Below are 54461 nucleotides of genomic sequence, written 5' to 3' on the forward strand. Positions count from 1 at the left end.
AGCCGAGGAACCGGAACACGATCATCTCCCGGCCGATGCGCTTCGACATGATCTGTGAGGCGAACGGCATCGAGCACCGGCTGACCAAACCCAACCATCCATGGACCAACGGCCAGGTCGAGAGGATGAACCGCACGATCAAGGACGCGACGGTCAAGCGCTTCCACTACGACAGCCACAATCAGCTACGCACGCACCTCACAGACTTCATGGCAGCCTACAATTTCGCCCGGCGGCTCAAAACTCTCGGCGGCCTCACGCCCTACGAATACATCTGCAAGGTCTGGACCTCAGAGCCGGATCGTTTCATCCTAAATCCGATCCACCAGATGCCGGGACTAAACACCTAGGGTCCGGCAGAAGCCCGGCTGCCCGCAGGAGTGCCCCATGACCCACAGCTTTCCCGTCCGCGTCTATTATGAAGACACCGACATGGCGGGCCTTGTCTACTACGCCAATTACCTGCGCTATATCGAGCGGGCGCGCTCTGACTGGGTGCGGGGGCACGGTATCGACCAGCGCGCGATGAAAGAGGGCGAGGGGCTGGTGTTCGCCGTTCGGCGGGTGGAGGCCGACTATCTTGCCCCGGCACGGTTCGACGATGAGCTGATCGTGGCGACGCGCGTCGTGCAGGTGACCGGCGCGCGGATGGTGATGGAGCAGGTGGTGAGCCGCGCGGGAACGCCGCTGTTTCAGGCCATGGTCACGCTTGTCTGCATCACCGAGGCCGGGCAGCCCGCGCGGCTTCCTCCGGCGCTTCGGCGGATGGTGCATTGAGGCGCGTTCGCCCGCACCATCGGCAAGGATACGCCCAAACCCGGCCCCCGGCCGGGGTTATCGGCACGATGACGCCAAATTGATGGCATTCGACGTGCAGTCTTGTTAGGGTTTCCGTAAAAGGCCGGAGAACAGGCCGCAACAAACGAGCAGGCATTATGGACGCAGCCCTAGATTTCTCGATGTGGGCGCTTTTTGCGCGCGCAACGCTGACCGTGAAACTTGTCATGGTGGTTCTGATCGTGGCCTCCTTCTGGTCCTGGTCGGTGATCGTCAAGAAACTCATCTCCTACAGGCAGGCCCGGGCCGAGGCGGAGCGGTTCGACCGCGCCTTCTGGTCCGGCGAACCGCTCGACGCGCTGTTCGAGGAGACCGGACCGGACCCGGACGGGCGGGCCGAGCGTGTCTTTGCCGCCGGTATGGTGGAATGGCAGCGCAGCCACCGGCACGATGGCGGGCTGATCGCCAATGCCACGAGCCGGATCGACCGCAGCATGGATGTCGCCATCGCCAAGGAGGCCGAGGAGCTTCAGAAGGGCCTGCCGATTCTGGCCACTGTCGGTTCCACCGCGCCGTTCATCGGGCTGTTCGGGACCGTCTGGGGGATCATGCACGCCTTCATCCAGATCGCCGAGCAGCAGAACACCAACCTTGCCGTGGTCGCGCCGGGCATCGCGGAGGCGCTTCTGGCGACGGGGCTTGGCCTTCTGGCGGCGATCCCGGCGGTGATCTTCTACAACAAGCTGTCGTCGGACAGTGACCGGATCCTCGGCGGCTACGAGGCGTTTGCCGATGAGTTCGCCACCATCCTCAGCCGTCAGTTGGACGCCTGAGATGGGGGCAGGGGTCATGGCATCCTCGGGCGGCAGCGGTGGCCAGCGCAGGCGGCGCAACCGGCGCCGCAGCCAGCCGATGGCCGAGATCAACGTCACGCCCTTCGTGGACGTGATGCTCGTGTTGCTGATCATCTTCATGGTGGCGGCGCCGCTTCTGACGGTGGGGGTGCCGGTGCAGCTTCCCAAGACGGCGGCCAACCCGCTGCCCGGCGAGCAGGAGGAACCGCTCACGGTGACGATTTCGCAGGATCTGGGGATCGCCATCCAGACCACGCCGGTGGCCGCCGGTGAACTTGTGCCCAAGCTGCGCGCCATCGCGGCGGAGCGGTCGTCGCGCCGGGTGTATCTGCGCGCCGACGGCGCCGTGCCCTATGAGGCGGTGGTGCAGGTGATGGGGGCGCTCAACGCCGGGGGATTCACCGACATCGGGCTGGTGACGGATATCGGCGGGCCGTCGATGGACGGGCCGGACAGCTGAGGCGCGGAATTTGCATATCGGGCATTATATCTCCGGGATCGGCCATGCGGTGCTGGTCGGCTGGGTGCTGTTCGGCGGCGCGATGCGGTCCGACGCGCCGGAGGTCGAGGTGATGCCGGTGGCGATGGTCTCCGAAGAGGAGTTCGCCGCGCTGAGCGCGCCGCAGACCGGCCCCGCGCCGGAAACGGAGGTGGCCGTGCCGGAGACGCCGGAGGCCGAAGAGGACGCCCCCGCCATGCAGAGCGTGCCCGACGATCCGGTGGAGCAATCCGCCCCGCCCGAAAGCGCCGAGGCACCGCAGGCCGACGACACGCCGGACGCGCCAGAGGCCCCGCCAGAGCGGGCTGTGCCGGAGACAGAGCAGAACATGCCCGACATGCCGGAGGCGCCCGGCGAGGATGACGCGGCGCGGCTGCTGCCGGCACCCCAAGAGGCGCCCAGTGCCCCCGCGCCGCGCGTTGCGCCCACGACGGTCGCCCCGCCCGATCCGGAGGCGCGGATCGACGACGAGATGCGCGAGGCCACAAAGCCCGCCGAAGAGCCCGCCGAGACCCAGAGCGAAGAGCAGGAGGCCACCGCGCCGGAGGCCGCCGCTGACGAGATCGTGACCGAACCGAAGCGGGAGGAGGCCGCGCCCGTCGCGCCCTCGCGCTCCCTGCGCCCGAAGGCGCGGCCCAGCCGGCCCACGCAAACCGCCGAGAGCCCCGAAACCCCGGCCGCCCCCGACTCCCCGCCAGAGCCCGACAGGGAGGACGCGGTGAACGATGCGCTGGCCGAGGCGATGAACGAGGCCGGGCAGGACGAGGCCCCCGCGCGCCCCGCCGGCCCGCCGCTCAGCCGCGGCGAGAGGGACGCGCTGCGCGTTGCCGTTCAGGACTGCTGGGTTGTCGATGTGGGCTCGCGTGCGGCGGATGTGACGGTTACTGTGGGGCTGAGCCTCGACCGCGAGGGGCGGGTGCAGGGTGACATTCGCCTGATTTCCGCCTCGGGCGGGGGGGACGACGCGGCGCGCACCGCCTTTCAGGCCGCGCGCCGGGCGGTTCTGCGCTGCCAGAAGGGCGGCTTCGATCTGCCGGCCGAGAAATACGAGCAATGGCGTGATATTGAAATGACGTTCAATCCGGAAAATATGAGGCGCAAATGATCAGGATTCTGTTTTCCCTCTTCCTGCTGGCCATGCTGCCGCTGGCACAGGTCGCGGCGGCGCAGGACGGGCCGCTTCGGATCGAGATCACCGAGGGCGTGATCGAGCCGCTGCCCTTCGCGGCGCCCGATTTCGTGGCCGAAAGCGACGGCGCCGGCGATGTGGCGCGCAACATCGCGCGGGTCGTGGCGGCCGATCTTTCGGGCACGGGGCTGTTTCGCGAGGTTCCCGCCTCGGCCTTCATCTCGCAGATCACGAGCTTCGCCTCGCCGGTGCAATACGCCGACTGGAAGGCGATCAACGCGCAGGCGCTGATCACCGGTGCGGTCAGCACCGGAACGGACGGGCGCCTTGAGGTGAAATTCCGCGTCTACGATGTCTTTGCCGGGCAGGAGCTTGGCAGCGGCCTGCGCTTTACCGGCACGACAGAGGGCTGGCGACGCATTGCGCACAAGGTGGCCGATACCGTTTACAGCCGGATCACCGGCGAGGGCGGGTATTTCGACAGCCGGGTGGTGTTCGTTTCGGAAACCGGCCCCAAGGACGACCGCCGCAAGCGGCTGGCGATCATGGATTACGACGGCGCGAATCTTCAGTATCTCACGGACAGCAGTTCCATCGTGCTTGCGCCGCGCTTTTCGCCCACCGGGGACCGGGTGCTTTACACCAGCTACGAGACCGGCTTTCCGCGAATCTTCCTGCTCGATGTCGGGTCGGTGACACGGCGCGCGCTGGAAGATCAGCCGGGCACGATGAGTTTCGCGCCGCGCTTTTCGCCCGATGGGCGGGACGTGGTGTTTTCCATCGAACAGGGCGGCAATACCGACATCTGGCGCTTGAACATCGAAAGCGGAGAGCGCCAGCAACTGACCTATGCGCCTTCCATCGAGACCGCGCCGAGCTTCAGTCCCGATGGCAATCGCATCGTCTTTGAAAGCGATCGGTCGGGCACGCAGCAGCTCTATATCATGCCCGCCAACGGCGGTGAGGCGGAGCGGATCAGCTTCGGGCAGGGCCGCTATGGCACGCCGGTGTGGTCCCCGCGCGGCGACCTGATCGCCTTTACCAAGCAGAACAAGGGCCGGTTCCATATCGGGGTGATGCGCACCGACGGCTCCGAAGAGCGGCTTCTGACCGCGTCTTTCCTTGACGAGGGGCCGACATGGGCGCCCAATGGCCGGGTGATCATGTTCACCCGCGAAACGCAGGGTGCGACCGGCTCCGCCTCGCTTTACTCCGTGGATGTATCGGGGCGCAATCTCAAGCGGGTGGATACCCCCGGTAGCGGGTCGGATCCGTCGTGGTCTCCCCTTCAGGACTGAGGTGCGTTTCCATGCGGAGCGCACTGTGCTATAAAAGAGGCAAATAACAAGAGCGGAACAGATTGGGCAGAACGATGGGCAACATGAAAAGACTGACGATGATTTTTGCCGTGCTGGCGATGGGCGCCTGCACGGACGCCGAACGTTTCGGAGCCGGCGGGCTTTCCGGCGGCAGCAGCGCTAGCGGCGCAGGTGTCGATGCGGCCCCTGACAGCCCGGCGTATTTCCAGCAGGCAATTGGCGACAGGGTCCTGTTCGCGGTGGATCAGTCCAATCTAAGCGATGAGGCGCGCACCGTGCTTGCGGGGCAGGCCAAATGGCTTCTGGACAATCCCGACTACGAGGCGGTGATCGAAGGTCACGCCGATGAGCAGGGCACTCGCGAATACAACCTCGCGCTCGGCGCGCGTCGGGCGAACGCGGCACGCGAATACCTTGTGGCGCAGGGCGTGCCGGAGCGTCGCCTGCGCACGGTCAGCTACGGCAAGGAACGCCCGATCGAGATTTGCAGCACGGAAAGCTGCTATGCCAAGAACCGGCGCGCGGTCACGGTGATCGCCGGCGGACTCTCCAGCTAGGGGGCCGCCATGCGTGTTTTCGTTCAGGCGGTCGTGCTGGTGGTGCTGGCGGGGCTGATCCCTGTGACCGCCCCCGCACAGGACCGCGACCAGACGCTGGCCGACATTCGCCAGCAGCTTTCGGTGCTCTACGTCGAGGTGCAGCGCCTCAAGCGCGAACTTTCGACCACCGGCGCGCCGGAGGGGCTCGACTCCGGCGGCTCGGTGCTGGAACGGATGGACGCGATCGAGTCCGAGATGCAACGCCTGACCGGCCTGACCGAGAGGCTTGAGTATCGCGTTGAGCGAATCGTGCGCGACGGCACCAACCGCATCAGCGATCTGGAGTTCCGGCTGGTGGAGCTTGAGGGCGGGGATGTGTCGCAACTCGATGAAACGACGACGCTGGGCGGCGAGGTGAACGCGACGATTCCCGAGGCACGCATCTTCGAGAATGAAGAGCCGGTCGAGACCGAACTGGCCGTTGGCGAGGAGGCTGATTTCCGCGCCGCCACCGACGCGCTGGAAGCTGGTGAACACGGCACCGCGGTGGAACGGTTCGAGGCGTTTCTGGCGACCTATCCCGGCTCTCCGATGACGGCGCGGGCGCATCTGGGGCGGGGCCGTGCGCTTGAGGAACTGGGTGAGATGACCACCGCCGCGCGCGCCTATCTGGAAAGCTATTCCGGCGCGCCGGGCGGGCCGGAGGCCGATGAGGCGCTGTTTCACCTTGGGGCGACGCTGGGCAAGCTGGGCCAGACGAACGAGGCCTGCGTGACGCTGGGCGAGGTGGCGGTGCGTCATCCCGAGTCCAACATGGTGGGGCAGGCGCGTGAGGAAATGGCGGCGCTTGGCTGCTAACAGGGGCTGGCCGGACCGCCGCCGGACATGAGGCAATGACCCACGAGGCGGACCCCGATACCCTGATCGTGCAGACCGACCGGGCGATGCGCGCGTTTTTCCCCGAGCCGCCGGGCGTGATCGGCGTGGCGTTGTCGGGCGGAGGGGATTCCACCGCGCTTGTGCATCTTCTGGCGGACTGGGGACGGGCGCAGGGCGTCGAGATCCGCGCGCTGAGCGTTGATCACGGGCTGCGCGCGGAAGCCCGGGCCGAGATTGCGCAGGCCGCCGCGCTGTGCCGCACGCTTGATATTCCCCATGAGGTGGCCGACTGGCACTGGGACGGGCAGGGCAATCTTCAGGATGCCGCGCGGCGCGGGCGGCGCGCGCGTCTGGCTGGCTGGGCGCGGCAAGCGGGGCTCGCGGCGGTGGCGCTTGGTCATACAGCCGACGATCAGGCCGAAACGGTGCTGATGCGACTGGCGCGCGGCTCTGGCGTGGACGGTTTGGCGGGTATGGCCCCCGAACGCGAGGCGGAGGGGGTGCGCTTCATCCGCCCGCTTCTGGGGGCCGGACGCGCGGCGCTGCGCGATTATCTGCGGGCGCGGGGCGTGGCGTGGTCGGACGATCCGTCCAATGACGATCCGCGCTTTGACCGGGTGCGCGCACGGCGGATGCTGGAGGCGCTGGCGCCGCTGGGGCTGAGCGTGGATCGGCTCTGCCGCACCGCGGGGCATATGGCCCGCGCGCAGGAGGTGCTGGAGCGGGCGGCGGCGGATCTGGCGGCGCGGGCCGTGCGGCAGGAGGCGGGCGATCTGATCCTTGACCATGGGGCGCTGCGCGCCGCGCCGCGCGACACGGCGACGCGGGTGCTTTCGCAGGCGCTGTGCTGGGTGTCGGCCAGTCGCTACCGCCCGCGATATGACGCACTTGTGACCATGCTGGACGCGGGCACGCCCGGCGCGCTGCACGGCTGCCTGGCGTTGCGCGACGAGGAGGGGCTGCGCCTAGTGCGCGAGCCGTCCGCCGTGACCGATCAGGAGGCCGCGCCGGGCGCGCCGTGGGACGGGCGCTGGATCGTGACCGGCCCGCATGTGCAGGGCGCGCGCGTGCGGATGCTGGGCGAGGAGGGGCTGCGGCGGGTGCCCGGCTGGCGGCAGACGAACCGCCCGCGCACCGCGCTGCTGTCCTCGCCTGCCGTCTGGATGGGCGAGACGCTGATTGCCGCACCGCTGGCCGGATGGGCGCAGGGCTGGCAGGCGGATCTTTGCCCCGAGTGGGCCGAATTTCCGCCGCGCCGCAGCGCAGCGATGCAAATATCGCGTTGAACCCGGCCGGTTGATGTCTATTTAACATGCAAGGGGCCTGTGGTAGGCAGGCCGCCAAACCGTCTTTGGGGAGATTTGCCTTGGGCAACGCACGTAATATTGCTTTTTGGGTCGTCCTGTTCTTGCTGATCCTGGCGCTGTTCAACCTGTTCAGCGGCGGCAGCAACGGCCTGCAAAGCAGAGAGGTCGGCTATTCGGAATTTGTCCGGTCGGTCGAGAACGGAGAAGTGAACAGCGTCACGCTCGACGGGGAGCGCGTTCTGTATCGCGGTTCGGATGGCAACGAATATGTCACCGTCAAGCCCGAGGATGCCGGGGTCACCGACCTTCTGATCGAACGGGGCATACCGCTCAAGGCTGAGCAGCAGGAGCAATCTGGGTTCCAGACTTTCCTTCTGTCGCTTCTTCCGTTCCTGCTTCTGATCGGGGTGTGGATCTATTTCATGAACCGGATGCAGGGCGGCGGCAAGGGCGGCGCCATGGGCTTTGGCAAATCCAAGGCCAAGATGCTGACCGAGAAGAGCGGCCGCGTGACGTTCGACGACGTGGCCGGCATCGACGAGGCCAAGGAAGAACTGGAAGAGATCGTGGAATTCCTGCGCAACCCGCAGAAATTCTCGCGCCTCGGCGGGCAGATCCCGAAGGGCGCGCTTCTGGTCGGCCCTCCGGGCACCGGCAAGACGCTTCTGGCGCGCGCCATCGCGGGTGAGGCGGGCGTGCCCTTCTTCACAATCTCCGGCTCCGATTTCGTGGAAATGTTCGTGGGCGTGGGCGCGTCCCGTGTGCGCGACATGTTCGAACAGGCCAAGAAGAACGCCCCCTGCATCGTCTTCATCGACGAGATCGACGCCGTGGGCCGGGCGCGCGGCGCAGGCTATGGCGGCGGCAACGATGAGCGTGAGCAGACGCTCAACCAGCTTCTGGTTGAAATGGACGGCTTCGAGGCCAACGAGGGCGTGATCATCATCGCCGCGACCAACCGCAAGGATGTGCTCGACCCCGCGCTGCTGCGTCCGGGCCGCTTCGACCGCGAGGTGAACGTGCCCAACCCCGACATCAAGGGCCGTGACAAGATCCTTGGCGTGCATGCCCGCAAGGTGCCGCTTGGCCCCGATGTGGATCTGCGGGTGATCGCGCGCGGCACCCCCGGTTTTTCCGGCGCCGATCTGGCAAACCTTGTCAACGAGGCGGCACTGACGGCCGCGCGCATCGGGCGGCGGTTCGTGACGATGGACGATTTCGAGAACGCCAAGGACAAGGTGATGATGGGGGCCGAGCGGCGCTCCATGGTGCTCACCCCCGAGCAGAAGGAAAAGACCGCCTATCACGAGGCCGGTCACGCCATCGTGGGGCTGGAGCTTCCGAAATGCGATCCGGTTTACAAGGCGACGATCATCCCGCGCGGCGGCGCGCTTGGCATGGTGGTGTCGCTTCCCGAGATCGATCGCCTGAACTGGCACAAGTCGGAATGTGTGCAAAAGCTTGCCATGACCATGGCCGGCAAGGCCGCCGAGATCCTCAAATGGGGCGAGGACGAGGTGTCCAACGGCCCGGCGGGCGACATTCAGCAAGCCAGCGCGCTGGCGCGGGCGATGGTGTTGCGCTGGGGTATGTCCGACAAGGTCGGCAACATCGACTATACCGAGGCGCATGAGGGATATTCCGGCTCCACCCCCGGCTTCTCGGTCTCGGCCCATACCAAGGAATTGGTCGAGGAAGAGGTGCGTCGCCTGATTCAGGATGCCTATGAGTGCGCCTACAAGATCCTGTCCGAAAAGCACGAGGAATGGGAGCGTTTGGCACAGGGGCTTCTGGAATACGAAACCCTCACCGGCGACGAGATCAAGCGCGTGATCCGCGGGGAGCCGCCACATTCCTCCGATGACGATGACGGCAGCGCCGCAGCCGCCGAAAAGCCCAGCGTCACTGCCATTCCCAAGACGAAGCCGAAGTCGAAACCCGGTGGCGAAGGCGGGATGGAGCCTGAACCGAGCACATGACCGGCACTCGAATGGCGGATTGGAATCCCGGAACCTATCACAGGTTCCGGGATTTGCGTTTGCGCCCCGCGCTCGACCTGCTGGGAGCCGTGGGGCCGCTTCGCGATGGCGATGTGGTCGATCTGGGCTGCGGGAGCGGCACGGTCGCGGGCGCGCTGACGGCGCGCCTTGCGGGTCATCGCCTGATCGGGGTGGATGCCTCCCCGGCGATGCTGGCAGAGGCGCGCGGGACCGGCATGTATACCACGCTCTGCGAGGCCGATATTGCCACGTGGCGCGCGGATCGCCCGCCCGCGCTGATCTTTTCCAACGCCGCGCTGCACTGGCTGGACGAACACGCCGCTCTCATGCCACGACTGGCCCGGATGCTGGCGCCCGGCGGCACGCTGGCGGTGCAGATGCCGCATCAGAGCCGCGCCCCCTCGCATCGGGGCTGGCACCGCGCCTTCGTCCGCACCTGTCCCCGACAGCCGGTGCCGGACGGGCCGGACATTCTCGAGGCGGACGATTATTTCGATCTGCTCTGCCCGCTGGGGGCGGTGCAGGTGTGGGAAACCGAGTATCTGCAACATCTGCCCGCCGCGAACGGCGCGCACCCGGTGCGACGCTTTACCGAAAGTACCTTCGCACGGCCGTTTCTGGAAGCGGCGGGCGCGGCGCGCGAGACGCTCATCGCGGCTTATGAGGCGCAGATCGCGGCGGACTATCCCCTGCGGGCCGATGGATCGGCACTTTTGCCGTTCCGGCGGTTGTTTTTCCTGCTGACGGTGTGAATAAAAGCGCATGTGCCGCGTGTGTCTCTCGGCCGCGCCCAGAGGAGATTGCCATGCACCCGATCAAACCCACCAGTTTCGCCGCAGAGATCACATGGATCGGACGCGTGCCCGATCGCGGCAGTGATCTGAGCGCCGAGCCGCTGAGCGAGGCGATGCTGCGTTTCGGCGGGATCGACGGGGAGCATCACGGTGGCGTCACGCGGCCAAGCTGCACGCGCGTCAAGGCGCTTCACCCCATCGGCACCACGATTGCCAACACCCGGCAGCTTTCGGTCCTGTCGCAAGAGGAACTGGACGCCACCGCCGCCGAGATGGGGCTCGACGCGCTCGACCCGGCGTGGCTTGGCGCCTCGCTGGTGCTGCGCGGGCTGCCGGATCTGACCCATCTGCCCCCCTCCTCGCGGCTTCAGGCGGAAGAGGGCGGCGCGACGCTCGTGGTGGACATGGAAAACCGCCCCTGCGTGCTGCCCGGCCGGGTGATCGACGCGGAGCGCCCCGGTTTCGGCAAGGCGTTCAAGGCGGCGGCGGCGCACCGGCGCGGCGTCACCGCATGGGTGGAGCGCGAAGGGGCGCTGCGCCTCGGCGCGCGGATGCGGCTTTTTGTGCCCGATCAGCGCGCATGGGCGCATCTGGATGCGGCGCGCGCGCAAACGCCTGACGCCTGAACAGGCCCGCGGTTTCCAAAAAGAAACCGCCGTGCACCCCTGCCGACGCAAGCAGCGCTGGAAATGTCGGAATCGCTGCGTTCGCCCCTTGTCAGAGAGGTTATGACGCGGACAGACATACACTCACCGCTTGAACGCAGCAGGGATCGCCATGAGCCACAAGACCGACATCGAAATCGCACGCGAGGCGCACAAGCGCCCGATTCAGGAAATCGGCGCCAAGCTGGGCATCGGCAGCGACGATCTGCTGCCCTATGGCCACGACAAGGCCAAGATCTCGCAATCCTTCATCGATTCGGTGCAGGGCCGCGACAATGGCAAGCTGATCCTCGTCACCGCGATCAACCCCACGCCGGCCGGCGAGGGCAAGACCACCACCACGGTGGGGCTGGGCGACGGGCTCAACGCCATAGGCAAGAAGGCGGCGGTCTGCATCCGCGAGGCGTCGCTGGGCCCGAACTTCGGGATGAAGGGCGGCGCCGCGGGTGGCGGCTATGCGCAGATCATTCCGATGGAAGAGATGAACCTGCATTTCACCGGCGATTTTCACGCCATCACCAGCGCCCACAACCTTCTGTCCGCGATGATCGACAACCACATCTACTGGGGCAATGAGCTTGAGATCGACGAGCGCCGCATCACGTGGCGCCGGGTGATGGACATGAACGACCGCGCCCTGCGCGACAACGTGGTGGGCCTTGGCGGCGTGGCCAACGGCTTTGCCCGCCAGACCGGGTTCGACATCACCGTGGCCTCCGAGGTGATGGCGATCCTGTGCCTTGCCGATGGCCTTGAGGATCTGCAAAAGCGTCTGGGCGCGATGATCGTCGCCTATCGCCGCGACCGCACCCCCGTCTATGCCCGCGATCTGAAGGCCGACGGCGCGATGACCGTCCTGCTGCGCGACGCGATGCAGCCCAACCTCGTGCAGACGCTGGAGAACAACCCCGCCTTGGTGCATGGCGGGCCGTTCGCCAACATCGCGCATGGGTGCAACTCCGTCATCGCCACCAAGACTGCGCTCAAATGCGCCGACTACGTGGTGACGGAGGCCGGCTTTGGCGCCGATCTGGGGGCCGAGAAGTTCATGAATATCAAGTGTCGCAAGGCCGGGCTGGCGCCGGCGGCGGTGGTCGTCGTGGCCACGGTGCGCGCGATGAAGATGAACGGCGGCGTGGCCAAGGCCGATCTCGGCTCCGAGAACGTGGAAGCGGTGCAGGCCGGCTGCCCCAACCTCGGCCGCCATATCGAGAACCTCAAATCCTTCGGCGTGCCGGTGGTGGTCGCCATCAACCATTTCGTCACCGACACCGAGGCCGAGGTGCAGGCCGTCAAGGATTACGTGAAGACGCAAGGCTCCGAGGCGATCCTGTGCCAGCATTGGGCCAAGGGCTCGGAGGGCACGAAAGAGCTTGCCACCCGCGTGGCCGAGATCGCTGACGCCGACATGGCCAATTTCGCGCCCCTCTACGGCGATGACATGCCGCTGTTCGAGAAGATCGAGACCATCGCCCGGCGCATCTACCGCGCCGACGAGGTGCTGGCCGACAAGAAGGTGCGCGATCAGCTGCGCGAATGGGAGGCGGCCGGATACGGCGAACTGCCGGTCTGCATGGCCAAGACGCAATACAGCTTCTCGACCGATCCGAACCTACGCGGCGCGCCAATCGGCCATTCCGTCCCGATCCGCGAGGTGCGCCTGTCGGCGGGGGCCGGGTTCGTCGTGGTGATCTGCGGGGAGATCATGACCATGCCGGGCCTGCCGCGCAATCCGGCGGCGGAGAATATCCGCATCAACGAAGAAGGTCTTGTCGAAGGCTTGTTCTGAGGCGCGGCGAGGGTATACGTCCCCCGGACGGCCCGCCACGATGCAAAGGAAAGACAATGACGGCACAGATCATCGACGGCAAGGTATTCGCCGCCACCGTGCGCGAGAAGGTCGCCGGCCATGTGGCCCGGCTCCGGGACGACCACGGCCTGACCCCCGGCTTGGCCGTGGTTCTGGTGGGCGAGGATCCCGCCTCGCAGGTTTATGTCCGCTCCAAGGGCAAGCAGACGGTTGAGGTCGGCATGGCCAGCTTCGAGCACACGCTCGACGCCGCCACGCCACAGGCCGAGCTGCTGGCGCTGATCCAACGGCTCAACGCCGACCCGGCGGTGCATGGGATACTGGTGCAGCTTCCGCTGCCCGGCCATATCGACGAGGAACTGGTGATCAACGCCATCGACCCGGCCAAGGACGTGGACGGCTTTCACATCCTCAATGTCGGCCGACTCTCTACCGGGCAGAAAAGCATGGTGCCCTGCACGCCTCTGGGCTGCCTGATGATGCTGCGCGACCATCTGGGCAGCCTCAGCGGTCTGAACGCCGTGGTGATCGGTCGCTCCAACATCGTGGGCAAGCCGATGGCGCAGCTTCTCCTGCGCGAGAGCTGCACCGTGACCATCGCCCATTCGCGCACGAAGGACATCGCGGACGTGGTGCGCCGCGCCGATATCGTGGTGGCCGCCGTGGGGCGCACGCAGATGGTGCCCGGCGACTGGATCAAGCCCGGCGCCACGGTGATCGACGTCGGGATCAACCGTATCGACGCCCCCGAGAAGGGCGAGGGCAAGACGCGCCTTGTGGGCGACGTGGATTTCGACAGCGCCGTGCAGGTGGCCGGCGCGATCACCCCCGTTCCGGGCGGTGTCGGCCCGATGACCATCGCCTGCCTGCTGGCCAATACCGTGACCGCCTGCTGCCGCGCCAATGGTTTGCCAGAGCCGGAGGGGCTGACAGCCTGACACCCGAACGGGCGGCGGCCCGACGCGCCCTCAGAGCATGATCGGAATGATCGTCCCGGTTAGAAGCGCGACATGCCGGTCGCCGCCCTCGGTCTCGGCATAGACATCCGCCTGCACGATCAGAAGCCGCCGGCCCGGTTTGATCACGCGTCCCTCGGCCCGAAGCCGCACGCCCGCTGCGGGGGACAGGAAATTGATCTTCATCTCCGTGGACAGCACCCCATACCCCTCGGGCACCATCGTCAGCGCCGAATAGCCCGCCGCCGTATCACCAAGCGCGAAGCTCAGCCCGCCGTGGCCATAGCCCTGCTGCTGCATCATGCCGGGCAGGATCGGCGCGGCGATCGTGACTTGCCCCTCCGCGACGGAAACGACCTGCCCGCCAATCGTTGTCATCATGCTCTGCGCGGCGAAGCTCTGCCGCACCCGTGTCTCCAGGGCGGAGGAAAATTCCGGTGCTTTACCCATTCTCAAGCGTCTCCCTTGCTGCCGGTATACCGGCGCAATCCGGCCCGGCAGTCAACACTGCCGTCACGTTGCATCCCTTCGCTTCGGGCGGTTTGTGGATGGCGCGTCCATGTGGTTCCGGCCTCAGCGCGGCATCGTCACCATCCGCGGCACGGTTCCGGTCATGATCGCCCGCGCCTCGGGCCGCATCAGCGCGGCAAGCGCCGCGTCCGAACTGCGCAGCCCCCCGGTATAGGTGCCATAGGCTGGCAGGATCACCCGGTCGGCGTCGAACAGAAACGCCGGGCGCGAGATGGCGCGAAGCCGCGTCTGCACCCGCACCTTGGGATGGTAATGCCCCGACACCTCGCCCGATTGCCCCGGCTGCGCGATATGGCGAAAACTCAGGGGCGGCAGATGCAGCTCCGCCATATGGCTGCCGCCGAACTCCACCGGGCCGGGATCGTGATTGCCCTCGATCCAGACCCAGCGTCGCCCGGCCTGAAGACGCGCCAGCCAGAGCCGTTCGTCCTCGGGCAGATCCTGCGCCGCCGTCAGATCATCGAAACTGTCGCCAAGGCAGATCACCGTTGCCGCGTGGGTCGCGGCAAGATCGTTTTCGAGCCGCAGAAGCGTGTCGCGCGTTTCATAGGGGGGCAGCGCGCCACCGCCCCGCCGCGCCACGCGCGCCGCCTTGCCCAGATGCAGGTCGGAGACACAGACAATCCGACGCTCCGCCCACCATAGCGCCCCGGATCCCATCGCGGTCAGCACCGCGCCGGCAAGGGAAAACTCGATACCACTCATGGCGCAACTCGTGGCGCAGGCTTTGGCGCTTTGCAAGCGCAAACACGGCTGCACGCCTTTCCCCGGCGATCTGCCATCGACTCGGCCCAGAGACCTCAAATGCAACGCCCGCCGCGTCAACGATGGCCGTGAAGGCGTCATCGGCGGCATCGCCACCGACGCAATACCGACGTTTTACCGACGTGATACAGAAACGGGTTTTTCCGTGATTTCAGGGCGTTAACCCTGATTCGCTCAATCGGGCAGCCCGGCCGCCGCCATCACCGCCTCCGCCTCCGCCAGAAGCCGCTCTTCGGCCATCCCCGCCACCGGCACCTTGCCCACCTCCAGCAGCAGGGGCGCGGCAAAGGGACTGATCCGGTCAAGGCGCATATGGTCGATCCGCCCGCCGATCCGGTCGAGCATCTCCTCGATCCGGGCGAAATCCACGAGCCCGCGCATCGCCTCCTCTCGGGTGATCCGCAGCAGCAGGTGATCGGGGTCGTATTTCTGCAATGTGTCATAGAGGATATCGCTGGAAAACGTGGCCTGCCGCCCCGATTTCCGCGCGCCTGGGGCGTTGCGTTCGATCAACCCCGCAATTGTCGCCACGCCGCGAAAACTGCGCTTCATCAAGGCGTTGGAGGCAAGCCAGCCTTCCAGCCCCGCGCGCAGACCGGCCCGGTCGAACAGCGGCGCGGGGTCGGTGACGGGGTCGAGCCCCCAGATCAGCGTGGCGTAGTCGGAGGCGACGAACCCCATCGGCGCAAGACCCGACTCCTCCATCCGCTTGGTCAGCAGCAGGCCCAGCGTCTGTTGCGCGTTGCGCCCGGCAAAGCCATAGACGCAGAAATGCGCCCGTCCGTCGTGAGGGAAGCTCTCCAGCAAGAGCCGCCCCGGCGCCGGCAGGCGAGAGACGCTGCGCTGAAGATGCAGCCAATCGGCGGTATGCGCGGGCAGGGCGGGCCAGTTCCCGGCCTGCAACAGTGTCATGATCCGGGCGCAAAGTCGGGTGGAGGTGGCGAACTTAGTGCCTGAAAACACGGCGATTTTCGGCTTTTTCGCGGCGGTGCGGCTCACCTCCACCACCATCTCGCGCAGCCCCTCGTACCGCACGATCCGCCCCCCGATCAGGAAGGTGTCGCCCGGCGACAGCGAGGCGGCAAACCCTTCCTCCACCTCGCCCAGAGCCCGCCCGCCGCGATTGTGCCGGAGCCGCACCTTGAGCGTGTCGCTGTCCTGAATCGTGCCCGCGTTCATCCGGATACGCGCCGCCGCGCGCGGATCGCGCAACTGCCAGAGCCCGTCCTCGCGCCGCTTGAGTCTCTGCCATCGGTCATAGGCCCGCAGCGCATAGCCCCCCGTGGCGCAGAAATCGAGGCAGTCGTCGAACTCCGCGCGGCTGAGGTTGCTGTAAGGTCCGGCTGTAATCACCTCGGAATAAAGGGTTTCCGCGTCGAATGGCCCGGCGCAGGCGCGCAGAAGGATATGCTGGCACAACACGTCGCGCGGCCCTGGCCCGCGCGGCTCCCCGTCCAGATCGCCTTCCCGCGCGGCCTCCAGAGCGGCCACGCATTCGACCACTTCAAAGCGGTTCGCGGGCACCAGAAGCGCCTTTGATGGTGCGTTGTAGCGGTGATTGGCCCGTCCGATCCGCTGCACCAGCCGCTTGACGTTCTTCGGCGCGCCAACCTGAATCACAAGGTCCACATCGCCCCAGTCGATCCCCAGATCGAGGGAGCCGGTGCAGACCACCGCGCGGAGCTTCCCGGCGGTCATCGCCGCCTCCACCCGCTCGCGCTGCGCACGGTCGAGAGAGCCGTGGTGGATGCCCACGGGCAGAGCGTCTTCGTTGGCAAGCCACAGATTATGAAAGAAAATCTCCGCCTGCGCGCGGGTATTGTGAAAGATGAGCGTGGTCTTGTGCGCGTGGATCTGCGCCAGCACCTCGGGAATGGCATGGGCCGCGCCCCCCCCCGACCAGGGCGGCGCTGCGCGGGTTTTAAGCATGGCGATGTCCGGCACCGGCCCCGGATCGGCCCGCAGCACCTCGCAGGGATCGGGGTGGCGCGTCAGAAGTCCGGCAATCGCCCCGGGATCATCCACCGTCGCCGATAACCCGACCCGGCGTAGCCCCGGGCAGAGCGCCGATAGCCGCGACAGCGCCAGAAAAAGCTGATCGCCGCGCTTGCTCTCGGACAGGGCATGGATTTCGTCGACCACCACCCGTTTGAGCCCGGCGAAAATGCGCGGCGCATCCTCGTAAGAAGTCAGCAGCGCAAGGCTTTCGGGCGTCGTCAGAAGGATATGCGGCGGGTCGGCGCGCTGGCGTTTCCGGGCGCTGCTGGTGGTGTCTCCGGTGCGGTCCTCGATGCGGATGGGAAGGCCCATCTCCTCCACCGGGGCGTGCAGGTTGCGCTTGATATCCGCCGCCAATGCCTTCAGCGGCGAGACATAGAGCGTATGCAGCCCGGTGTGCCCGCCGTCGGCCAGTTCCGCCAAGGTTGGCAGGAACCCCGCCAGCGTCTTGCCGCCGCCCGTTGGCGCGATGAGCAGAAGCGCCGGCGCATCGGCCCGGTTCAGCAACTCGCTCTGATGCGGATGCATCTGCCAGCCGCGCGCTCCGAACCAGTCGGCAATCGCCTTGGGCAGGGCTGTCACGGCGTGTCGCGGGTCTCTTCGACAGGGCTGCAAAACAGGCGATAGAGCATGTTGATCACCTCGGCGGTGTTCTCATCGGCCAGCGAATAATAGATCACCTTGCCTTCGCGCCGTGTGGCCACAAGCCCTTCTTCGCGCAGCCGGGCGAGCATCTGGCTGACCGCCGCCTGACGGATTTCAAGAAGCTGCTCCAACTCGCTCACCGACTTCTCACCAGAGCCGAGATGGCACAGGATCATCAGCCGCCCCTCATGGGCCAGTGTCTTGAGATAGGCCGCCGCGCTTTCGGCGCTGCGCGCCATCTCTGCGGGGGGAACATGTGTCGTGGGCATGGTCAATCTTCACTTATTCACAAGGCGTGCACCTGAATAGCATGACTTGTTCCTGTGTGCGAGATTACAACTCTGTTGCGGGGGCACCACCCTGAAAATTGTTCCCTTCGGCGTAATTGCAGGGCGCTTCCTGCATGTGAAGGTGCAGATCGCCCCCGGTATAGGGATGGGCGCGGGCGAGATCCTCGTCCACCTCGATGCCAAGGCCGGGCGCGTCGGGCGGTGTGATGAAGCCCTCCTCCACCCGGATCGTGCCCTTGATCAGAGCATCGTGGAACGGGGTTTCGATGCTTTCGGCCATCAGCAGGTTGGGAATCGCCGCCGACAGCTGAATATTGGCGGCCCATTCCACCGGCCCGGCATAGAGATGCGGGGCCACCTGCGCGTTGAATACCTCGGCCAGCGCGGCGAGTTTCCGCATCTCCCATATACCGCCCGCGCGCCCGAGTGCCGGTTGCAGGATCTCTGCCGCCCCGGCGCGCAGGATCGCGCCGAATTCGGCCTTCGTGGTCAGCCGCTCGCCGGTGGCCACGGGGATGCGCACCTGACGGGCCACGCGGGCCATGTCCTCGATCATGTCGGGGGCCGTTGGCTCCTCGAACCACAGGGGGGAGTAAGGCTCCAATGCTTGTCCGAGGCGGATGGCGCCTGCGGTGGTGAACTGCCCATGCGTGCCAAACAGCAGATCCGCCCGGTCGCCAACTGCCTCACGCACCGCCTTGCAGAACGCGACCGAGCGGGAGATGTCCGACATCGCCGGCATATGCCCACCCCGGAGCGTGTAGGGCCCCGCCGGGTCGAATTTCACCGCCGTATAGCCCCGCGCCACGCAGTCGGCGGCGGATTCGCCCGCCTGTTCGGGCGAGATCCAGAAATCGGTGAGGTTATGCCGGGGCAGGGGGTAGAGATAGGTGTAGGCGCGGATACGCGCGTTCATCCGCCCGCCGATGAGCATATGTACCGGGCGCCCCCGATCCTTGCCCAGAATGTCCCAGCAGGCGATCTCCAGCCCGGAGAACGCGCCCATCACCGTCAGGTCGGGTCGCTGCGTGAAGCCCGAGGAATAGGCGCGGCGGAACATCATCTCTATGTTTTCGGGGTTTTCGCCCTGCATGTGCCGCGCGAACACGTCGCGGATGACATGGCGCATCGCCTCCGGTCCGACGGAGGCGGCGTAGCATTCGCCCCAGCCGGTGATCCCGGTATCGGTTGTCACCTTCACAAGGATCCAGTAGCGCCCACCCCAGCCCGGTGCGGGCGGCGCGGTCACGATGATGTCGAGGTCTTGTAGTTTCATGCCATTCCCCTCGCCTATGCCCCGGGGTGGGCGCGGCCCACCGATCCTGCTTCAGAACACGATGACGTTACGTTTCGCGCTGCCGCTCTTGGTGTCGGCGATCGCCTCGTTGATCTGCTCAAGCCGCCAGCGCCCCGAGATCAGCTCATCGAGCTTCAGCCGCCCCTGTTCGTAAAGGTCCGCCATCCACGGGATGTCGCGCCGGATCACCACATCGCCCATCTTGGAACCGATCATACCCTGCCCGACGGCAGAAAGGATCACCGGCTCGTAGTGCGCGGTGGCCCCCGAATGGGGCATGCCGACCATGATCACCCGCCCCCCCGGCGCGAGATAGCGAGGCGCGGCGTCATAGGCAGGGATCGCCCCGACCGTCACGATCACCGCATCGGCGCCGCGCCCCATCGCGGCGATCGCCTCTTTCCACGGCTTGGGCGCGGTCGCCAGAACCCCGTCGGTGGCGCCGAACTCGCGCGCGATGTCGAGCTTTTCGGGGCTCATGTCCACCGCCACGATGCGCCGCGCCCCGGCGATCCGCGCGCCTTGAATGGCGTTGAGACCGACGCCCCCCGCGCCGATCACCACCACATCCTGCCCGGCGCGCAGCCCGGCCGTATTGACCACCGCGCCAACGCCGGTGATCACGCCACAGGCGATCAGGCTTGCCGCCTCCATCGAGATGTCGCCGGTCAGTTTCACCACCTGGCTCTGATCCACCACCACCTTCTCGGCAAAGGCGCCGCAAGCCATCGCCTGATGCAGCGCGCCGCCCTCGGCGGTGGAGAGCGGGCCGTGATCGCCGTCATATTTCGTCTGGCACTGTGTCGGTGTGCCCGACGCGCAGGAGAGGCAGGTGCCGCAGGCGCGGATCAGGGTGACCACGACCCGGTCGCCCGCCGCGATCCCGTCAACACCGCCGCCGACCGCGCTCACCCGGCCTGCCGCCTCATGGCCATAGACGGCCGGTAGCGATCCGCCCCAGGCGCCTTCGGCATAGGAAATGTCCGAATGGCAGATTGCCACGGCGTCGAGCGTGACCTCCACCTCGCCCATATCGGGCGCGCGCAGGCGGACCTGCTCGATTCGCAGCGGCTCTCCAAAGGCGTGGCAGACGGCGGCGCGGATGGTTTGCATGTCTCTCTCCCGGTCGTTTTTTTAGCAGCCTGCGCCGGGTGGGGTTGGGGCTGCAAGCAGGAATTTGACCGATTGCGCCGGGCCGGGAGCCGATGGGGTGAATGCGCGGCCTAGAGGTCTGTCGCGCGGTCGGCGAAACTCCACGCGATCTGAGGCGCGAGCCCCATCTGCCGGGCGGGGTCGAACAGCACTTCGCGGTCGAGATCGGGGAAATCGCGTGCCACCAGCGCCGACAGCGCCGCGCCGCTTTCCCCGGCCTCACGACACAGACGTTTGACCTCCGCCTGTGCTTCGGGGCGCGGCAAGAACGCGGCCAGCGCAAAGCTCAGCGCCTCGGCATGGATCAGTTCTTGCCCGCCTGTGACCGTCGCGCGCATCGCGCCTTCCTGCGGGGCGATCTGCGGGGCGATCTGCCGCGCGATCTGCAAACCGCTCGCCGCGCCAAGGCAAAGCTGCGGCAGGGTCAGCCATTCGGTCATCCATGCCGCGCCGTCGCGCTGATGCCGCTGCATTGCGCCGCTTTGCAGGATCGCCTGAAGCCCGTGCCCCTGCCGCGCCAGCGCCACCAGCGCCGAGGGGGCGACCGGGTTCTGCTTTTGCGGCATGGTCGAAGAGGCACCTCCGCCCTCCAGACGCACCTCGTCGATCCCGCTCATCCCCATCGCGCAGAGATCCTCTCCGAGTTTGCCAAGCGCCGTGCCCGTGCGCACCAGCCAGTCGGCAATGCGCAGCACCGGGCCGCGGTCGGTATGCCAGCTTCGCCCCGGATCGCGCAGATTCAGACCTTCGGCCAGCGCCACGCGGACCTGCGCCGCGCGCGGTCCCAGCGCGCCGCTTGTGCCCGCAGCGCCCGACAGCGAGACGAAAAGTGCGCGCGCGCGCAGATCCTCAAGCTCTTCAAGAAGATCGGCCAGCGGCGCGCCCCATTCGGCCACCTGCGCGCCAAAGCTGGTCACAGTGGCATGCTGCCCCCATGTGCGCGCGGCCATCGGCAGAGTGGCATGGGCGCTTGCCAGTTGTCCCAGATCCCGCAGGATGGCGCGCAGATCATCTTCCGCCAGCGCGAGAAGTTGCCGAAGCCGCAGCATCAACCCCGTGTCCATGATATCCTGACTGGTCGCGCCCCAGTGGACGTATTGCGCATGTGCCGGCGCCTCCATCGCGGCGCGGAAGGCGGCCACCAGCGCGGGCACCGAAACACCGTTCTGGCCCGTCGCCTCGGCCAGTCCGGCGGGATCGACCTGCACCTCCATCGCCGCGCGGTGGATGAAGAAGGCGCTGTCCTGGGGGATCAGCCCCATCTCACCCTGCACCTTGGCCAGTGTGCCCTCCACCAGAAGCATGGCGCGGATCTCGGCGGAATGGGCAAAGAGGCGCCCGGCCTCTGCGGTCGGGAAAAGCCTCGCGTAAAGCGGGCTGTCAAATACTGAGGCCGTCATGCCGATGCCCTGCTTATCCGGTCGATCAACGCGGCGAGCCCGTCCGGATCGGCAAAGAAAGGTGAATGGCCGGTGTGCATTTCATGGACATCCTTTTCGGGCCAGCTCTCGGTCATCGTGATCTGAAACTCTGGCGGAATGGTGCGATCCTCGGTGCAGCGGATATAGGATTTGGGCACTTGTGCCGTGCCCGCGCCAAGCGTGATCGCTTCTTCCTGCGGACCGATCGCCTGCGGGCAGAGGCGCGCATTTGCATAGGCGACGGTGCCCGGTGGGCAGTCATGGTAAAAGACATCGCCCGTCTGCTCGGGATCGATCATGAAGCTCTTGCCATCAGCGGCTTTCATCACAGCCTGCATGAGGGGCTGGCGCGGTGCAGCGCGGCGCATGTCGGCCAGCGAATAACCATCCCAGGGGGCATAGGCGCAGAGGTAGATCAGCCGCCCTATGCGCCCCGGTATCAGATCGGCCGCGCGCGTCGCCGGGTATCCGCCCCATGAATGGGCCACCACCACCGCCCCCTCTGGTATCGCATCGGCCACCGCCCGCGCGCAGCCCTCCAGCGTGCAGTCCGACGGCGGGGTGGGGTCGGCGCCGTGGCCGGGCAGGTCGATGGCTGTGACCTCATGGCCCATTGCCTCGAGACGTGGCACCAGATCGCGCCAGCACCACGCGCCGTGGCAGGAGCCGTGAACAAGGACAATCTCAGACATGGCCGATCTCCTTCAGGAAACGTGTCAGCAGCGCCGCATAGGTCACGGGCCGCTCGACGCAGGGCAGGTGACCCGCTCGCCGGATCAGCTCGAACCGCGACCCGGGGATGAGCGCCACCGTCTCGCGCACAAGGTCCGGCGGGGTTGATCCGTCCTCGGACCCCGCGATCCCCAGCACCGGCAGACGCAGGCCCGAGGTGGGCGTGTAGAAATCCGTGCCCGCCACGGCGGCGGCGCAGCCGGTATAGCCCTCCACCGTCTGACGTTCCAGCATGTTCCGCCAGATCGCCATGCCGGGGCCGGCGCGGAAATCGCGGGAGAACCACCGTTCCAGCGTGGCCGACGATTGCGCGGCCATCCCGCCCGCCCGGATCTCTGCGATCCGTCTGTCCCAGATATCCTTGGTGTCGATCTTGGTGGCGGTGTTCGACAGCACCAGCGCGCGGATCTGATCGAGCCGCTTGATCGCCAGCCCCTGCGCCACCATCCCGCCGAGCGACAGGCCCACGAAGACCGCGCCCCGCACGTTCAGCGCATCCAGAAGGCGTTCGGCATCGCGCACCAGGGCGCCCATACCATAAGGGCCGGGCGGGCAATCCGACAGCCCGTGGCCGCGCAGGTCATAGCGCAGCAGGCGCAGACCAGTGGGCAGATGCGCCAGAACCGCGTCCCAGATCCGCAGATCGGTGCCAAGCGCATGAGCGAAGACTACCGGCGCGCCCCGCGGGTCGCCGGCCTCGCGCAGGTGCAGAGCATGCCCGCCGACATCCACCATCCGCATCGCGTCGCGGCCCATTCTGACCCTCTCTCTTGCCGTTTGGCCTTGGCTGACGGCGACATGCCGCGACAGCACGCCGGGGTCAATGCCCCGTGCGGGCCGGGCTTTGACCGTGGGTGTGCAGCATCCGGGCATAAAGCGCCGGATCGACATTCGCGCCGGTCGCCACCGCGATCACGTCATCGCCTTCGATCTCGTCCCGGCGCAGCAGGGCGGCGGCCAGCGCCACCGCGCCCCCCGGCTCCAGCACGAGGCCGAGCCGCGCAAAGGCCAGCGCCATGGCGCGGAGCGCTTCGTCATCGCTGACGCAAAGCCCCGGCCCTGCCAGCCGTCTCAGGATCGGAAAGGTGAGCGCGCCCGGCTCCGGCGTCAGGATGGCGTCGCACAAGCTTCCAGAAGGCGCCTCATTGGCCACCATCCGCCCGGCGCGCAGCGAGCGGGCGGTGTCGTCGAACCCCTCCGGCTCTGCCGTGCGCACCCGAAGTTCCGGCGCCTCGGCCTCCAGCGCGAGGGCGATCCCCGCGCTCAGGCCCCCGCCACCGCAACACACAAGCACATCGGCGCGCCGCACCCCGACCTCAGCCGCCTGCGCCGCGATCTCAAGCCCAGCCGTGCCCTGACCGGCGATCACCTGCGGCTCGTCATAGGGTTTGATCAGCGTCAGTTCGCGCTCCGCCGCGATGGCGCCTCCGATCGCCTCGCGGCTGTCGCCGCCGACGCGGTCGTATAGCACCACCTCCGCGCCGAGCGCGCGGGTGTTGGCGATCTTCACCGCGGGCGCGTCCTGCGGCATCACGATCACCGCCGGGGCGCCATGCTCGCGCGCCGCCGCCGCCACGCCCTGCGCATGGTTGCCGGAACTGTAAGCGATCACCCCGCGTCTGCGCGCCTCATCCCCCAGCGCCGAAAGGGCGGACCAGCCGCCGCGAAACTTGAACGATCCGGTATGCTGAAGCGACTCCGCCTTTACCCAGACCCGCCGCCCCGCGATCTCGTCAAGGAAGGGCGACGACAGCAGGGGCGTGCGCCGCGCGTGCCCCGTAAGCCGCGCCGCCGCGGCGCGGATCATCTCGATGTTCATCCGTGTCTAAGCCTTCAGCCGGTCCACCCATTCCCGCAGCGCCGCAACCGCCTCGGGTTCGTCAAGAAAGGGAATATGCCCCCGGTCCGGCACGGTGGCAAGGATCGCGTTGGGAATACGGCGGCCCATTTCTCCAAAGGTTTCCTCGCTCAGAAGGTCGGAATTGCCGCCCCGGATCACCGCCACGGGCAGATCGGCCAGCGCCTCGTAATAGGGCCACAGATCGGGCGCGTCGTGGGTGCCAGCCTCGATCACCGCATCGCGCAGCCGCGGGTCGTAGTTGATGATCAGCCCGTCCGGCGTCTGATGATAGAATTTCTCCACCTCCTCGCGCCAGCGCGCCGCGCTGACGTTGGCGAAACCGGCCATGACGCCCGGACGGGCCGCCGTGGCCTCGCGGTAGTTCTTCCAGCCCGGATTGCGCCCCAGATAGCCGAGGATGACCTCAAGCCCCTCTGTCTCCAGCACCGGGCCGATATCGTTGAATGCTACCCCCAGAAGTCGCTCTTTTACCATGGCGCCCAGCGTCATCGCATTGAGCCCGCCGCGCGACGTGCCCAGCACCGCGAAACGCTCGATCCCGAGGTGGTCCATCAGGTCCAGCACATCCCGGCATTCACGCGGCACGTTGTAGCTGAGGTAATCCTCGGCCCAGTCCGAGAGCCCCCGCCCGCGATAGTCGAGCTTGATCAGCCGCACATCGGCCAGATGCGGGGTGACATAGCTGAAATCGCTGGTATTGCGCGTCAGCCCAGACAGGCAGAGCACCGGAACGCCTTGCGGGTTGCCTTCCACTGAATAGTGGAGCGTGAGGCCGTCGGACGTGTCGAAATTGGGCATTTGGATACCTGTCAGTTGTTCTTGGGCCGTGGGTCAGTTGCGAATCAGTTCCGGAATCGTCGTCAGGTCCGGCAACACATGCGTCGGGGTCCATGGCAGTCGATCCATCGGATCGCCCGCCCGATTGACCCAGACGGTGGTAAAGCCGAAGCCCGCCGCGCCGGCCGCGTCCCAACCGTTCGACGACACGAAAAGCACCTCTTCGGGCGCGCAACCAAAGCGGTTGCCGACCATCTCATAGACCACGCGCGCGGGCTTGAAGATGCCGACATCTTCCACGCTGAGCACATCGTCGAGAAGCGGCGCGATGCCCGCGCTCTCCACCGCGCTGGCCAACATGCTTGGTGAGCCGTTCGACAGGATCGCGGTTTGCCTGTCCCGCGCCTTCAGCGCGCGCAGCATATCCGGCACCTCCGGATAGGCCGATAGCTCAAGGTAGAGTTGCAACAACCGCGTGCGCAGCTCGGCGTCGCCATCAAGACCCACCGCCTCCAGCGCCCAGTCGAGACCGTCTTCCGTCACCTTCCAGAAATCCGTATGCGCCCCGGTGATCGCGCGCAGCCATGTGTATTGAAGCTGTTTGGCGCGCCAGTGCTCCGCCAGCTTGGGCCAGTGGACCGCGAACTCGTCGCGTCCCGGCTCCTCCGCGGCCTCTCGTGCGGCCGCTGACACGTCGAAGAGGGTTCCATAAGCATCGAAGATGCAGATCTTGGTTGTCATCTTGTCGCCCCCCGGGCCCGATTGTTTGCGTTTCCAAGTCTCGCCCGTTACGGTGCGGGCTTTCAAGTAGGTGGGAATACTTAGCCGCCTGCACACACGCAGAGCAAACAGGATACGATATGACTGCTGCAAAATCGGGCGATACCGTCCGCATCCACTATACCGGCAAGCTGAACGACGGGACGGTCTTCGACAGTTCCGAAGGCCGCGATCCGCTGGAATTCACGGTTGGGGCGGGGGAGGTGATCCCGGGCTTCGAAAAGGCCGTGGATGGCATGGAAGTGGGAGAAAAGAAAACCGCCGAGGTGCCCTGCGATGAGGCCTACGGTCAGGTCAACCCCGAGGCGCGTCAGGACGTACCGCGCGAACAGATCCCCGAGGAGATCCCGCTTGAGGTCGGTCTGCAACTTCAGATGCAAGCCCCCAGCGGGCAGGTTGTTCCGGTCACCGTGGCCGCCATCGGTGACGAAGCTGTGACGCTGGACGCCAACCACGCGCTCGCAGGTCAGGATCTGACCTTCAATATCGAGCTTGTCTCGGTCGATTGAACTGGTTTCGCGCGCGCGTCAGGACCGTCAAGGCCAGGCGCGCGCCAGCCGGCGAGGCCGGAGATGTCGTCAGAGATATTCCGGTTGCGGCATACCAAGCACGTGATAACCACCATCGACGCGGATGATCTCTCCGGTTGTGAAGGCGCCAGCGTCCGAGGCGAGGTAAGCTGCGGTGCCGCCTACCGCCTCCAGCGTGGCGTTGGCGCGCAGCGGTGCGTTCATCTCGGTCTGGCGGAACGTCTTGCGCGCGCCCCCGATCGCCGCCCCGGCGAGGGTTTTCATTGGCCCGGGTGAGATCGCGTTGACGCGAATCTTCTCGGGGCCCAGATCGTTGGCCAGATAGCGCACCGCGCTTTCCAGCGCCGCCTTGGCGACACCCATCACATTGTAATTCGGCACCACCCGGTTCGATCCCTGATAGGTCAGTGTCAGGATCGTGCCGCCATTCTCCTTCATCAGCGGATAGGCCCGCCGCGACACGTCGATCAGAGAATAGGCCGATATGTCGAGTGACGCCTTGAAGTTGTCCCGGCTGGTATTGATGAACCGGCCCGTCAGCTCGTTGCGATCCGAATAGGCGATGGCATGAACCAGAAAGTCGAGCTGTCCCCAGCGTGCCTTGATCTGATCGAACGCCGCATCGAGAGAAGCATCGTTCGTCACATCCACATCGACCATGAAATCGCTGCCGACCTGTGCGGCCAACGGCGCCACGCGCTTGCCGAAGCCATCACCCTGATAGGTGAAGGCTAGTTCCGCCCCCGCCTCGTGCATGGCTTTGGCAATCCCCCATGCGATGGAACGGTCATTGGCCACGCCCATGATCAGGCCGCGCTTGCCGTGCAAGTCGTTTATCATTTTCAATTCATCCCCTGAAACGTGACAGCAGCATTGAGCCGTTCGTGCCGCCGAAGCCGAAACTGTTGGTCATCACCGTATCGAGTCCCGCCTCCGCCACGTAATCTGTGGCGATCTCGCTTGGCTCTATGCCCTCTGCCAGTGTCTCGACATTGATCGACGGTGTGATGAAATCGCGGTCGAGCATGAGAAGGCAGAAAATGGCCTCCAACGCGCCGGCCGCGCCCTGCGCGTGGCCGGTCATGGATTTGGTCGAGGAAATCGGCGGCACGCGGCCCGCTCCGAAAAGCCGCCGCGCGGCCTCCACCTCGCCCACGTCGCCCACCGGGGTCGATGTGCCATGCGCGTTGATATAGCTTACCTGCCGATCCTCCGGCAGGGTCGAAAGCGCCAGCCGCATGGCCCGCTCACCCCCTTCTCCCGAGGGGGCAACCATGTCGTGACCGTCGGACGTGGCGGCATAGCCCGTCACCTCGGCGTAGATCTTCGCGCCGCGCGCCAGCGCGTGATCGAGATCTTCGAGGACGAGCATTCCGCCGCCGCCCGAGATCACGAAACCGTCGCGGTCGGCGTCAAAGGCGCGGCTGGCCTTCTGCGGCGCATCGTTGAAGCGCGATGACATCGCCCCCATCGCGTCGAACAGGCACGACAGCGTCCAGTCCAGCTCTTCTCCGCCGCCCGCAAACATCACGTCCTGCTTGCCCATCATGATCTGTTCGGTGGCATTGCCGATGCAATGCAGGCTGGTGGAGCAGGCCGAGGTGATCGAATAGTTGATGCCCTTGATCCGGAAGGCCGTCGCAAGGTTGGCCGAGATTGTCGAGGACATGCACTTGGGCACGGCAAAGGGGCCTATCCGTTTGGTCGCCCCGGTCTTGAGTACGGTTTGATGCGCCGACAGCATGGCGCTCGTGGACGGCCCGCCCGATCCGGCGACAAGGCCGGTGCGCTCATTCACGATGTCGGCCTCTTCCAGTCCGGCATCGGCGATCGCCTGCGACAGGGCGATATGGGCATAGGCCGCGCCCGGCCCCATGAAGCGCAGGGTGCGCTTGTCCACATGCTCGGACGGGTCGATCTTGAGCGTTCCCGCGATCTGGCTGCGAAAGCCGTGTTCGGCCATCTCGGGGCTGGCCTCGATGCCCGAGGCCCCCGCGCGCAGTGACTCGGTGACTTCCTCGGCAGTGTTCCCGATGGACGATACGATGCCCAACCCGGTGACGACGACGCGGCGCATGGCGGTCTCCTTCGCGTTTGTCGAGCGGACGATCAGACCTCGGAGAGGCCGACCTTCATGTCCTTGACCTGATAGATGACCTCACCGTCGGCCTCAACCCGGCCATTGGCAACCCCAACCTTGATCTTGCGGTCGATGACGCGGGTGAAGTCCACGTAGTAGGTGAGCATCCTGCGATCGGGCCGGACCATGCCGGTCAGCTTGACCTCTCCCACGCCAAGCGCCATGCCACGTCCGGTCATCCCGCGCCATCCGAGATTGAAGCCGGTCAGCTGCCACAGGCCGTCAAGACCCAGGCATCCGGGCATGATCGGGTTGCCGGGAAAATGGCACTTGAAAAACCACAGATTGGGGTGAATGTCGAATTCCGCGACGACATGGCCCTTGCCCGCCTCTCCGCTGTCGGCGCTGATGTCTGTGATGCGGTCCATCATCAGCATCGGCGGCTCGGGAAGCTGCGCATTGCCGGGGCCGAAAAGTTCCCCGCGCGCGCACTTGAGAAGATCCTCTTTGTCGAAGCTGGTCGGATACTCGGCCATGCAGGCGGCCCCTTTTCTGATCGTTTCAGATTGTCCCAGAATTTGGTTGCAGACCCCATATCACCCTGCCAAGCAGTCCCGCAAGAGTGACTGAACGCGGGGCAGGTGGCTCTGCGACTGATTTTCAATTGAAATCCGGGACGGGGCGGTCTTATAGTGCGCAGGATGCAAGGAAATCACGAAATGACCCCACAGGCGCGCACTACCGGGTCCGAATGGCTTTCACGGGCCGGGCTGCGTCCGACGCGTCAACGCGTCGCGCTCGCCGCGCTTCTGGTGGGCGACGGTCGCGACCGGCATGTCACCGCCGAAAGTCTGTTTGCGGATGTGCGCACGCACGGAGAGCGTGTCTCGCTCGCCACCGTCTACAACACGCTGCGCGCCTTCTGCGATGCCGGTTTGATGCAGGAAATCACGGTGGACGGAACGAAAAGCTATTTCGATACCAACACCCATGATCACCCGCATTTCTTCTGGGAAGACGACCGCGAACTGACCGATGCGCCCGAGGATGAGCTTGAGATCGCCCGCTTGCCGAAGGCCCCCGCCGGGGCCGAGGTGGCAAAGGTCGATGTCGTGATTCGCCTGCGCCGCAAGTAGCCGGGCTTGCGTGCGACAAGCATGATGTCATCCCTTTTCGTGACTGCGCCCCGCGAGGGCGGTTTGCGATAGTGCCACCGGAAAGCAACAGATGGCGAGGTGTGAGAGGGGAACGCGGGGTGTGAGATGACTCCCCACCGGGGCTGCGCTATGCGTGGCTTTGTCACAAACGGGACTGGATCATGGACGGCACTTTAGCGGCACTTTTTCTTATCGCAGGGTTGACGGATATGGGGATCAACCATTGCGGCGATGGCGGTTGTCTTGCGCAAAGCCCTGAAACCGAACGATTTTCCATCTCCGCAGGGGATGTGGATTTCCAGAAAGCCACGGTCAGCAAGGAGCTTTACCTGCGCTATGATTTCGGGCGTCGTTATGGCCCGTTTCAGCCCGTGGCCGGGGCGTCTCTGACGGCGGATGGAACAGCCTGGATCGGAATAGGCGCGGCCTGGACGCAGCGTTTCGCGGGCGACAGGGCCTATGTGCAACTGGCGCTGATGCCAGGGCTCTACAGTCAGGGCAGCGGGCCGGATCTTGGTCATGCGGTGCAGTTTCGCTCAGGCGTCGAGGTTGGATACGAGACGTCCAAGGGGGTGCGGTTTGGCCTGTCCTATGATCACCGATCCAACGCGGAGTTGTCGGGTGTCAATCCGGGTATGGAAACGGTGCAGTTTCGGGTCTCGATCCCCGTCAAATAGGCGAATCACCTCAACCCATTGTTAACGCTGAAAAACCCATGTCGGTAAAACGTCGGTATTTTGTCGGTATCGCGTCGGCACCGATGGCGTGGAAGCGCATGGTTAACCTTGCGTTCGGTGCGCAGGTGTTAAGATCAGGTGAAGGTGAGGCGTAGTGGGGGAGCGATCAGCCGTTGGCGGTGGCGGCCTTGCTTTCGAGCCAGAGCATCATCTGTGTCACCTGATCGTCGAGCCAGATCCGGCTGTCGTTCACCCATGCCACATAGTGATCCACCATCGGCGCGAATTGCGGTTGAAACGTCGCGATGGACGGTGCGTAGAGATAGGCGAAGATCAGACCAGCCGCGATCAGCATCATGAAACCGAAGCCGATCCGGAACCCGACCCGGCGCCATGTTTCGCTGTGCGAGACAGGTGCGATGCGCGTGGCATGGGCGCGGTCTTCGGTGGATCGCAGGGTGGAGTTGATCTCTTCTATGTCGGGAAGAAGCTCGCGCCGGGAGCTTGCGGGAATGGCCTCCGCTCCGATTTCGGCGTCCGGCGTGCGGGCGTCGTCGGGCAGGCCGCGAAGATGTTTCATGCGCCGCCGGGTTTCGCGGGCGCGTCGGTCTTCTTCCGTTTCGGAGGTGTCGAGCCCGAGGTCGGGCTGACTCTCAAGGCCGCTGGCGGCCTCTTCGGCGCGGGCGCGGGCCTCGCGCTCAGCCTCTTCACGCAGCACATCGGCGACCGCCGGGTCAAGACGGCGGCGGGGAGGCGCAGCGGGGCGTTCCTGCTGGTCGGTGTCCGGGGGCAGGGTGTCGCCGCCGTCGTCGCCGGGCGCGGCCGGCTCCTCGCCCGGGATGTGATCCTCCGCTCCGGCCGGGGGCGTACTCTGATGGGCGGTGGCGGGGTCTTCCCAACTTTCCGCCTCGCTCTGCGGCTCGTCACTCTCCCAGTCGTCGGGGACAGGTGACGTTCTGTCATCGGGCGCTTGCTCCGAACCCGCATCGTCCACGGCAGTCTCCGGCGGCGCATCGGCCACGGGCGCACTGCCGTCATCGTCGGACGTGGCTGGCGCAGGCGGCTCCTGTGGCCATTGCACCGGCCCTTCAAAGGGGTCATCTGCAGGCGCGTCGGGCACCGAACCACCGATTTCCCCGGAAAGCGCATCGTCATCGTCGGGATGGGCCTGAAACCATGTCTGGCCGCAGCTGGAACATTCCACGTCGCGCCCGTCCTGCGGGATCACCTGGTCCGGCACCTCGTATTGAGCGCCGCAGTTCGGGCAAATCAGCCGCATTCTCCCCTCTTTCTCCTGCCGGTGCTGTCGGTTCGGGTTCGCGTCAGCATAGGCGCTAACAATTGGCCGCGAAAGAGCAAAGCCGGGGGCGGGATGGATTGCAAGTGCCGCGATGCTCGGGCACAACAGGGCAAACCGCGCAGGGGCGTGACGTGATCGAATTCGACAACATGGCCTACAGCTATGGCGGCGGCGAGTTGCTTAGCGAGATTTCCTTGCGGCTGACGCCCGGCTCTTTCCATTTTCTGACCGGGCCATCGGGCGCGGGCAAGACCACGTTTCTCAAGCTGTGTTACGGCGCACTCAAACCCACGAGCGGGCAGGCACGGCTGTTCGGGCAGGATGTGCGCGAGATGGACCGTGATGCGCTGGCGATCACGCGGCGGCGGATCGGCGTTGTGCATCAGGACTGTCAGTTCCTTGATCATCTGCCGGTGGCGGACAATGTGGCGCTGCCGCTGACAGTGTCGGGGCAGGACACGCTGGAGCAGGTGGCCAACCTCAAGGAGCTGATGGGCTGGGTCGGGCTTGGCGAGCGGGCCGGGGCGCTGCCGCCCGAGCTTTCGGGCGGGGAGCGGCAACGCGCGGCGCTGGCGCGGGCGGTGATCATGTCGCCGGACGTGGTGCTGGCCGATGAGCCCACGGGCAACGTGGACTGGGAGATGTCGCAGCGCCTGTTGCAGCTTCTGGTCGAACTGAACCGGATGGGCAAGACTATCATGATCGCAACGCATGACCTCAACCTGATCCGCACCGCGAAGCACCACGTTCAGGCGCGGGTGCTTCGGATCGCGAACCGGCGGCTGCAATTGGCGGGGGCGGATCTGTGAGCCTGCGCGCGTCATTGCGGACGTTTCTGGTCGGCGACGCGCAGGCCGACCGGGTTGTGCCGCCAAGCGGATTTACCGCGCAACTGACGTTGTTTGCCGCCGCCGCGATGGCGTTTCTGGCGGTCTTCGCAATGGCGCTGTCGCTGGCGGCGGGGCGGCTGGCCGAACGCTGGGGCGCGGAGCTGGCGCATAGCTCCACCCTGCGGATCTCGGCGCCGTCAGAGCAGATGGCCGAGCAGACGGCGGCGGCGCTTCGGGTGCTGGAGACGACACCGGGTATCGCCAGCGCGCGCGCTTTGGACAAGGCCGAGCAGCGGGCGCTTCTGGAGCCGTGGTTCGGCCCCGATCTGCCACTGGAAAGCCTGCCGGTGCCGCAACTCATAGAGATTGTTGAGACCGAGGAGGGCTATGACGCGTCCGGGCTTCGGCTGCGGCTCTCGGCGGAGGTGCCGGGGGCGGTGCTGGACGATCACACGCGCTGGCGGCGTCCGCTGGAGGCGGCGGCGGGGCGGCTGCGGCTTCTGGGGTGGCTGTCGATCGGCCTCATCGCGGGGACGATGGGGGTGATGATCACGCTGGCCGCCCACGCGGCGCTGGCGGCCAATGCGCAGGTTATCGCAGTGCTGCGGCTGGTGGGGGCGACGGACCATTATATCGCGCGGGCCTTCGTGCGGCGCTTCACGCTGCGGGCGCTGTTCGGCGCGGGGGCTGGTGCGGGGCTTGGCATGCTGGCAATGCTGGCACTGCCCGAGGCGCAAGAGACGGGCGGGTTCCTTACCGGGCTGGGGTTTGCCGGGGCCGGATGGCTTTTGCCGCTGCTGATCCCGGTTCTGGCGGCGGGCGTCGCCTATGGCGCGACACGGATCGCGGCGCGGCGCAGGCTGCGGGAGCTGGCGTGATGCGATATGCGCTGCGGTGGCTGGTCTCATTGATCTTCGTGGTGCAGATGTATGCAGCGATGGCGGTTCTGGCGCTGGTTTTCACGCCGCTTGCGATCTTCAGCCGGGCGTGGGTCTATCGGGCGGTGCACAGCTATTGCCGCTGGGTGCGCTGGACCGCGCGCTGGATGGTGGGGTTGAGATCCGAGGTGCGGGGCACCCCGCCGACCGAAGAGGTGCTGATCGCGGCCAAGCATCAGAGCTTTTTTGACATCATCCTGATCGTGAGCGCGGTGCCGAAGCCGAAGTTCATCATGAAAAGTTCGCTGCGCTATGCGCCGATCCTGGGGTGGTATGCGCTGCGGTTGGGGTGCGTGGCGGTGGACCGGGGCCGGCGGGCCGAGGCGATTCGCCAGATGCAGCGCGGGGTGCTCGACGGAACCGCGCCGGCCGGGCAGCTCATCATCTATCCGCAGGGCACGCGCGTGGCGCCGGGGGCGCATATTCCCTACAAGGTCGGGATTTCGGTGCTTTACCGCGAGACAGGGCAGACGGTGGTGCCGGCGGCCACCAATGTGGGGGTGTTCTGGCCGCGCACAGGCATTTACCGCAAACCTGGGCTGGCGGTGGTGGAGTTTCTCGACCCGATCCCGCCGGGCCTGCCGCAAAGGGACCTGTTGACACGGTTGGAGCGCGAGATCGAAGGGCGGTCCGACGCGCTCATGCGCGAGGCGGGGTTCGATCCCGACACCGCCGGGAGCGAGGGCGCCGCGCGATAAGCGCCGCACTCATCGGGTTTGCGTTGGGGCTGTTGGAAATTGACTAATCCCGCGCAAGGCTTAGGCTGCGGGTATTGGAAACTTCCTTTTGTCAGAAGGATTGGATGAGATGCTCAGGATTCTGTCTGTTGCCGCGGCGCTTTCAATCGCTGCCCTGCCCGTGAGTGCGGGCGGCTCAAAACAATACCATGCCCAGAAAAGTCAGGTCGATGTGCCGGTCTGGTCCTATGCGGCGCGGGCCAACTACTGCCCGGGCGGATTGCAGCCGGTCACATCGGGCGGTGCGATAAGCTGCGGTGCGCCGAATCAGTCCGTGACCTATCAAAAGGTCAAGGCACACGGGCATGGCTATCGTGTACGCCGGGCCTATAACTGCCCGCCGGGTCAAAAGGGCTGCTAAGCCGCTGATGCGGGACAGGGGCCTGCGAGCGCCCCTGTCCGGGCCAGCCCTCAGATAGCCTTGAGATTGTCGGCCATCTGGCGGCCGTCCTGGCCCTCTGCCAGCTCAAAGCCGACCTTCTGGTTGTCCGCGAGGCCGGTCATGCCGGACCGTTCGACCGCGGATATATGAACGAACACGTCCTTGCCGCCGTCGTCGGGGGCAATGAAGCCGAAGCCCTTGGTGGTGTTGAACCATTTTACGGTGCCGGTGGGCATGCCGTATCTCCTTGTTGTCGTCTGTCTTGTCCGCCGCTGAGTGGCGGACGGGGGTCACGGAAGAATGATTACACGGGTTTTGTGAAATACAAGCAAAACCGCAGAGACATTCAGGACGGCGGGCGCTAGAAAGACACCGCCAAGAGGGGGGATGGTATGCATCTTTACGGATTGAAAACCTGTGATACCTGCCGCAACGCCTTGAAAAGGCTGGGTGATGTGGAGTTTGTCGATGTCCGCGCCGAGGGCGTGCCCGAGCATGTTCTGTCGCGGGCCCATGATCAATTCGGGGGCGCATTGCTTAATTCGCGGTCAGCGACATGGCGCGGGCTGAGCGAGGCGGAGCGTGCGCGCCCGGCGCTGGAGCTTTTACGCGATTACCCGGCGCTGATGAAACGCCCGCTGATCGTGCGCGACGATGAGATGTGGCTTGGCTGGGACGATGAGGTGCAGGCGGCGCTTGGATAGCGGCGCGCGTGCCCTTATGTGGGGCACGAAGGCAAAGGAGGGCAGGACATGCGCAATGCGGCGCTCACGTTGGGAATTATCGCCGGGATCGTCGGCATGATCGTCGGATTCTTCGGCTGGGGATATACCGAGTTCATCGACCGCTATGGCGAGATCGGCGATCTGGCCCGGCAGGTGGAGAATGTCGATCTGGTGCGGGCCGGTTCGCTTCTGGCGCCGATGCTGGCGATTGCCGGGGGTGCCATGGCGAAGGTGCGGGCGCTTTGGGGCGGTATCCTTTTGTTGTTGTCGGCGGCGGGCATGTATGTCGCTTTTGGCTTCAACGCCTTCACGATGTTCCCGATCGCGTTTGCCGCACTGGGCGGGATTCTCGCGCTTGCGGCGGGTAAACCGGACGAGCCCAAGGCCCATTTCTGAGCAGTAGCCGATCGAGGGAAAACGCCCCCGCACCGCGGATCACCAGCACCAGCAGCGCAAAGATCCAGAAGGCGCGCTGATCCATGATCGCGGCGTCGGCGGTTCCATCGAACCATGCGCCAATGGTCGCGGGGTCGGCCCCGTGACCCACGATGTCGGTTGCGCTCTGGACCACGACGAAGCCGATCATGCCGAGCGCGGCCAGACGGGTGAGCAGCCCCAGAACGATCAGCAGCGGCAGGATGAACTCTGCCCAGGTGCCCGCGACGGTGACCGCCCAGTGAAATACCGAAAGCTGAGAGCTGTCGTAACCGACCGCCTCGAACGCGCGGGGGAATATCTGCGCATAGGCGCCGGTGGAGGGGTGCAGGATGCCGAAGATCCCGTCGCCCAGTTTGGTCATGGCCGATTGCCAGAAATAGAGCAGCAGCACCGCGGCAAAGAGAAACCGCGCTAGAAGCGGCATCAGGGAGCCCGCGCGCTCGAGCTTCAAGGTGAGGGAATCATAGAGTGAAATCAGGGGGATCATAGTTGTCTTCCGCGCTCAGGAGAGGGATACGATGGCCCGCTCCGTCAGGAGCAGGGTGAGAACCGGGGCCGGGTCGAAATCGGCCTGCGCCTGTGTGGCTGCCTCGACCGCAGCGCCCAGGGGTCGGCCCGATTGCAATGCGTCGATGAACGCCGCCCCGCCGGGCGGCAGGAGGTGGGGCGCCGGGTCATAGTCGGGCCGGGTGACAAGCACATCCTGCGCCACGGTGCGGGGCTTGGGCCGGTCCTTGTAGGTGTTGTAGGCCCAGATGTCATGCACCGGCCAGCGTGAGCGCAAAAGGCGCAACGCGGGAGCGAGTGTCAGGCGGGTTTCGGCCAGCGCGTCGGACGGGATAGCGGCCAGCGCATCGGGGGCGATGGGGCCTGCATCGGCGGCGTGGTAGCTTTCGCGCAGGGCGTATTCCAGCGCGGCGACATCACTGAGATAACCGAGATGCGCGAGCGGCTCGAACCCTTGCAGGAAGCCTGGAAAATCGGCGCCATAGGTCATCATCATGGGCGAGCGCGGCGGGTACTGCCGCAGGTAGGCCCCGGCCACGGACCTGAAATTCGTCGGGCCGAGCAGCCGCGCCACCACGGGAAAGCCTGTCTCCAGCGCGTCGGTCAGAGAGACGGCCACATTGTTGCGATAGACGGCAAAGCGGCGTCCGGCGGGGCGGCCCGCCCCGTCGCGGAGCCCGCCCGGCACGGGCCGCTCGGGGTCGAGCAGGGCCGCGCGGAAGCTGCCTTGATCCACGCTCATGCCGCCAGCGCCCCCAGCGCGGTGGCCGCCCTGTCCGCCTCTGCGCGCAGGATGGGCCAGTCTGGCACGTCGTTGTCCCATTCGATCAGAACCGGGCGTGGGCCGCAGCGGGACAGTGTGTAGTCGAACAACGTCCAGACCGGATCGGCCACCTCGCGCCCGTGGCTGTCGATCAGCAGCGGCGCGCCGTGATCGTCGTGATCCTCGTCATGGCCGCCAAGGTGAATTTCGCCCACAAGGTCAAGCGGATAGGCGTCAATATAGGCGCGCGGGTCATAGCCGAGGTTGGTGGCGGAGACGAAAACGTTGTTCACATCGAGCAGAAGAGCGCAGCCCGTGCGCCGCGCCAGTTCGCGCAGGAAGTCGGGCTCCTGCCACGTGCTCTCATCGAAGGCGAGATAGCTTGAGGGATTCTCCAGCATCATCTGACGTCCCAGCACGTCCTGCACCTGGTCGATATGAGATGCGATTCGGGTGAGGGTGGCATTGGTGTAGGGCAGGGGCAGCAGGTCGTTGAAAAACGCCCCGCCATGCGTTGACCATGCCAGATGCTCGGAGAAAACAGCCGGATCGAGCCAATCACACAGGCGCTTCACCCGCGCGAGGTGGTCGGGATCGAGCGGCCCCTCTGCGCCGATGGACAGGCCGACCCCGTGCACCGAGAAAGGAAAGCGTTCCGAGAGGTGGCGAAGCTGCGCCAGCGGGCGCCCGCCTGCCCCCATGTAATTCTCGGCGTGGATTTCGAGCCAGCCCACGGTGCCCGGATCTTCGGTCAGGTCATTGAAATGCTGGGATTTATATCCCACGCCGGGGCAATGCGGCAGGCGCTCGGGAATCTGGACGCGGTCGAACATGGGGCGATGTCATCCTTTGCCGTGTTGCGTGTCGCGGGTTACGCCCGGCCGCCGCAAGGGGGGCCGGACGCTGCGTCAGGATCAGGACGGCAAGTCACGCTCCAACGGCTCCAGCGAACCCTGACGCTCGGTTCCGTCGGCCATTTCGGGCAGGTCGATCTCGGTGCAGGTGCCTTCGTCCACCAGTGTCCAGGCGTTGCCCTGATAGTCGACTTTGGATGTGCCCGCGCAGGTCGTGCCGGGACCGGCGGCGCAGTCATTCTCACCGGCCAGCGCGACGCCGTAACACTTCTCTTTCTCCTCGGCGGCGGCGCCGGTGCCATAGGCGCCAAGTGCCGTTGCGACGGAGGCCGCGACGGCCAGAGTCTTCATCTTTGTCTGCATGGTGTCTCTTCCCTTGTCTGCGTTGAACTCCAACCACCCGCAACGGGTGGCATGGGAAGAGCGTAGGCGTGGCAAGATGACACAATCCAATCACGGAGACGTGCGTCACGCTCTCGTCAGGATATGTGAGGCAACGTGCGGGCGCGCGTCGTCCGGAAACACAGGAGTCCAAGAGTGTGGAGCCAAGTGGTCACGCGCCGAAACTTCGCATTTCGCAGCGAAATCCGGTTTTATAACAGTGGCTTGTAGAAGCGGCAGGGTCGTCGTGTGATGTCGGGGATCAGTCCCGGTGGGCGGCCGCTGAGCAGAGGTTGTAACAATCGACCGGGCCCAACCTGTTACAGATGCGCGTAGGGGCGCGGTGCTTCGGCGACCCCGTTGTGAGCAGAAAAAGCCCCCGCGCGACCGGGGGCCTTTGAAGTGCGGAGCCGTGCCGGGATCAGGCTAGGTCGGGCGGCGTCGCCTCTGCGGCGAGTGCCGCGACCGTCTCCTCCAGCGTTTGCACGCGGGTCTGCTTTTCCCCCAGACGGCGGAGCGAGACGCTGCGGTCCTCGACCTCCTTCATGCCGCAGGCGAGGATGACCGGCACCTTGCCCACGGAATGTTCGCGGACCTTGTAGTTGATTTTCTCGTTGCGGATGTCGGCCTCCGCTTGGACCCCCTTGGCGCGCAGGGCAGCCACGACCTCATGCACATAGTCGTCGGCGTCCGAAACGATGGAGGCGACAACCACCTGACGCGGCGCCAGCCAGAAGGGCAGCTTGCCGGCGTGTTCCTCGATCAGGATGCCGATGAAGCGTTCGAAACTGCCAAGGCATGCGCGGTGCAGCATGAAGGGGCGGGTCTTTTCGCCGTTGGGCGCGATATAGCTCGCGCCGAGCCGTTCGGGCAGGTTGGGGTCGACCTGGAAGGTGCCGCATTGCCAGACCCGGCCGATGGCGTCGGTCAGGTAGAAATCGAGTTTTGGCCCGTAGAAGGCGCCGTCGCCCGGCTCAAGCACATAGTCGCGGCCCACCGCCTTAATGGCGTTTTCCAGCGCGTTTTCAACATAATCCCAGCTTTCCTCGGTGCCGACGCGCTTTTCGGGGCGCGTGGCAAAGCGAATTTCGAAGTCGGGGAAACCCAGCTCGCGGTAGATGTCGGCGAGGAAGTCAATGAAGCGGGCGCATTCCTCCTGAATCTGGTCCTCGGTGCAGAAGATATGCGCGTCGTCCTGGGTGAAGCCGCGCACCCGCATGATGCCGTGCAGCGCGCCCGAGGGCTCGAACCGCGCGCAGGAGCCGAATTCGGCCAGCCGCAGCGGCAGGTCGCGGTAGCTCTTGAGCCCCTGGTTGAAGACCTGCACGTGGCAGGGGCAGTTCATCGGTTTCAGCGCGTTGATCCGGGTCTGGGCCTTGTCCTTGATGGCGGCGTCGTCATTCTCGCCGTCGCGGCTTTCGTCCACCTCGACGATGAACATGTGGTGCTGATACTTGTCCCAGTGGCCCGAAGCCTCCCACAGCTTGCGGTCGACCACCTGCGGCGTGTTGATCTCGTGATAGCCGCCTGCGCGCTGCTTGCGGCGCATGTAGTCCTGAAGCGTGGTGTAGATCGACCAGCCGTTGGGGTGCCAGAAGACCTGGCCCGGGGCTTCCTCCTGCATGTGGAAGAGGTCCATTTCGCGACCGAGTTTGCGGTGGTCGCGCTTCTCGGCCTCTTCAAGAAAGGTCAGGTAGGCCTTGAGATCGTTGCGATTCTTGAAGGCCACACCATAGATGCGTTGCAGCATCGGGCGGGTGGAATCGCCGCGCCAGTAGGCGCCGGCGACGCTCATCAGCTTGAAGGCATCGGCGGGCACCTGTCCGGTGTGCTGAAGATGCGGGCCGCGGCAGAGATCCTGCCAGTGGCCATGCCAATACATCCGCAGCGGCTCATCGCCGGGGATCGCGTTGATGAGCTCCACCTTGTAAGGCTCGTTGTTCGCTTGATAATATGCGATTGCGCGATCGCGTTCCCAGATCTCCGTCGTGACGGGGTCGCGGCGATTGATGATCTCTTTCATCTTCGCTTCGATCGCGCCGAGATCCTCGGGAGTGAACGGTTCTTTGCGATCGAAGTCGTAATACCAGCCCTTTTCGATCACCGGACCGATGGTCACACGCACCTCGGGCCAGATCTCCTGCACGGCGCGGGCCATGATGTGCGCAAGATCGTGACGGATCAGCTCCAGTGCTTGAGTATCGTCCTGCATCGTATTGATGTTGATGGTGGAATCGGCATCAATCGGCCATTGAAGATCCCAGTGCCGGCCATTCACTGTGGCCGATATGGCCTTTTTCGCCAGCGACTTGGAGATCGACTCCGCCACCTCGGCGGGGGTCACGCCAGGGTTGTATGAGCGTGCATTACCATCAGGGAAAGTCAGGGAAATCTGGGACATGGCCCGATGCTCCTCGTCAGTTTGGCGCCCACGGAACGCCCGGTTGCGGGTATATGATACATGCGCCTTTTCGCCCGCGTCCGCGCGGCTGTCAAGTCGGCGGTTGCCCCGCGTGGGCGGCGCGGTAGTGTGGGAGCGAACGGTCGCAAGAGGGGGATGACATGCGCGAGACGAAATTCCTGACCACCGATCAGGGGCGGCAGATCGCCTATCACAAAAGCGCGGGCAAGGGGCCTTGCGTGGTGTTTCTGAGCGGACTGAAATCGGACATGGAAGGCACAAAGGCGGTGCATCTGGAAGCTTGGGCGCAGGCGCGGGGGCAGGCTTTTCTGCGCTTTGACTATTCCGGGCACGGCGAAAGTTCAGGTGAGTTTTCAGAGGGTTGTATTGGTGACTGGCATGAGGATGCGCTCGCTGTGGTGGCCGCGCTGACCGAGGGGCCGTTGATCGTTGTCGGCTCTTCCATGGGCGGCTGGCAGGCGCTTCTGCTGGCGCGGGCGATACCCGAACGGATCGCCGGAATGGTCACGATTGCCGCCGCGCCGGATTTCACCGAAGACGGATACTGGGCAAATTTCACCGCCGCGCAAAAGCGTGAGTTGGAGGAGGAAGGCTTGGTGGAACTGCCGTCCGACTACATGGAGCCTTTTATCATCACCCGCCGCATGATCGAGGACGGGCGGGAGCGGCTGGTGCTGCGCTCGCCTCTCGTGCTGGATTTCCCGGTGCGGATGTTGCAGGGCACAGAGGACACCGCCGTGAGCCGGGAGACGGCGCTGCACCTGCTTGATCACGCACAGAGCCCGGACATGCGGCTCACGTTTGTGCGTGGAAAAGACCATCGTTTCTCTGATGAAGATTGTCTAAAACTGATCGAAAGCAGCCTCGAAGAGGTCTTATACGACCTGTGAATTGTCTATATTCGATCTTTTCGGTGTTGGTGCTTGCTTCCGGCGCCTGAGGTTACGCCGAAAGAAACATGCGCAGAGGTGGAGGCGCGGTACCGGGAAATTCTGACCTTGCCAGCTTTGGTTCGAACTCAAGGGCATAGGGCAAAAACATGAAGTGAAGGTTGAGATGGGGCGCTTGACGGGCGCCGAGCCTGTGCGAGACTGCGCGCGGGCGGCGCCGTGTGCCGCGATAGTGTGAGGACACGAGATGAGTGAACCACTGGTGCTGGTGCCGGGAATGATGTGCGATGCGCGGCTGTATGCTGCACAAATCGCTGATTTATCGCGCGATTTCGCGGTGATGGTCGTGCCGGTCACAGGTCAGGACCGGGTGGAGGATATGGCGATTCAGGTTCTTCAACAAGCCCCGGAGCGGTTCGCGCTTGCAGGATTGAGCATGGGAGGAATCGTCGCGATGGAGGTGATCCGACGCGCCCCGGAGCGGGTGACGCGGATTGCGCTGATAGATACCAATGCACTGCCGGAAACGCCGCAGAGCGCGGCCGCCTATGAGCCATTGATAGTCGGGGCCAAGTCGGGGCAGATCGAGCGGGTCATGGCGGATTTCATGCGCCCCGAGTTCCTTGCGCCGGGACCGGGGCGATCGCAGATCCTGGGGCTGGTGCAGGAGATGGCGCGAGATCTGGGGGCCGAGGTTCTGATAAGACAAGTGCGCGCCTTGCAGCGACGGCCCGATCAGCAAGGCACGCTGCGCCGGATCAAGGCTCCGGCGCTGGTGTTGTGCGGGGCGCATGATCGGCTCACGCCGGTGAAACGGCATGAGTTCATGGCCGGACTCATCCCCCATGCGCAGCTTCAGATCATCGAGGAGGCGGGGCATCTTCCGGTGCTGGAAACACCCGGAGAGATCAACACGGCGCTGCGTCTTTGGATGTCGCAACCCTATGTCCTGCAATGATATTCCGATGAGTGAGTCCCCCGAAGAACGCCGCAACCGCCGGAAGAAGGGCTGGGGCCGGGCGTTCTGGGCGCGGGCACGGCAGGCGCGGCGCTGGAGCTGGAGAGCCCTTCCGCCGGGCGTGCGGCTACTAGTCGGGTTGCTGTTGATGATTGGCGGTGTGCTGGGATTTCTGCCTGTTGTCGGCTTCTGGATGCTGCCGCTTGGCGTGGCGGTGGCGGCGCCGGATGTGTTGCCGCTCTGGCGGATCGTTCGGCGCTGGTGGAAAGGGCGAAAGGACGATTCGAAGGACACTTGAGCGAATCGCCTCAAGCCCCTGTTAATGCGGTAAAACCCATGTCGGTAAAACGTCGGTATTTTGTCGGTATCGCGTCGGTATGGACGGACGAATTCGCGCCGTAAACGCGGCGTTCGGAAAGGTTTTGTCAACCTGTGTTGAGATTGGGTGAATGCCCCCGGGCGCGCGAGCGACCGGGGGAGTCCGTCAGGCGACGTTGCTGTTGGCGGGTTTGATCGCGCCGCTGTTGGCATCGATGAAATCGAGCACGAGCGGACGGATATTGTTGCGCCAGCTTCTACCCGCGAAGATGCCGTAGTGGCCGGCACCGGGTTCGAGATGGCTGGCCTTCTTGGAGTCGGGCAGGCCGGTCAGAAGATCGAGTGCCGCGATACACTGACCGGGGGCGGAGATGTCATCCTTTTCACCTTCGACGGTTTTCACCGCGACCTTGGTGATCTTTCCGATGTCCACCTTGCGCCCGTTCACGGTAAAGGCGTTGCGCGCGATTTCACGGTCCTTGAAGATCCGCTCCACCGTGGAGAGGTAGAACTCCGCCGTCATGTCCATGACCGAGAGATACTCGTCATAGAATCGGTTGTGGGCGTCATTGTCGCTCGCCTCATCCTTGGAGACGCGCATGATCTGATCGGTGAACGCCTGCGAGTGACGCTCGCCGTTCATCGAAATGAAAGAGGCCAGCTGCAACAGGCCGGGATAGACCATGCGGCCCACGCCCTTGTGTTTGAACCCGACGCGCTGAATCATCATTTCCTCGAGCTGACCCATGGTCACGCGGCGGCCGAAGTCGGTCACATCGGTGGGGGTGGCGTCGGGGTCGATCGGCCCGCCGATGAGCGTGAGAGAGCGAGGCTGCGCCTTGGGGTCATCCTCGGCCAGATAGGCCGTCGCGGCGAGCGCCAGCGGCGCGGGCTGGCACACGGCGATCACATGGGTGTCGGGGCCCATCTCGCGCATGAAATCGACAAGGTAGAGGGTATAATCCTCCACATCGAATTTTCCCTCGGACACGGGAATGTCACGCGCATTGTGCCAGTCTGTCACGTAAACTTCGCAGTTCACGATCAGGGATTTCACCGTGGCGCGCAGCAACGTGGCATAGTGGCCGGACATCGGCGCCACCAGAAGAACGCGCCGCGGCTGTTCCTCGCGGCCGGAGACGTTGAAATGCAGGAGGTTGCCGAAGGGCTTTTCCACAACGGTTTCGATATTGACGAGATGATCCTTGCCATCTTCGCATGTGAAGGTACGGATGCCCCAGTCGGGCTTGCACACCATGCGCTTGAAGGTGCGTTCCGTCACTTCGCCCCAGGCGGCCCACCATTGCAGCGCAGGGTTTGGAAGCATGGAAAAAAGCGGGTAGGATGCAAAGGACTGAGCGGAGGCCCCCAACCACTGGTTCGTGTTGCGGAACGTCTCCATCAGATCATATGTGGCCATTTGGCGCATGGATGGGCCTCTCTTTCGCTGCCCGGATATCCGCCGGGGTTGCATGATGCCCGTGATGTTGAGGGCTTATAGCATTAATGCTGCACAGCAGCAAGATAGGGCGGGATTTTGAATATGACAACAAACGACAAGGACGCAGAAGCGAATTTGGACCGTTTGAACGAGAATCTGGCCAAGGTTGAACAGCTTTCCAAGCGGTTGGTGGAGGTGATGACGCAGCGTAAGCCTGTTCGGTCCGAGCTGACCGCGCCGAACCACGAGCTGTTTGCCATGGGCGCAGGCGCCTATATGTCCGGGATGATGAACAATCCCGGCAAGTTGATTGAGCATCAGCTTGAATTCTGGTCAAAATCCGTGCGCCATTACGTCGAGGCGCAGCATCTTCTCATGCAGGGCAAGTTCGAGCCGCCGGAAGATGACACGCCAAGCGATCGGCGTTTTTCCAATCCCCTGTGGCAGACGCACCCCTATTTCAACTTTCTCAAGCAGCAGTATCTGCTCAATGCCGAGGCGATGGAACAGGCGGTGAAGGATATCGAGGGGCTGGATGAGACCGAGCAACGGCGGTTGGCGTATTTTTCGCGCCAGATCATCGACATGATGGCACCGACCAATTTTCTGGGCACCAACCCGGATGCGCTTGAAAAGGCGCTGGAGACGGATGGGGCGTCACTGGTTCAGGGGCTGGAGAACCTGATCGCGGATCTGGAGGCCAATGATGGGGAACTGGTGGTGCGGTTGGCCGATGAGAGCGCCTTCGAGGTGGGGGGCAATATTGCCACCACGCCGGGAAAGGTTGTCTACCGCAATCGCATGTTCGAACTGATCCAGTACAGCCCGACGACGGAAAACGTGCATGAGATCCCGCTCGTGATCCTGCCGCCCTGGATCAACAAGTATTACATCCTCGATCTCAAGCCGCAGAACAGCATGATCAAGTGGATCGTGGAGCAAGGCTACACCGTCTTCGTGGTGAGCTGGGTCAACCCCGACCGATCCTACGCCGATGTCGGTCTGGACGACTACATCGAGGACGGGTTTCTGCGCGCGATCGAAGAGGTGAAGGCGATCACCGGGCAAAGCCAGGTCAACGCCGTGGGCTATTGCATCGCGGGCACCACGCTGAGCATGACGCTGGCGCTGATGAAGGCGCGGGGCGACAAATCGGTCAAATCGGCCACGTTCTTTACCGCGCTGACGGATTTTTCCGATCAGGGCGAATTCACGCCTTTCCTTCAAGACGATTTCATCGACGCGATTGACGAGGAGATCGAGGAGGAGGGTATCCTGCGATCCTTCATCATGCAGCGGACGTTTTCCTTTCTGCGCTCCAACGATCTTGTCTATGGGCCCGCGATAAAGAGCTACATGATGGGCGAGGCGCCGCCGGCCTTCGATCTTCTGTATTGGAACGGCGACGGGTCGGGCCTGCCGGGGCGGATGGCGCATGAATACCTGCGCTGGCTGTGTCAGGACAACCGCTTTGCCGATGGTGGGATAGAGCTTTGCGGCGCGCGGCTTCACCTGAAGGATGTGACGGTGCCGATCTTCGCCGTCACCTGCGAGACCGACCATATCGCCCGTTGGAAGGACTGCTTTCGCGGGTTCCAGCAAACCCGCAGCCGGTCGCGGACTTTTGTGGTTTCGGAGTCGGGGCATATCGCGGGGATCGTGAATCCGCCGTCCAGGAACAAATACGGCCACTACACCAACGACGATCACAAGCTGTCGCCGGCGGACTGGCTTGACGGGGCAGAGTATCATCAGGGGTCGTGGTGGCCGCACTGGGAAGCATGGCTGTCGCGGCGCTCTGGCAAGCAGGTTCCGGCGCGCGAGCCGGGCGATTCGGAGCATCCGGTGCTTTGCGAGGCCCCGGGCACCTACGTGAAGACCAAGGCAATCCGTTGATTTGAAACTGAAAATGAGAAAATGCTGCAGTGCAGCAAAAATCTCTTGAAATGCCGCAATGCAGAACACATATTGGTTTCAGAACGACGAAGCGGACCCCCGCTCCGCACAACCCGAAAGGATCAAGACAATGGCAAATGCACAAGATTTCAACACCGTCCTGAAAGACATGATGGGCTCGTTCCCGGTCGACACCTCGGCCATGGAAAACGCTTTCAAGAGCACCGCGACGCTCAATGAAAAGCTGGCCGGTGTTGCACTGGAAGCGGCCGAGAAGAACTCGGAAATTTCCTCGAAGTGGACCAAGAACACGCTGTCCAAACTGGCAGACATGTCCAAGGCGAAAACCGAGCCTGCCGACTATGCCAAGGCGATGACCGATTTCGCGTCGGCACAAGCCGAAGTGGCCGCCGAGAACATGGCCGCCTACGCCGAAGTGGCCAAGAAGGTTCAGATGGAAACCGTCGAACTGATGCTGTCGGCCGGCAAGAGCGCGTCCGAGGATGCGACCGCTGCCATGAAGAAAGCCACCGACGAGGTGAGCACGGCAGCCAAGAAAGCCTCCGCCACCAAGTAAGCGGACGAACTACTTAGCACCTCCTCCTCCCTCATGGGTGCTTGGTTGAAGGGCGAGCCTGCGGGCTCGCCCTTTCTTTTTGTGCTGCGCTCGCATAGGCTTTTTTGCAACGCTGCAAAATGGGGGAGTAGCCTGTGGCTGACACTGACAAACCATTGCTGATCAAGAGGTATGCGAGCCGTCGGCTCTATAACACCGAGACCAGCGATTATGTGACACTGGAAGACATAGCGGGATTCATCCGCGACGGGCGCGAGGTGCAGATCGTGGACCTCAAGACCGGCGACGACCTGACCCGACAATACCTTCTGCAGATCATTGCCGAGCATGAAAGCCGGGGCGAGAGCGTTTTGCCGGTCAACGTGCTCAATGATCTGGTGCGAAGCTATACAACGCAGGCGACATCGGTGGTGCCGCAGTTCTTGGCGGCCAGCTTCGATATGCTGCGCGAACAGCAGTCCAAGATGGTGGAGAACATGAACAGCATGACCCCGATGGGCAAGGTTCCCGGCATGGAGGCGATGCAGGCGCAGCAGGAAGCGTTCCTCAAGGCGATGACCGGCGGCCTGGGCCAGTGGAAGGCCCCCGAAACGGGCGGCTCGACAGAGACCTCCGGTGAGGGCGAGGATCTGGACGAAATCAAGAAGCAGCTCGCCGAACTTCAGGAGAAGCTCTCGCGCATGAAGTGACCGGTTGCGCTCAGGTGCCGTAGGCGCGCAGCGGTCCCATCACGTCCTCGGCCGCGGCCATGAGCGCATCGGCGACGAAATCGAGATCGGAGCGCTTGAGCCGTGCCGGCAGACGCACATCGCAGGCACGCATCAGCATGGCGCGGGTGCGCGGCAGATCCGGCTGATCTCCCAGAAAACGCCAGTTCCAGAAGGCGCGTGCATTGTCGCTGCTTTGTCCGAAAACCTGCACCTTCACCCCGCGTGCGGCGGCGGCCTCGGCAAAGGCACGGACCTGATCCTCGCTCATGCCGTCAACGTTGAACTGGATGGAATCGGGCGCGCGTTCTTCGGCGGGCAGCTTGGCAGGCACGCACAGCCACGGACTCTGGTTCAGGCGGCGTGCGACATAATCGTAATTGGCGCGCCCGTCGCGCACCCGGCGCGGGATTTCCGGCAACTGCGCGCGGATGATAGCGGCCGACAGGTTCGAAAGTCGCAGATTGTAAAGCGGCAGGAGGTTCTGCCAGCGCGCAAAAGCGTCGTGCAGCACGGGATGCTTTTTCCAGTTATGCTCATAGGCGCCGGACATGATGATGGCGCGCGCCACGAGATCCGCGTCATCGGTGATCAGGATGCCGCCTTCGCCGGCGTTCACCAGCTTGTAGGACTGAAACGAAAAACAGCCGACGCGCCCGATGGTGCCGATATTGCGCCCGTGCCATGTGGTGCCGAGCGAATGCGCCGCATCCTCGATCACGGGCAGGCCGCGCGCGTCGCAAAGCGCCATGATCGCATCCATGTCCGAGGTGTGACCGCGCATATGGCTGATGATCACCGCCTGAACATCGTCCAGCCGGGCGGCGAAATCCTCAAGGTCGACGCGGTAATCCTCGCCAACCTCGCAAAGCACGGGGATGCAGTCGGCATGCACGACCGAAGAGGGCACCGCAGCAAAGGTGAACCCGGGCAGCAGAACGCGCGCGTCGCGCGGCAGTCCAAGCGCCTTGAGCGACAGGAACAGTGCCGCCGAACAGGAGGAGACGGCCAGCGCGTATTTGCTGCCCATCATCTCGGCGAACTCCGCCTCCAGCAATGAGACGGGCGCGTCGTCCGGCGCGGTGTAGCGGAAAAGATCGCCCGATTGCAGAAGGCGGTCGATCTCTGATCGCACGGACTGTGGGATCGGTTCGGCGTCGTAGACGTTGGGCTGCGAACTCATAGTTTTCACTTTGCTTAACTCTGGATTTGGAAAATGTAAAACAACGGCGCGACGAAGGCCAGACGAAAGCGTGGAAAAACTGCCTGAAGTGCGCCTGTGTTGCGTGAAAGGCCGATTCGCCCTGCATCTTTTCGGGTCAAATACCTCGGGGTCCGGGGCAGCGCCCCGGGGCCTGCGCGGCCCGAGCGCAAATCATACTGCGCGCACGGGACGCGCGCCCCGCCTGGTCAAACGCCGAGGCGGTCGCGCAGTGAATACCATGTCATCGCCAGTACCAGCAGCGGCGAACGCAGCGTGCTGCCGCCCGGAAAGGCGGGGGAGGGCACGCTGGCAAGCGTGTCGAAGCCCTGCGAGTGTCCGGCGATGGCCTGCGCCATGAGCTTGCCCGCGTGGGTCGCGGTGCCGACACCGTGGCCGGAATAGCCCGAGGTCGAGAGGATATTGGGCGCCAGCCGCGCCAGGTAGGGCATACGCCGCATGGTGATGCCGAGCGTGCCGCCCCAGGCGTAGTCGATCTTCACGTCGCGCAGATGCGGGAAGATCACGCTCATCGGCGCGCGCACCTTGGCGGCGATGTCGGCGGGAAAGCGATAGCCATAGCTTTCGCCCCCCCCGAACAGCAGGCGCTTGTCGTGACTGAGGCGGAAATAGTTCACGACAAAGCGCGAATCGGCCACGGCGATGTCGCGGGTCAGCACGCGGGCGGCCTCATCGCCCAAAGGCTCCGTCGCGGCGACGAAATTGTTGATCGGCATGACGTGCGCGGCCACCTTGCGGTTCAGCCCGCCGAGATAGCCATTGGCCGCGAGGATGACGTGATCGGCCTCGATCCGGCCCTGATCCGTGATCACGACGGGCTTGCCACCTTCGGTGATGCCCTGCACCGCGCTGTTCTCGTAGATCCGCGCGCCGGCCGCCTCGGCCGCCCGCGCCAGCCCCAGCGCATAGCGCAATGGGTGCAGATGTGCCGCGCCCATGTCGAGCACACCGCCACGATAGTCGGGCGAGGGGCAGATGGCGCGGCAGGCCGCTTCATCCAGAGTTTCAAGCTGATCATAGCCATAGTCGCGCTGCAACTTCTCGGCGTAGGCGTGCAGATGTGCGACGTCCGATCGGGTGGAGCCGGTCCAGGCGATGCCGGGGCGCAGGTGACAGTCGATTTCATGATTTTTGATCAAATCCTTGACCAGCGTCTTGGCCTCTTCGGCCAGATCCCACAGGTGGCGCGCGGTGTCGCGGCCCATGAGCCGTTCCAGCCCGTCCTGTTCCATCCGCTGGCCGGAGCCGAGTTGCCCGCCGTTGCGGCCCGAGGCGCCGAACCCGACGCGGTGCGCCTCCACCAACGCCACGTCATGGCCCAGTTCGGCCAGATGCAGCGCGGCGGACAGCCCGGTGTAGCCCGCCCCCACGATGCACACATCGGCGCGAATCTCGCCCTGCGCCTGCAGGCGGGGCGGCGGTATGTCGGCACTCGCGGCATACCAGCTTTGCGGGTATTGGCCGGCCCGGTCGTTGGCGTAGAGCAGGTTCATACGTTCATCAGCAGGTGTTCGCGCTCCCACGGGGAGATGACCTGGAGAAACTCCTCGTATTCCGTGCGCTTGATGATCGAATAGACACGGGCGAACTCGGGGCCGAGAACCTCGTGCAGATCGGTCGCCTTGTCGAACACCTCCAATGCCTGCCCCATGACCTGGGGGATGTCGCTTGCTCCGGCATAGGCGTCGCCGCGGTACTGCTCGGACGGGCGCTTCTTTTCCATCAGTCCGAGATAGCCGCAGGCGAGCGAGGCGGCGATTCCGAGATAGGGGTTGCAATCCATCCCGGCGAGACGGTTTTCCACACGCCGCGATTCCGACCCCGAGATCGGAATGCGGATGCCGGTGGTGCGGTTGTCGCGGGCCCATTCGAGATTGATCGGCGCGGCGTGGTCCCGCACATAGCGGCGGTAGGAATTCACATAGGGCGCCAACACCGCGATGGCCGAGGGCAGGTGATTTTGCAGCCCGCCGATGAAATAGTAGAACGCATCCGTTTCCCCGCCCTGCGGTCCGGAAAACAGGTTGTTGCCGGTTTCGGTCTCGATGATCGAATGGTGGATATGCATGGCCGATCCCGGCTCTTCCGCGATCGGCTTGGCCATGAAGGTGGCGAAGCAGTCGTGGCGTAGCGCCGCCTCACGGATCAGGCGCTTGAAGTAGAACACCTCGTCGGCGAGCTTCACCGGATCGCCGTGGCGCAGGTTGATTTCAAGCTGCCCGGCGCCGCCTTCCTGGGTGATGCCGTCAATTTCGAAGCCCTGCGCCTCGGCAAAATCGTAGATGTCGTCGATCACAGGGCCGAATTCGTCCACAGCGGTCATGGAATAGGCTTGCCGCGCCGCCGCGGGGCGGCCCGAACGGCCCATCATCGGCTCGATCGGTTTGGACGGGTCGATATTACGCGCGACGAGGAAGAACTCCATCTCGGGCGCGACGACCGGCTCCCAGCCCTGCGCGCGGTAGAGATCGACCACCCGCCTGAGCACGTTGCGCGGCGCGAAGGGAACGGGATCGCCGTTGCGGTCATAGGCATCGTGGATCACCTGGAGCGTCCAGTCGCCGGTCCAGGGCGCGGCGGTGGCGGTGGTCATGTCCGGCTTGAGGATCATGTCGCGCTCGATGAAGCCCTCTTCGTTCGCGGCCTCGCCCCAGTCGCCGGTGATTGTCTGGTAGAAGATCGAGTCCGGCAGGTAGAATTTCATCTGCCGGGCAAATTTCGAGGCCGGGACCGCCTTGCCGCGCGCGATGCCCGGCAGGTCCGCGATCACGCATTCGACTTCATCGAGACGGCGGCCTTCGAGATAGGCGCGCGCGGCTTCGGGGATGGTGTCGAGCCAGTCGGTCATGCGGATCTCTCCTTGCGTAGGAAATCGGCGATCTGATCGGCGATGATGTCGCTGGCCAGCGGCTGGTCGAGGGTGCTTTCGGCCTTGTCAAGAAGCTCTTGCGGCACGACACCCTTGCCCCGGGTGTGGATCAGCCCTTCGATGAAATCGGGCCCGAACTCGGGGTGCGGCTGGATCGTCAGGGCGCGATCCCCATAGACCAGCGCGGCATGGGCGCAGAAGTCGTTGGAGGCGATGGTGCGCGCGCCTTCGGGCGGGGTGATGACCTGATCCTGATGCCAGGCGTTGAGCGGCAAATGCGCGCCGCCGAAGTCATAGTCCTGCCGTCCCACGGCCCAGCCACCGGGAAACTTCACGACCTTGCCGCCTAGCGCCTGCGCCACGATCTGATGGCCGAAACAGATGCCCACGACGGGCACGGCGTGCTCGATCGCATCGCGGATGAACGCCTCCAGCGGAGCAATCCATGGGTGATCCTCATAGGCGCCGTGCTTGGACCCGGTAATCAGCCAGCCGTCGGCGTCCGTCACGTCGCCGGGAAATTCCATGTCCACCACGTTCCAGGTTTCAAAGGTAAACCCCTGATCATGCAGGAGTTTCCGGAACATGTCGTCGTAATCGCCAAGGTCGGGGCGGAGGTTGTCGGGGGCGTGGCCGGTTTGCAGGATACCGATTTTCATGGGTCACCGTATTTGATCAAATTGAGGGTAACGCAGGGCACGCGTGGCGGCAAGGGGTCAGACCCGCTCCAGCCAGCTTTGCCAGCGGTCGGTCGCGGGAATCGCCTCAAGCCGGCGCATTTCCTGCCGCTTGGTCATGACCATATTGCGGATCAGCCCGGCGGGAAAGATGCGTGCGATCAGGGGGTCGTTTTCGAACAGCGAGATCGCGCTGGTCCAGTCCCCGGCGAGCTGCGGCCCGTCCTGTTCGTAGGCGTTGCCGGTGATCGGCGCGGGGGGGACGGTCTGCGCCTCGATCCCTTCCATCGCGGCGCCGAGCACGGCGGCGAGCATCAGGTAGGGGTTGATGTCACCGCCCGCCACGCGATGTTCGATCCGCCGCGCGGGGGCCGGACCGCCGGGCACGCGGATGGCGGCGGTGCGGTTCTCGTAGCCCCAGCAAATCGCGGTGGGGGCATGGGCGTCCGGCACCATCCGGTCGTAGCTGTTGCCATGCGGCGCGAAGATCAGGGTGGAGGCCCGCATCGCGGCGAGGCAACCGCCGATGGCGTGGTGCAGCGTCTCGCTGCCCTTCGGTCCGCCATCGTCGAAAACATTGCGCCCGCCGTCGTCCAGCACGGAAAAATGCACATGCATCCCGTTGCCGGAATCGTCCGGATAGGGCTTGGCCATGAAGGTCGCGGCCATGCCGTGTTGCCGCGCGAGGCCGCGCACCAGCGTCTTGAAGAGCACCGCGTCGTCGGCCGCGCGCATCGCGTCCTGATGGGTCAGCGTGACCTCGAATTGCCCCAGCCCGGCCTCGGAAATGGCGGTCTGGGCGGGGATACCCATTGCCGCGCAGGCGTCGTAGAGCGCGGTGAAGAAGGTATCAAAAGCGTCCAGCTCATCGAGCGAGAGCACCGCGTGCCCGTCGAGCGGGCGCCCGGTGAGCGGGTGCCGGGGCGGGCAGAGTGCGCCGGTGCTGTCATCGACGAGGGTGAATTCCATCTCGGTCGCGGCGATCACCGTCCAGCCGCGCGCGGCGTAGCGATCCAGCACGCGGGCGAGCGCATGGCGCGGATCGCCGTCGAAGGGCGCGCCGCCCTCGGTCCGCATGGTCATCGGCACCAGCGCGGAGGCATGTGGCAGCCAGGGCATCGGCACCGGGCCGCGTTCGGTCGGCAGCAGGATGCCATCGGCGTCGCCGCTTTCGAATACCAGCGGCGAATCCTCGATATCGGCGCCCCAGATGTCCACGTTGAGCGCCGAGAGCGGCAGGCGCACCGCGCCCTTGGCCAGCTTTTCGGCGTAGGAGGCCGGGACACGCTTGCCGCGCCACTGGCCGTTGAGATCGAGGGCGGCCACGCGGAAGGTGGGGAATTGCGAAAGGTCCATTGAAGGGCGCTCCAGCCTGACTATGGGCATCGGTTTACAGGACGGACGGGGGTGTTGTCACCTTGATTTGATCAAAAAACTTTCGGGTGGAAGGACGGATTTTCGGCACGTCGGTGGAACGTCGGTATTTTGTCGGTATCGCGTCGGTGCGGGGGGACTTCAAGCGGGCGCGCGGGCTCATGTGAGTTTACGCTCGGGCCGCGCAGGCCCCGGGGCTCTGCCCCGGACCCCGAGGTATTTGACCCGAAAAGATGCAGCGGTGGTCGTCTGAAGTCTCAGCGGATCAGTTAGCGGATCAGGTTGGGGCGAAAGCGCAGGCGGGGGCGCATCGGGCGCGGCAGGTGGCGGTTGAGACGGGTATTGATCGCCCCGAAGATGGCGATGATCACCAGCGTGAGCAGGATAAAATAACCCGCCAGCACCGGATAGGGAATGAAGGGGTTGAAGGTCTTGTCGGCAAGGTAGCTGGCGTAATAGAGCGAGTCGCCCTTCTGCTGCCATGCGGGAAAGCCCGAGAAGAACACCAGTGTGGTGGCGTGAAACAGGAAGATCGCCTCGTTGGTGTAGGCGGGCCATGCCAGCCGCAGCATGGTGGGATAGGTGATGCGGCGAAAGCGCGGCCAGCCCGACATGCCATAGGCGTCCGCCGCCTCCAGATCGCCGCGGGGGATCGATCTCAACGCGCCGTAGAAGATTTCCGCCGAATAGGCGGCGGTGTTGAGAAAGAGCACGACCAGCGCCCCCAGCCAGGCCGAGGTGAAGGGGCTGAAGACGGGGTGCACGCCCTTGAGCGAGAGAAACAGGAAATAGGCGAAGAAGAACTGGATGAAGAGCGGGGAGCCGCGAAACACGAGGACGAACCATCCCGCCAGCTTGCGCAACACGATGTTCCGCGATGCCTTGCCGAGCGCCACGGCCACGGCCAGAAAGAACCCCGAGATCAGCGCCAGCGTGCCGAAGTAGATATTCCACAACAGCCCCGAGCCGATCAGCGTGAAGTGATGGCAGAGCGTGAAGTTGTCGCGCGGCAGAAGCCGTTCCCCGATCCCCAG

Annotated in this window: 59 protein-coding genes (1 of these 59 running past the window's edge); 30 read left to right on the top strand and 29 right to left on the bottom strand. The window is 64.9% G+C overall.

Annotation, left to right across the window (positions count from 1 at the left end):
- From BMW66_RS08385 to folD, 14 genes are all read left to right on the top strand, one after another.
- On the top strand, positions 1-350 hold a 350-nt coding region (locus BMW66_RS08385), incomplete at its 5' end, for an integrase core domain-containing protein (RefSeq protein ID WP_139196116.1).
- A 37-nt stretch (positions 351-387) separates the two neighbouring features.
- Entirely contained in the window at positions 388-777 is a 390-nt protein-coding gene (ybgC, locus tag BMW66_RS08390) for a tol-pal system-associated acyl-CoA thioesterase (protein WP_093117405.1), read from the top strand.
- Between the two features lie 158 nt (positions 778-935).
- The gene (gene tolQ / locus BMW66_RS08395; protein ID WP_093117407.1) at positions 936-1610 is read left to right on the top strand and encodes a protein TolQ; all 675 of its coding nucleotides are present in this window, start codon (positions 936-938) and stop codon (positions 1608-1610) included.
- Position 1611: 1 nt separating this feature from the next.
- On the top strand, positions 1612-2091 hold the full coding sequence (tolR, locus tag BMW66_RS08400; RefSeq protein ID WP_093117409.1) for a protein TolR: 480 nt from the start codon (positions 1612-1614) through the stop codon (positions 2089-2091).
- A gap of 10 nt (positions 2092-2101) precedes the next feature.
- On the top strand, positions 2102-3235 hold the full coding sequence (locus tag BMW66_RS08405) for a hypothetical protein (RefSeq protein WP_093117411.1): 1134 nt from the start codon (positions 2102-2104) through the stop codon (positions 3233-3235).
- Positions 3232-4557, top strand: coding sequence for a Tol-Pal system beta propeller repeat protein TolB (gene tolB, locus BMW66_RS08410; RefSeq protein ID WP_093117413.1), 1326 nt, complete (start codon positions 3232-3234; stop codon positions 4555-4557). The genes BMW66_RS08405 and tolB overlap by 4 nt, the downstream gene beginning before the upstream one ends.
- A gap of 74 nt (positions 4558-4631) precedes the next feature.
- Positions 4632-5135 (top strand): peptidoglycan-associated lipoprotein Pal, encoded by a 504-nt coding sequence (gene pal / locus BMW66_RS08415; protein ID WP_093117415.1) that lies wholly within the window; start codon positions 4632-4634, stop codon positions 5133-5135.
- A gap of 9 nt (positions 5136-5144) precedes the next feature.
- Positions 5145-5975 (top strand): tetratricopeptide repeat protein, encoded by an 831-nt coding sequence (locus BMW66_RS08420; RefSeq protein WP_093117417.1) that lies wholly within the window; start codon positions 5145-5147, stop codon positions 5973-5975.
- A 35-nt stretch (positions 5976-6010) separates the two neighbouring features.
- Positions 6011-7282, top strand: coding sequence for a tRNA lysidine(34) synthetase TilS (gene tilS, locus BMW66_RS08425; protein ID WP_245729403.1), 1272 nt, complete (start codon positions 6011-6013; stop codon positions 7280-7282).
- Between the two features lie 80 nt (positions 7283-7362).
- The gene (gene ftsH, locus BMW66_RS08430) at positions 7363-9282 is read left to right on the top strand and encodes an ATP-dependent zinc metalloprotease FtsH (RefSeq protein ID WP_093117419.1); all 1920 of its coding nucleotides are present in this window, start codon (positions 7363-7365) and stop codon (positions 9280-9282) included.
- On the top strand, positions 9279-10055 hold the full coding sequence (locus BMW66_RS08435) for a methyltransferase domain-containing protein (RefSeq protein ID WP_245729404.1): 777 nt from the start codon (positions 9279-9281) through the stop codon (positions 10053-10055). Before ftsH ends, BMW66_RS08435 begins: the two co-directional genes overlap by 4 nt.
- 53 nt (positions 10056-10108) lie before the next feature.
- On the top strand, positions 10109-10723 hold the full coding sequence (locus tag BMW66_RS08440) for an MOSC domain-containing protein (protein WP_093117423.1): 615 nt from the start codon (positions 10109-10111) through the stop codon (positions 10721-10723).
- A 151-nt stretch (positions 10724-10874) separates the two neighbouring features.
- A complete protein-coding gene (locus BMW66_RS08445) occupies positions 10875-12551 on the top strand; it encodes a formate--tetrahydrofolate ligase (RefSeq protein ID WP_093117425.1) in 1677 nt (558 codons plus the stop codon).
- A gap of 56 nt (positions 12552-12607) precedes the next feature.
- Entirely contained in the window at positions 12608-13510 is a 903-nt protein-coding gene (folD, locus tag BMW66_RS08450; RefSeq protein WP_093117427.1) for a bifunctional methylenetetrahydrofolate dehydrogenase/methenyltetrahydrofolate cyclohydrolase FolD, read from the top strand.
- Between the two features lie 30 nt (positions 13511-13540).
- Here the strand turns inward: folD and BMW66_RS08455 are convergent, their stop codons facing one another.
- Both BMW66_RS08455 and pdeM read right to left on the bottom strand, forming a co-directional pair.
- Positions 13541-13978, bottom strand: coding sequence for a PaaI family thioesterase (locus BMW66_RS08455; protein WP_093117429.1), 438 nt, complete (start codon positions 13976-13978; stop codon positions 13541-13543).
- A gap of 123 nt (positions 13979-14101) precedes the next feature.
- Entirely contained in the window at positions 14102-14764 is a 663-nt protein-coding gene (gene pdeM, locus BMW66_RS08460) for a ligase-associated DNA damage response endonuclease PdeM (RefSeq protein ID WP_093117431.1), read from the bottom strand.
- On the opposite strand from pdeM, the gene BMW66_RS08465 reads away from it, so the two are divergent.
- Positions 14763-14987: a hypothetical protein gene (locus BMW66_RS08465; protein WP_093117433.1), complete on the top strand. Its 225-nt coding sequence runs from the start codon at positions 14763-14765 to the stop codon at positions 14985-14987. The two genes, pdeM and BMW66_RS08465, sit on opposite strands and share 2 nt — an antisense overlap.
- Before the next feature lie 11 nt (positions 14988-14998).
- Here BMW66_RS08465 and BMW66_RS08470 read toward each other — a convergent pair whose 3' ends face one another.
- The 10 genes from BMW66_RS08470 to BMW66_RS08515 form a co-directional block, all read right to left on the bottom strand.
- Positions 14999-17404, bottom strand: coding sequence for a ligase-associated DNA damage response DEXH box helicase (locus tag BMW66_RS08470; RefSeq protein WP_093117435.1), 2406 nt, complete (start codon positions 17402-17404; stop codon positions 14999-15001).
- On the bottom strand, positions 17401-17736 hold the full coding sequence (locus BMW66_RS08475) for an ArsR/SmtB family transcription factor (RefSeq protein ID WP_245729405.1): 336 nt from the start codon (positions 17734-17736) through the stop codon (positions 17401-17403). The genes BMW66_RS08470 and BMW66_RS08475 overlap by 4 nt, the downstream gene beginning before the upstream one ends.
- Positions 17737-17800: 64 nt before the next feature.
- Positions 17801-19033, bottom strand: coding sequence for a mandelate racemase/muconate lactonizing enzyme family protein (locus BMW66_RS08480; protein ID WP_093117437.1), 1233 nt, complete (start codon positions 19031-19033; stop codon positions 17801-17803).
- 51 nt (positions 19034-19084) lie between these two features.
- On the bottom strand, positions 19085-20167 hold the full coding sequence (locus BMW66_RS08485; RefSeq protein WP_093117439.1) for a zinc-binding dehydrogenase: 1083 nt from the start codon (positions 20165-20167) through the stop codon (positions 19085-19087).
- A 110-nt stretch (positions 20168-20277) separates the two neighbouring features.
- Complete coding sequence (locus BMW66_RS08490; protein ID WP_093117441.1) at positions 20278-21606, bottom strand: lyase family protein; 1329 nt, start codon at positions 21604-21606, stop codon at positions 20278-20280.
- Positions 21603-22319, bottom strand: coding sequence for an alpha/beta fold hydrolase (locus BMW66_RS08495; RefSeq protein WP_093117443.1), 717 nt, complete (start codon positions 22317-22319; stop codon positions 21603-21605). The genes BMW66_RS08490 and BMW66_RS08495 overlap by 4 nt, the downstream gene beginning before the upstream one ends.
- Positions 22312-23100 (bottom strand): 3-oxoadipate enol-lactonase, encoded by a 789-nt coding sequence (pcaD, locus tag BMW66_RS08500; protein WP_093117653.1) that lies wholly within the window; start codon positions 23098-23100, stop codon positions 22312-22314. The genes BMW66_RS08495 and pcaD overlap by 8 nt, the downstream gene beginning before the upstream one ends.
- 79 nt (positions 23101-23179) lie before the next feature.
- Positions 23180-24178 carry a threonine ammonia-lyase gene (locus tag BMW66_RS08505; RefSeq protein ID WP_093117445.1) on the bottom strand — a complete coding sequence of 333 codons (999 nt, stop codon included), beginning with the start codon at positions 24176-24178 and terminating at the stop codon, positions 23180-23182.
- Between the two features lie 6 nt (positions 24179-24184).
- Positions 24185-25018 carry an alpha/beta fold hydrolase gene (locus BMW66_RS08510; RefSeq protein WP_093117447.1) on the bottom strand — a complete coding sequence of 278 codons (834 nt, stop codon included), beginning with the start codon at positions 25016-25018 and terminating at the stop codon, positions 24185-24187.
- A 33-nt stretch (positions 25019-25051) separates the two neighbouring features.
- Positions 25052-25738: a haloacid dehalogenase type II gene (locus tag BMW66_RS08515; RefSeq protein WP_093117449.1), complete on the bottom strand. Its 687-nt coding sequence runs from the start codon at positions 25736-25738 to the stop codon at positions 25052-25054.
- A 119-nt stretch (positions 25739-25857) separates the two neighbouring features.
- On the opposite strand from BMW66_RS08515, the gene BMW66_RS08520 reads away from it, so the two are divergent.
- Entirely contained in the window at positions 25858-26286 is a 429-nt protein-coding gene (locus tag BMW66_RS08520; protein WP_093117451.1) for an FKBP-type peptidyl-prolyl cis-trans isomerase, read from the top strand.
- 69 nt (positions 26287-26355) lie between these two features.
- Here BMW66_RS08520 and BMW66_RS08525 read toward each other — a convergent pair whose 3' ends face one another.
- From BMW66_RS08525 to fabA, 3 genes are read right to left on the bottom strand one after another with little or no spacing between them, the layout of a single operon-like run.
- Entirely contained in the window at positions 26356-27147 is a 792-nt protein-coding gene (locus BMW66_RS08525; protein WP_093117453.1) for an enoyl-ACP reductase FabI, read from the bottom strand.
- Positions 27148-27154: 7 nt separating this feature from the next.
- Positions 27155-28384 (bottom strand): beta-ketoacyl synthase N-terminal-like domain-containing protein, encoded by a 1230-nt coding sequence (locus tag BMW66_RS08530; protein ID WP_093117455.1) that lies wholly within the window; start codon positions 28382-28384, stop codon positions 27155-27157.
- A gap of 32 nt (positions 28385-28416) precedes the next feature.
- A complete protein-coding gene (gene fabA / locus BMW66_RS08535) occupies positions 28417-28923 on the bottom strand; it encodes a bifunctional 3-hydroxydecanoyl-ACP dehydratase/trans-2-decenoyl-ACP isomerase (RefSeq protein WP_093117457.1) in 507 nt (168 codons plus the stop codon).
- Between the two features lie 183 nt (positions 28924-29106).
- Between fabA and irrA the strand changes: the two genes are divergently transcribed.
- Entirely contained in the window at positions 29107-29523 is a 417-nt protein-coding gene (irrA, locus tag BMW66_RS08540) for an iron response transcriptional regulator IrrA (protein WP_093117459.1), read from the top strand.
- A 182-nt stretch (positions 29524-29705) separates the two neighbouring features.
- Positions 29706-30221 carry an acyloxyacyl hydrolase gene (locus tag BMW66_RS08545; RefSeq protein WP_093117461.1) on the top strand — a complete coding sequence of 172 codons (516 nt, stop codon included), beginning with the start codon at positions 29706-29708 and terminating at the stop codon, positions 30219-30221.
- A gap of 166 nt (positions 30222-30387) precedes the next feature.
- Here the strand turns inward: BMW66_RS08545 and BMW66_RS20580 are convergent, their stop codons facing one another.
- Positions 30388-31500 (bottom strand): zinc-ribbon domain-containing protein, encoded by a 1113-nt coding sequence (locus BMW66_RS20580; protein WP_245729407.1) that lies wholly within the window; start codon positions 31498-31500, stop codon positions 30388-30390.
- Between the two features lie 152 nt (positions 31501-31652).
- Between BMW66_RS20580 and BMW66_RS08555 the strand changes: the two genes are divergently transcribed.
- The 4 genes from BMW66_RS08555 (at position 31653) to BMW66_RS08570 (ending at position 34387) form a co-directional block, all read left to right on the top strand.
- Positions 31653-32330, top strand: a complete 678-nt coding sequence (locus BMW66_RS08555) for a cell division ATP-binding protein FtsE (protein ID WP_093117463.1) — start codon at positions 31653-31655, stop codon at positions 32328-32330.
- A complete protein-coding gene (locus tag BMW66_RS08560; RefSeq protein WP_093117464.1) occupies positions 32327-33229 on the top strand; it encodes a cell division protein FtsX in 903 nt (300 codons plus the stop codon). The genes BMW66_RS08555 and BMW66_RS08560 overlap by 4 nt, the downstream gene beginning before the upstream one ends.
- Complete coding sequence (locus tag BMW66_RS08565; protein ID WP_093117466.1) at positions 33229-33987, top strand: lysophospholipid acyltransferase family protein; 759 nt, start codon at positions 33229-33231, stop codon at positions 33985-33987. Before BMW66_RS08560 ends, BMW66_RS08565 begins: the two co-directional genes overlap by 1 nt.
- 109 nt (positions 33988-34096) lie before the next feature.
- Positions 34097-34387 carry a hypothetical protein gene (locus BMW66_RS08570; protein WP_093117468.1) on the top strand — a complete coding sequence of 97 codons (291 nt, stop codon included), beginning with the start codon at positions 34097-34099 and terminating at the stop codon, positions 34385-34387.
- 50 nt (positions 34388-34437) lie between these two features.
- Here the strand turns inward: BMW66_RS08570 and BMW66_RS08575 are convergent, their stop codons facing one another.
- A complete protein-coding gene (locus BMW66_RS08575; protein ID WP_093117470.1) occupies positions 34438-34644 on the bottom strand; it encodes a cold-shock protein in 207 nt (68 codons plus the stop codon).
- Between the two features lie 156 nt (positions 34645-34800).
- Here BMW66_RS08575 and BMW66_RS08580 point away from each other — a divergent pair, with 156 nt between their 5' ends.
- Entirely contained in the window at positions 34801-35112 is a 312-nt protein-coding gene (locus BMW66_RS08580) for an ArsC/Spx/MgsR family protein (RefSeq protein ID WP_093117472.1), read from the top strand.
- A 48-nt stretch (positions 35113-35160) separates the two neighbouring features.
- On the top strand, positions 35161-35529 hold the full coding sequence (locus BMW66_RS08585) for a hypothetical protein (protein WP_093117474.1): 369 nt from the start codon (positions 35161-35163) through the stop codon (positions 35527-35529).
- Here the strand turns inward: BMW66_RS08585 and BMW66_RS08590 are convergent.
- The 5 genes from BMW66_RS08590 to thrS all read right to left on the bottom strand — a co-directional run bounded on the left by BMW66_RS08590 (position 35441) and on the right by thrS (position 40477).
- Positions 35441-36058, bottom strand: coding sequence for a DoxX family protein (locus tag BMW66_RS08590; RefSeq protein ID WP_093117476.1), 618 nt, complete (start codon positions 36056-36058; stop codon positions 35441-35443). The two genes, BMW66_RS08585 and BMW66_RS08590, sit on opposite strands and share 89 nt — an antisense overlap.
- Positions 36059-36073: 15 nt before the next feature.
- On the bottom strand, positions 36074-36820 hold the full coding sequence (locus BMW66_RS08595) for an HvfC/BufC N-terminal domain-containing protein (protein ID WP_093117478.1): 747 nt from the start codon (positions 36818-36820) through the stop codon (positions 36074-36076).
- Positions 36817-37674, bottom strand: a complete 858-nt coding sequence (gene bufB / locus BMW66_RS08600) for an MNIO family bufferin maturase (RefSeq protein ID WP_093117480.1) — start codon at positions 37672-37674, stop codon at positions 36817-36819. The genes BMW66_RS08595 and bufB overlap by 4 nt, the downstream gene beginning before the upstream one ends.
- Before the next feature lie 81 nt (positions 37675-37755).
- On the bottom strand, positions 37756-38058 hold the full coding sequence (locus tag BMW66_RS08605) for a BufA1 family periplasmic bufferin-type metallophore (RefSeq protein ID WP_093117482.1): 303 nt from the start codon (positions 38056-38058) through the stop codon (positions 37756-37758).
- A 439-nt stretch (positions 38059-38497) separates the two neighbouring features.
- Positions 38498-40477: a threonine--tRNA ligase gene (gene thrS, locus BMW66_RS08610; protein WP_093117484.1), complete on the bottom strand. Its 1980-nt coding sequence runs from the start codon at positions 40475-40477 to the stop codon at positions 38498-38500.
- Between the two features lie 161 nt (positions 40478-40638).
- On the opposite strand from thrS, the gene BMW66_RS08615 reads away from it, so the two are divergent.
- The 3 genes from BMW66_RS08615 to BMW66_RS08625 all read left to right on the top strand — a co-directional run bounded on the left by BMW66_RS08615 (position 40639) and on the right by BMW66_RS08625 (position 42644).
- A complete protein-coding gene (locus BMW66_RS08615) occupies positions 40639-41388 on the top strand; it encodes an alpha/beta fold hydrolase (RefSeq protein ID WP_093117486.1) in 750 nt (249 codons plus the stop codon).
- 247 nt (positions 41389-41635) lie between these two features.
- Entirely contained in the window at positions 41636-42346 is a 711-nt protein-coding gene (locus BMW66_RS08620) for an alpha/beta fold hydrolase (RefSeq protein ID WP_093117488.1), read from the top strand.
- A 7-nt stretch (positions 42347-42353) separates the two neighbouring features.
- Positions 42354-42644 carry a hypothetical protein gene (locus tag BMW66_RS08625; protein ID WP_093117490.1) on the top strand — a complete coding sequence of 97 codons (291 nt, stop codon included), beginning with the start codon at positions 42354-42356 and terminating at the stop codon, positions 42642-42644.
- Between the two features lie 186 nt (positions 42645-42830).
- On the opposite strand, the gene phaZ is transcribed toward BMW66_RS08625, so the two are convergent.
- Positions 42831-44093, bottom strand: a complete 1263-nt coding sequence (gene phaZ, locus BMW66_RS08630; RefSeq protein WP_093117492.1) for a polyhydroxyalkanoate depolymerase — start codon at positions 44091-44093, stop codon at positions 42831-42833.
- A gap of 114 nt (positions 44094-44207) precedes the next feature.
- Between phaZ and BMW66_RS08635 the strand changes: the two genes are divergently transcribed.
- The 3 genes from BMW66_RS08635 (at position 44208) to phaR (ending at position 47267) form a co-directional block, all read left to right on the top strand.
- On the top strand, positions 44208-46001 hold the full coding sequence (locus BMW66_RS08635) for a PHA/PHB synthase family protein (RefSeq protein WP_093117494.1): 1794 nt from the start codon (positions 44208-44210) through the stop codon (positions 45999-46001).
- 130 nt (positions 46002-46131) lie between these two features.
- Positions 46132-46578 (top strand): phasin family protein, encoded by a 447-nt coding sequence (locus tag BMW66_RS08640; protein ID WP_093117496.1) that lies wholly within the window; start codon positions 46132-46134, stop codon positions 46576-46578.
- A 134-nt stretch (positions 46579-46712) separates the two neighbouring features.
- The gene (gene phaR, locus BMW66_RS08645) at positions 46713-47267 is read left to right on the top strand and encodes a polyhydroxyalkanoate synthesis repressor PhaR (RefSeq protein WP_093117498.1); all 555 of its coding nucleotides are present in this window, start codon (positions 46713-46715) and stop codon (positions 47265-47267) included.
- 10 nt (positions 47268-47277) lie between these two features.
- On the opposite strand, the gene BMW66_RS08650 is transcribed toward phaR, so the two are convergent.
- The 6 genes from BMW66_RS08650 to BMW66_RS08675 form a co-directional block, all read right to left on the bottom strand.
- Positions 47278-48468, bottom strand: coding sequence for a DegT/DnrJ/EryC1/StrS family aminotransferase (locus BMW66_RS08650; RefSeq protein WP_093117500.1), 1191 nt, complete (start codon positions 48466-48468; stop codon positions 47278-47280).
- Between the two features lie 227 nt (positions 48469-48695).
- The gene (locus BMW66_RS08655; protein ID WP_093117502.1) at positions 48696-50000 is read right to left on the bottom strand and encodes an NAD(P)/FAD-dependent oxidoreductase; all 1305 of its coding nucleotides are present in this window, start codon (positions 49998-50000) and stop codon (positions 48696-48698) included.
- Positions 49997-51355 (bottom strand): glutamine synthetase family protein, encoded by a 1359-nt coding sequence (locus tag BMW66_RS08660; RefSeq protein WP_093117504.1) that lies wholly within the window; start codon positions 51353-51355, stop codon positions 49997-49999. Before BMW66_RS08660 ends, BMW66_RS08655 begins: the two co-directional genes overlap by 4 nt.
- Entirely contained in the window at positions 51352-52035 is a 684-nt protein-coding gene (locus tag BMW66_RS08665; protein WP_093117506.1) for a type 1 glutamine amidotransferase, read from the bottom strand. Before BMW66_RS08665 ends, BMW66_RS08660 begins: the two co-directional genes overlap by 4 nt.
- Positions 52036-52092: 57 nt before the next feature.
- Positions 52093-53409 carry a glutamine synthetase family protein gene (locus BMW66_RS08670; protein WP_093117508.1) on the bottom strand — a complete coding sequence of 439 codons (1317 nt, stop codon included), beginning with the start codon at positions 53407-53409 and terminating at the stop codon, positions 52093-52095.
- A 287-nt stretch (positions 53410-53696) separates the two neighbouring features.
- On the bottom strand, positions 53697-54461 hold the 3' portion of the coding sequence (locus tag BMW66_RS08675) for an ABC transporter permease (protein ID WP_093117510.1). The gene runs 42 nt beyond the window's last position; only the last 765 of its 807 coding nucleotides appear in the window; its start codon lies beyond the right edge, outside the window — the gene reads right to left on this strand; the stop codon is at positions 53697-53699.

Source organism: Salinihabitans flavidus (genome assembly GCF_900110425.1).
In the GTDB taxonomy this organism is placed as follows: Bacteria; Pseudomonadota; Alphaproteobacteria; order Rhodobacterales; family Rhodobacteraceae; genus Salinihabitans; species Salinihabitans flavidus.

Excerpts from the sequence above, each read along its gene's own strand:
- BMW66_RS08510 (WP_093117447.1), bottom strand. The coding sequence starts at position 25,018 with ATGCCCAATTTCGACACGTCCGACGGCCTCACGCTCCACTATTCAGTG.
- BMW66_RS08575 (WP_093117470.1), bottom strand. The coding sequence starts at position 34,644 with ATGCCCACCGGCACCGTAAAATGGTTCAACACCACCAAGGGCTTCGGC.
- BMW66_RS08605 (WP_093117482.1), bottom strand. The coding sequence starts at position 38,058 with ATGCAGACAAAGATGAAGACTCTGGCCGTCGCGGCCTCCGTCGCAACG.
- pdeM (WP_093117431.1), bottom strand. The coding sequence starts at position 14,764 with ATGAGTGGTATCGAGTTTTCCCTTGCCGGCGCGGTGCTGACCGCGATG.
- BMW66_RS08455 (WP_093117429.1), bottom strand. The coding sequence starts at position 13,978 with ATGGGTAAAGCACCGGAATTTTCCTCCGCCCTGGAGACACGGGTGCGG.
- BMW66_RS08635 (WP_093117494.1), top strand. The coding sequence starts at position 44,208 with ATGACAACAAACGACAAGGACGCAGAAGCGAATTTGGACCGTTTGAAC.
- BMW66_RS08465 (WP_093117433.1), top strand. The coding sequence starts at position 14,763 with ATGGCGCAACTCGTGGCGCAGGCTTTGGCGCTTTGCAAGCGCAAACAC.
- BMW66_RS08570 (WP_093117468.1), top strand. The coding sequence starts at position 34,097 with ATGCTCAGGATTCTGTCTGTTGCCGCGGCGCTTTCAATCGCTGCCCTG.
- BMW66_RS08670 (WP_093117508.1), bottom strand. The coding sequence starts at position 53,409 with ATGGACCTTTCGCAATTCCCCACCTTCCGCGTGGCCGCCCTCGATCTC.
- BMW66_RS08420 (WP_093117417.1), top strand. The coding sequence starts at position 5,145 with ATGCGTGTTTTCGTTCAGGCGGTCGTGCTGGTGGTGCTGGCGGGGCTG.
- BMW66_RS08665 (WP_093117506.1), bottom strand. The coding sequence starts at position 52,035 with ATGAAAATCGGTATCCTGCAAACCGGCCACGCCCCCGACAACCTCCGC.
- tolB (WP_093117413.1), top strand. The coding sequence starts at position 3,232 with ATGATCAGGATTCTGTTTTCCCTCTTCCTGCTGGCCATGCTGCCGCTG.
- BMW66_RS08440 (WP_093117423.1), top strand. The coding sequence starts at position 10,109 with ATGCACCCGATCAAACCCACCAGTTTCGCCGCAGAGATCACATGGATC.
- BMW66_RS08585 (WP_093117474.1), top strand. The coding sequence starts at position 35,161 with ATGCGCAATGCGGCGCTCACGTTGGGAATTATCGCCGGGATCGTCGGC.
- bufB (WP_093117480.1), bottom strand. The coding sequence starts at position 37,674 with ATGTTCGACCGCGTCCAGATTCCCGAGCGCCTGCCGCATTGCCCCGGC.
- BMW66_RS08495 (WP_093117443.1), bottom strand. The coding sequence starts at position 22,319 with ATGTCTGAGATTGTCCTTGTTCACGGCTCCTGCCACGGCGCGTGGTGC.
- phaZ (WP_093117492.1), bottom strand. The coding sequence starts at position 44,093 with ATGCGCCAAATGGCCACATATGATCTGATGGAGACGTTCCGCAACACG.
- BMW66_RS08480 (WP_093117437.1), bottom strand. The coding sequence starts at position 19,033 with ATGAAACTACAAGACCTCGACATCATCGTGACCGCGCCGCCCGCACCG.
- fabA (WP_093117457.1), bottom strand. The coding sequence starts at position 28,923 with ATGGCCGAGTATCCGACCAGCTTCGACAAAGAGGATCTTCTCAAGTGC.
- BMW66_RS08565 (WP_093117466.1), top strand. The coding sequence starts at position 33,229 with ATGCGATATGCGCTGCGGTGGCTGGTCTCATTGATCTTCGTGGTGCAG.
- BMW66_RS08595 (WP_093117478.1), bottom strand. The coding sequence starts at position 36,820 with ATGAGCGTGGATCAAGGCAGCTTCCGCGCGGCCCTGCTCGACCCCGAG.
- BMW66_RS08660 (WP_093117504.1), bottom strand. The coding sequence starts at position 51,355 with ATGACCGACTGGCTCGACACCATCCCCGAAGCCGCGCGCGCCTATCTC.
- BMW66_RS08655 (WP_093117502.1), bottom strand. The coding sequence starts at position 50,000 with ATGAACCTGCTCTACGCCAACGACCGGGCCGGCCAATACCCGCAAAGC.
- pcaD (WP_093117653.1), bottom strand. The coding sequence starts at position 23,100 with ATGCGGATGGTGGATGTCGGCGGGCATGCTCTGCACCTGCGCGAGGCC.
- tolR (WP_093117409.1), top strand. The coding sequence starts at position 1,612 with ATGGGGGCAGGGGTCATGGCATCCTCGGGCGGCAGCGGTGGCCAGCGC.
- BMW66_RS08475 (WP_245729405.1), bottom strand. The coding sequence starts at position 17,736 with ATGCCCACGACACATGTTCCCCCCGCAGAGATGGCGCGCAGCGCCGAA.
- BMW66_RS08525 (WP_093117453.1), bottom strand. The coding sequence starts at position 27,147 with ATGATAAACGACTTGCACGGCAAGCGCGGCCTGATCATGGGCGTGGCC.
- BMW66_RS08590 (WP_093117476.1), bottom strand. The coding sequence starts at position 36,058 with ATGATCCCCCTGATTTCACTCTATGATTCCCTCACCTTGAAGCTCGAG.
- tolQ (WP_093117407.1), top strand. The coding sequence starts at position 936 with ATGGACGCAGCCCTAGATTTCTCGATGTGGGCGCTTTTTGCGCGCGCA.
- ybgC (WP_093117405.1), top strand. The coding sequence starts at position 388 with ATGACCCACAGCTTTCCCGTCCGCGTCTATTATGAAGACACCGACATG.
- BMW66_RS08530 (WP_093117455.1), bottom strand. The coding sequence starts at position 28,384 with ATGCGCCGCGTCGTCGTCACCGGGTTGGGCATCGTATCGTCCATCGGG.
- folD (WP_093117427.1), top strand. The coding sequence starts at position 12,608 with ATGACGGCACAGATCATCGACGGCAAGGTATTCGCCGCCACCGTGCGC.
- BMW66_RS08640 (WP_093117496.1), top strand. The coding sequence starts at position 46,132 with ATGGCAAATGCACAAGATTTCAACACCGTCCTGAAAGACATGATGGGC.
- BMW66_RS08650 (WP_093117500.1), bottom strand. The coding sequence starts at position 48,468 with ATGAGTTCGCAGCCCAACGTCTACGACGCCGAACCGATCCCACAGTCC.
- BMW66_RS08545 (WP_093117461.1), top strand. The coding sequence starts at position 29,706 with ATGGACGGCACTTTAGCGGCACTTTTTCTTATCGCAGGGTTGACGGAT.
- BMW66_RS08515 (WP_093117449.1), bottom strand. The coding sequence starts at position 25,738 with ATGACAACCAAGATCTGCATCTTCGATGCTTATGGAACCCTCTTCGAC.
- BMW66_RS08625 (WP_093117490.1), top strand. The coding sequence starts at position 42,354 with ATGAGTGAGTCCCCCGAAGAACGCCGCAACCGCCGGAAGAAGGGCTGG.
- BMW66_RS20580 (WP_245729407.1), bottom strand. The coding sequence starts at position 31,500 with ATGCGGCTGATTTGCCCGAACTGCGGCGCTCAATACGAGGTGCCGGAC.
- BMW66_RS08490 (WP_093117441.1), bottom strand. The coding sequence starts at position 21,606 with ATGACGGCCTCAGTATTTGACAGCCCGCTTTACGCGAGGCTTTTCCCG.
- BMW66_RS08435 (WP_245729404.1), top strand. The coding sequence starts at position 9,279 with ATGACCGGCACTCGAATGGCGGATTGGAATCCCGGAACCTATCACAGG.
- BMW66_RS08505 (WP_093117445.1), bottom strand. The coding sequence starts at position 24,178 with ATGAACATCGAGATGATCCGCGCCGCGGCGGCGCGGCTTACGGGGCAC.
- BMW66_RS08520 (WP_093117451.1), top strand. The coding sequence starts at position 25,858 with ATGACTGCTGCAAAATCGGGCGATACCGTCCGCATCCACTATACCGGC.
- BMW66_RS08620 (WP_093117488.1), top strand. The coding sequence starts at position 41,636 with ATGAGTGAACCACTGGTGCTGGTGCCGGGAATGATGTGCGATGCGCGG.
- pal (WP_093117415.1), top strand. The coding sequence starts at position 4,632 with ATGGGCAACATGAAAAGACTGACGATGATTTTTGCCGTGCTGGCGATG.
- thrS (WP_093117484.1), bottom strand. The coding sequence starts at position 40,477 with ATGTCCCAGATTTCCCTGACTTTCCCTGATGGTAATGCACGCTCATAC.
- irrA (WP_093117459.1), top strand. The coding sequence starts at position 29,107 with ATGACCCCACAGGCGCGCACTACCGGGTCCGAATGGCTTTCACGGGCC.
- BMW66_RS08445 (WP_093117425.1), top strand. The coding sequence starts at position 10,875 with ATGAGCCACAAGACCGACATCGAAATCGCACGCGAGGCGCACAAGCGC.
- BMW66_RS08580 (WP_093117472.1), top strand. The coding sequence starts at position 34,801 with ATGCATCTTTACGGATTGAAAACCTGTGATACCTGCCGCAACGCCTTG.
- tilS (WP_245729403.1), top strand. The coding sequence starts at position 6,011 with ATGACCCACGAGGCGGACCCCGATACCCTGATCGTGCAGACCGACCGG.
- BMW66_RS08615 (WP_093117486.1), top strand. The coding sequence starts at position 40,639 with ATGCGCGAGACGAAATTCCTGACCACCGATCAGGGGCGGCAGATCGCC.
- BMW66_RS08485 (WP_093117439.1), bottom strand. The coding sequence starts at position 20,167 with ATGCAAACCATCCGCGCCGCCGTCTGCCACGCCTTTGGAGAGCCGCTG.